Annotated in this window: 65 protein-coding genes, 1 other RNA gene and 1 pseudogene (1 of these 67 running past the window's edge); 20 read left to right on the forward strand and 47 right to left on the reverse strand. The window is 40.4% G+C overall.

The genetic code is table 11. The features are described 5' to 3' along the window. The 7 genes from AKG98_RS22675 to AKG98_RS06085 form a co-directional block, all read right to left on the reverse strand. Window positions 1-248 (reverse strand): DUF2586 family protein (locus tag AKG98_RS22675; RefSeq protein ID WP_228140221.1); only part of this gene is annotated, 248 nt, incomplete at its 3' end. 12 nt (window positions 249-260) lie between these two features. Beyond that, window positions 261-905, reverse strand: coding sequence for a phage virion morphogenesis protein (locus AKG98_RS06060; RefSeq protein ID WP_067042860.1), 645 nt, complete (start codon window positions 903-905; stop codon window positions 261-263). A gap of 3 nt (window positions 906-908) precedes the next feature. Then, window positions 909-1394 carry a phage tail protein gene (locus AKG98_RS06065; protein ID WP_067042863.1) on the reverse strand — a complete coding sequence of 162 codons (486 nt, stop codon included), beginning with the start codon at window positions 1392-1394 and terminating at the stop codon, window positions 909-911. After that, window positions 1391-1894 carry a head completion/stabilization protein gene (locus AKG98_RS06070; protein WP_067042866.1) on the reverse strand — a complete coding sequence of 168 codons (504 nt, stop codon included), beginning with the start codon at window positions 1892-1894 and terminating at the stop codon, window positions 1391-1393. Before AKG98_RS06070 ends, AKG98_RS06065 begins: the two co-directional genes overlap by 4 nt. A gap of 100 nt (window positions 1895-1994) precedes the next feature. Further along, window positions 1995-2750, reverse strand: coding sequence for a phage terminase small subunit (gene gpM, locus AKG98_RS06075; RefSeq protein WP_067042869.1), 756 nt, complete (start codon window positions 2748-2750; stop codon window positions 1995-1997). A gap of 80 nt (window positions 2751-2830) precedes the next feature. Beyond that, window positions 2831-3916, reverse strand: coding sequence for a phage major capsid protein, P2 family (locus AKG98_RS06080; protein ID WP_067042872.1), 1086 nt, complete (start codon window positions 3914-3916; stop codon window positions 2831-2833). Between the two features lie 17 nt (window positions 3917-3933). After that, window positions 3934-4860, reverse strand: coding sequence for a GPO family capsid scaffolding protein (locus AKG98_RS06085; protein ID WP_067042876.1), 927 nt, complete (start codon window positions 4858-4860; stop codon window positions 3934-3936). A 190-nt stretch (window positions 4861-5050) separates the two neighbouring features. Between AKG98_RS06085 and AKG98_RS06090 the strand changes: the two genes are divergently transcribed. Genes AKG98_RS06090 through AKG98_RS06105 form a run of 4 tightly spaced genes read left to right on the forward strand, consistent with a single transcriptional unit; the run spans window position 5051 to window position 8665 of the window. Beyond that, window positions 5051-6856: a terminase large subunit domain-containing protein gene (locus tag AKG98_RS06090; RefSeq protein WP_067042879.1), complete on the forward strand. Its 1806-nt coding sequence runs from the start codon at window positions 5051-5053 to the stop codon at window positions 6854-6856. Beyond that, a complete protein-coding gene (locus AKG98_RS06095; protein WP_067042882.1) occupies window positions 6856-7896 on the forward strand; it encodes a phage portal protein in 1041 nt (346 codons plus the stop codon). The genes AKG98_RS06090 and AKG98_RS06095 overlap by 1 nt, the downstream gene beginning before the upstream one ends. After that, a complete protein-coding gene (locus tag AKG98_RS06100) occupies window positions 7896-8219 on the forward strand; it encodes a hypothetical protein (RefSeq protein ID WP_067042885.1) in 324 nt (107 codons plus the stop codon). The genes AKG98_RS06095 and AKG98_RS06100 overlap by 1 nt, the downstream gene beginning before the upstream one ends. Then, entirely contained in the window at window positions 8216-8665 is a 450-nt protein-coding gene (locus tag AKG98_RS06105) for a hypothetical protein (protein WP_067042888.1), read from the forward strand. Before AKG98_RS06100 ends, AKG98_RS06105 begins: the two co-directional genes overlap by 4 nt. 205 nt (window positions 8666-8870) lie before the next feature. On the opposite strand, the gene AKG98_RS06110 is transcribed toward AKG98_RS06105, so the two are convergent. Both AKG98_RS06110 and AKG98_RS06115 read right to left on the reverse strand, forming a co-directional pair. Next, a complete protein-coding gene (locus tag AKG98_RS06110; protein WP_067042891.1) occupies window positions 8871-9656 on the reverse strand; it encodes an FRG domain-containing protein in 786 nt (261 codons plus the stop codon). Between the two features lie 237 nt (window positions 9657-9893). Then, window positions 9894-10148: a PapB/FocB family fimbrial expression transcriptional regulator gene (locus tag AKG98_RS06115; protein ID WP_067042894.1), complete on the reverse strand. Its 255-nt coding sequence runs from the start codon at window positions 10146-10148 to the stop codon at window positions 9894-9896. Between the two features lie 374 nt (window positions 10149-10522). Here AKG98_RS06115 and AKG98_RS21825 point away from each other — a divergent pair, with 374 nt between their 5' ends. From AKG98_RS21825 to AKG98_RS06130, 4 genes are all read left to right on the forward strand, one after another. Continuing rightward, on the forward strand, window positions 10523-10774 hold the full coding sequence (locus AKG98_RS21825) for an ogr/Delta-like zinc finger family protein (protein WP_083543894.1): 252 nt from the start codon (window positions 10523-10525) through the stop codon (window positions 10772-10774). 155 nt (window positions 10775-10929) lie between these two features. Further along, window positions 10930-12027, forward strand: a complete 1098-nt coding sequence (locus AKG98_RS06120) for a hypothetical protein (RefSeq protein WP_067042897.1) — start codon at window positions 10930-10932, stop codon at window positions 12025-12027. 2 nt (window positions 12028-12029) lie between these two features. After that, entirely contained in the window at window positions 12030-12458 is a 429-nt protein-coding gene (locus AKG98_RS06125; RefSeq protein ID WP_067042900.1) for a hypothetical protein, read from the forward strand. 1 nt (window position 12459) lies between these two features. After that, window positions 12460-13185, forward strand: coding sequence for a hypothetical protein (locus AKG98_RS06130; RefSeq protein WP_228140222.1), 726 nt, complete (start codon window positions 12460-12462; stop codon window positions 13183-13185). A 95-nt stretch (window positions 13186-13280) separates the two neighbouring features. Here the strand turns inward: AKG98_RS06130 and AKG98_RS22850 are convergent, their stop codons facing one another. The 12 genes from AKG98_RS22850 to AKG98_RS06180 all read right to left on the reverse strand — a co-directional run bounded on the left by AKG98_RS22850 (window position 13281) and on the right by AKG98_RS06180 (window position 19577). Then, on the reverse strand, window positions 13281-13415 hold the full coding sequence (locus AKG98_RS22850) for a hypothetical protein (protein ID WP_255358614.1): 135 nt from the start codon (window positions 13413-13415) through the stop codon (window positions 13281-13283). A gap of 97 nt (window positions 13416-13512) precedes the next feature. Next, the gene (locus tag AKG98_RS06135) at window positions 13513-15948 is read right to left on the reverse strand and encodes a replication endonuclease (protein ID WP_067042903.1); all 2436 of its coding nucleotides are present in this window, start codon (window positions 15946-15948) and stop codon (window positions 13513-13515) included. After that, complete coding sequence (locus AKG98_RS06140; protein WP_067042907.1) at window positions 15945-16925, reverse strand: hypothetical protein; 981 nt, start codon at window positions 16923-16925, stop codon at window positions 15945-15947. Before AKG98_RS06140 ends, AKG98_RS06135 begins: the two co-directional genes overlap by 4 nt. Beyond that, window positions 16903-17295 (reverse strand): hypothetical protein, encoded by a 393-nt coding sequence (locus tag AKG98_RS06145; protein WP_067042910.1) that lies wholly within the window; start codon window positions 17293-17295, stop codon window positions 16903-16905. The genes AKG98_RS06140 and AKG98_RS06145 overlap by 23 nt, the downstream gene beginning before the upstream one ends. Before the next feature lie 27 nt (window positions 17296-17322). Beyond that, window positions 17323-17550 carry a hypothetical protein gene (locus AKG98_RS06150; protein WP_067042913.1) on the reverse strand — a complete coding sequence of 76 codons (228 nt, stop codon included), beginning with the start codon at window positions 17548-17550 and terminating at the stop codon, window positions 17323-17325. Next, on the reverse strand, window positions 17547-17933 hold the full coding sequence (locus tag AKG98_RS06155) for a hypothetical protein (protein ID WP_067042917.1): 387 nt from the start codon (window positions 17931-17933) through the stop codon (window positions 17547-17549). The genes AKG98_RS06150 and AKG98_RS06155 overlap by 4 nt, the downstream gene beginning before the upstream one ends. After that, window positions 17930-18220 (reverse strand): hypothetical protein, encoded by a 291-nt coding sequence (locus AKG98_RS06160; protein WP_067042920.1) that lies wholly within the window; start codon window positions 18218-18220, stop codon window positions 17930-17932. Before AKG98_RS06160 ends, AKG98_RS06155 begins: the two co-directional genes overlap by 4 nt. A gap of 9 nt (window positions 18221-18229) precedes the next feature. After that, a complete protein-coding gene (locus tag AKG98_RS06165) occupies window positions 18230-18493 on the reverse strand; it encodes a hypothetical protein (protein WP_067042923.1) in 264 nt (87 codons plus the stop codon). 16 nt (window positions 18494-18509) lie between these two features. Beyond that, window positions 18510-18647, reverse strand: coding sequence for a hypothetical protein (locus tag AKG98_RS22170; protein WP_157534075.1), 138 nt, complete (start codon window positions 18645-18647; stop codon window positions 18510-18512). A gap of 10 nt (window positions 18648-18657) precedes the next feature. Beyond that, window positions 18658-19176, reverse strand: a complete 519-nt coding sequence (locus tag AKG98_RS06170) for a phage regulatory CII family protein (RefSeq protein ID WP_067042926.1) — start codon at window positions 19174-19176, stop codon at window positions 18658-18660. 13 nt (window positions 19177-19189) lie between these two features. After that, window positions 19190-19393, reverse strand: a complete 204-nt coding sequence (locus tag AKG98_RS06175; protein ID WP_067042929.1) for a hypothetical protein — start codon at window positions 19391-19393, stop codon at window positions 19190-19192. Continuing rightward, window positions 19374-19577, reverse strand: a complete 204-nt coding sequence (locus tag AKG98_RS06180; RefSeq protein ID WP_067042932.1) for a Rha family transcriptional regulator — start codon at window positions 19575-19577, stop codon at window positions 19374-19376. Before AKG98_RS06180 ends, AKG98_RS06175 begins: the two co-directional genes overlap by 20 nt. 166 nt (window positions 19578-19743) lie before the next feature. Here AKG98_RS06180 and AKG98_RS06185 point away from each other — a divergent pair, with 166 nt between their 5' ends. Beyond that, on the forward strand, window positions 19744-20538 hold the full coding sequence (locus AKG98_RS06185; protein WP_067042935.1) for a helix-turn-helix domain-containing protein: 795 nt from the start codon (window positions 19744-19746) through the stop codon (window positions 20536-20538). 53 nt (window positions 20539-20591) lie between these two features. On the opposite strand, the gene AKG98_RS06190 is transcribed toward AKG98_RS06185, so the two are convergent. Continuing rightward, window positions 20592-21335, reverse strand: coding sequence for an endonuclease (locus tag AKG98_RS06190; RefSeq protein ID WP_067042938.1), 744 nt, complete (start codon window positions 21333-21335; stop codon window positions 20592-20594). Here AKG98_RS06190 and AKG98_RS06195 point away from each other — a divergent pair. The 3 genes from AKG98_RS06195 to AKG98_RS06205 are packed head-to-tail and all read left to right on the forward strand — an operon-like array spanning window position 21334 to window position 22449. Continuing rightward, window positions 21334-21534 carry a hypothetical protein gene (locus tag AKG98_RS06195; protein WP_157534076.1) on the forward strand — a complete coding sequence of 67 codons (201 nt, stop codon included), beginning with the start codon at window positions 21334-21336 and terminating at the stop codon, window positions 21532-21534. The genes AKG98_RS06190 and AKG98_RS06195 overlap by 2 nt on opposite strands. A gap of 44 nt (window positions 21535-21578) precedes the next feature. After that, window positions 21579-22118, forward strand: a complete 540-nt coding sequence (locus AKG98_RS06200) for a WYL domain-containing protein (protein WP_067042942.1) — start codon at window positions 21579-21581, stop codon at window positions 22116-22118. 43 nt (window positions 22119-22161) lie between these two features. After that, window positions 22162-22449, forward strand: coding sequence for a hypothetical protein (locus AKG98_RS06205; protein ID WP_067042945.1), 288 nt, complete (start codon window positions 22162-22164; stop codon window positions 22447-22449). A 45-nt stretch (window positions 22450-22494) separates the two neighbouring features. On the opposite strand, the gene AKG98_RS06210 is transcribed toward AKG98_RS06205, so the two are convergent. The 8 genes from AKG98_RS06210 to AKG98_RS22985 all read right to left on the reverse strand — a co-directional run bounded on the left by AKG98_RS06210 (window position 22495) and on the right by AKG98_RS22985 (window position 27330). After that, window positions 22495-23367 (reverse strand): DUF4145 domain-containing protein, encoded by an 873-nt coding sequence (locus AKG98_RS06210; protein ID WP_067042948.1) that lies wholly within the window; start codon window positions 23365-23367, stop codon window positions 22495-22497. Window positions 23368-23485: 118 nt separating this feature from the next. Beyond that, window positions 23486-23989 carry a hypothetical protein gene (locus AKG98_RS06215; RefSeq protein ID WP_067042951.1) on the reverse strand — a complete coding sequence of 168 codons (504 nt, stop codon included), beginning with the start codon at window positions 23987-23989 and terminating at the stop codon, window positions 23486-23488. Window positions 23990-24021: 32 nt separating this feature from the next. Beyond that, window positions 24022-24600, reverse strand: coding sequence for an AbiV family abortive infection protein (locus AKG98_RS06220; RefSeq protein WP_067042954.1), 579 nt, complete (start codon window positions 24598-24600; stop codon window positions 24022-24024). A 33-nt stretch (window positions 24601-24633) separates the two neighbouring features. Next, a complete protein-coding gene (locus AKG98_RS06225) occupies window positions 24634-25587 on the reverse strand; it encodes a hypothetical protein (protein WP_067042957.1) in 954 nt (317 codons plus the stop codon). Window positions 25588-25617: 30 nt separating this feature from the next. Continuing rightward, the gene (locus AKG98_RS06230; RefSeq protein WP_157534077.1) at window positions 25618-26274 is read right to left on the reverse strand and encodes a hypothetical protein; all 657 of its coding nucleotides are present in this window, start codon (window positions 26272-26274) and stop codon (window positions 25618-25620) included. 87 nt (window positions 26275-26361) lie between these two features. Beyond that, the gene (locus AKG98_RS06235) at window positions 26362-26871 is read right to left on the reverse strand and encodes a hypothetical protein (protein WP_067042963.1); all 510 of its coding nucleotides are present in this window, start codon (window positions 26869-26871) and stop codon (window positions 26362-26364) included. Window positions 26872-26975: 104 nt separating this feature from the next. Continuing rightward, on the reverse strand, window positions 26976-27191 hold the full coding sequence (locus AKG98_RS22855; RefSeq protein WP_067042966.1) for a DUF2513 domain-containing protein: 216 nt from the start codon (window positions 27189-27191) through the stop codon (window positions 26976-26978). Further along, complete coding sequence (locus AKG98_RS22985; protein ID WP_369814918.1) at window positions 27172-27330, reverse strand: DUF2513 domain-containing protein; 159 nt, start codon at window positions 27328-27330, stop codon at window positions 27172-27174. Before AKG98_RS22985 ends, AKG98_RS22855 begins: the two co-directional genes overlap by 20 nt. A 439-nt stretch (window positions 27331-27769) precedes the next feature. Between AKG98_RS22985 and AKG98_RS06245 the strand changes: the two genes are divergently transcribed. Beyond that, the gene (locus AKG98_RS06245) at window positions 27770-28795 is read left to right on the forward strand and encodes a tyrosine-type recombinase/integrase (protein ID WP_067042969.1); all 1026 of its coding nucleotides are present in this window, start codon (window positions 27770-27772) and stop codon (window positions 28793-28795) included. A 126-nt stretch (window positions 28796-28921) separates the two neighbouring features. On the opposite strand, the gene AKG98_RS06250 is transcribed toward AKG98_RS06245, so the two are convergent. Beyond that, complete coding sequence (locus AKG98_RS06250; protein WP_067042972.1) at window positions 28922-29407, reverse strand: flavin reductase family protein; 486 nt, start codon at window positions 29405-29407, stop codon at window positions 28922-28924. A gap of 238 nt (window positions 29408-29645) precedes the next feature. Between AKG98_RS06250 and AKG98_RS06255 the strand changes: the two genes are divergently transcribed. Continuing rightward, window positions 29646-30413: an IclR family transcriptional regulator gene (locus AKG98_RS06255; RefSeq protein WP_067042975.1), complete on the forward strand. Its 768-nt coding sequence runs from the start codon at window positions 29646-29648 to the stop codon at window positions 30411-30413. A gap of 13 nt (window positions 30414-30426) precedes the next feature. Here AKG98_RS06255 and AKG98_RS06260 read toward each other — a convergent pair whose 3' ends face one another. From AKG98_RS06260 to AKG98_RS06330, 16 genes and pseudogenes are all read right to left on the reverse strand, one after another. After that, window positions 30427-31077, reverse strand: coding sequence for an MOSC domain-containing protein (locus AKG98_RS06260; RefSeq protein WP_228140224.1), 651 nt, complete (start codon window positions 31075-31077; stop codon window positions 30427-30429). 132 nt (window positions 31078-31209) lie between these two features. Continuing rightward, entirely contained in the window at window positions 31210-31449 is a 240-nt protein-coding gene (locus tag AKG98_RS06265) for a hypothetical protein (protein WP_067042978.1), read from the reverse strand. A gap of 406 nt (window positions 31450-31855) precedes the next feature. Beyond that, window positions 31856-32038 carry a hypothetical protein gene (locus tag AKG98_RS06270; protein WP_067042981.1) on the reverse strand — a complete coding sequence of 61 codons (183 nt, stop codon included), beginning with the start codon at window positions 32036-32038 and terminating at the stop codon, window positions 31856-31858. Window positions 32039-32342: 304 nt separating this feature from the next. Further along, window positions 32343-32506: pseudogene (locus AKG98_RS22685) on the reverse strand (zinc/iron-chelating domain-containing protein); the annotation flags it as partial. Between the two features lie 138 nt (window positions 32507-32644). Beyond that, complete coding sequence (locus AKG98_RS06275) at window positions 32645-33145, reverse strand: hypothetical protein (RefSeq protein ID WP_067042984.1); 501 nt, start codon at window positions 33143-33145, stop codon at window positions 32645-32647. 1 nt (window position 33146) lies between these two features. Continuing rightward, window positions 33147-36017 (reverse strand): S8 family serine peptidase, encoded by a 2871-nt coding sequence (locus tag AKG98_RS06280; protein WP_083543897.1) that lies wholly within the window; start codon window positions 36015-36017, stop codon window positions 33147-33149. A gap of 463 nt (window positions 36018-36480) precedes the next feature. Next, an RNA gene (gene ffs, locus AKG98_RS06285) (signal recognition particle sRNA small type) lies at window positions 36481-36577 on the reverse strand. A gap of 141 nt (window positions 36578-36718) precedes the next feature. Next, complete coding sequence (locus AKG98_RS06290) at window positions 36719-38605, reverse strand: GGDEF and EAL domain-containing protein (protein WP_067042988.1); 1887 nt, start codon at window positions 38603-38605, stop codon at window positions 36719-36721. 162 nt (window positions 38606-38767) lie between these two features. Then, window positions 38768-40318, reverse strand: a complete 1551-nt coding sequence (gene menE, locus AKG98_RS06295) for an o-succinylbenzoate--CoA ligase (protein WP_228140225.1) — start codon at window positions 40316-40318, stop codon at window positions 38768-38770. Further along, complete coding sequence (menC, locus tag AKG98_RS06300) at window positions 40315-41565, reverse strand: o-succinylbenzoate synthase (RefSeq protein WP_083543898.1); 1251 nt, start codon at window positions 41563-41565, stop codon at window positions 40315-40317. The genes menE and menC overlap by 4 nt, the downstream gene beginning before the upstream one ends. 21 nt (window positions 41566-41586) lie before the next feature. Continuing rightward, window positions 41587-42453, reverse strand: a complete 867-nt coding sequence (gene menB / locus AKG98_RS06305) for a 1,4-dihydroxy-2-naphthoyl-CoA synthase (RefSeq protein ID WP_067042992.1) — start codon at window positions 42451-42453, stop codon at window positions 41587-41589. 38 nt (window positions 42454-42491) lie between these two features. After that, window positions 42492-43388 (reverse strand): 2-succinyl-6-hydroxy-2,4-cyclohexadiene-1-carboxylate synthase, encoded by an 897-nt coding sequence (gene menH, locus AKG98_RS06310; protein ID WP_067042994.1) that lies wholly within the window; start codon window positions 43386-43388, stop codon window positions 42492-42494. Beyond that, window positions 43372-45297: a 2-succinyl-5-enolpyruvyl-6-hydroxy-3-cyclohexene-1-carboxylic-acid synthase gene (gene menD / locus AKG98_RS06315; RefSeq protein WP_067042997.1), complete on the reverse strand. Its 1926-nt coding sequence runs from the start codon at window positions 45295-45297 to the stop codon at window positions 43372-43374. Before menD ends, menH begins: the two co-directional genes overlap by 17 nt. Further along, window positions 45294-46679, reverse strand: a complete 1386-nt coding sequence (locus AKG98_RS06320) for an isochorismate synthase MenF (protein ID WP_067043000.1) — start codon at window positions 46677-46679, stop codon at window positions 45294-45296. Before AKG98_RS06320 ends, menD begins: the two co-directional genes overlap by 4 nt. A gap of 128 nt (window positions 46680-46807) precedes the next feature. After that, complete coding sequence (locus tag AKG98_RS06325; RefSeq protein ID WP_067043003.1) at window positions 46808-47593, reverse strand: sulfite exporter TauE/SafE family protein; 786 nt, start codon at window positions 47591-47593, stop codon at window positions 46808-46810. A gap of 102 nt (window positions 47594-47695) precedes the next feature. Next, window positions 47696-49126, reverse strand: coding sequence for a basic amino acid/polyamine antiporter (locus tag AKG98_RS06330; protein ID WP_067043005.1), 1431 nt, complete (start codon window positions 49124-49126; stop codon window positions 47696-47698). Between the two features lie 271 nt (window positions 49127-49397). Here AKG98_RS06330 and AKG98_RS06335 point away from each other — a divergent pair, with 271 nt between their 5' ends. From AKG98_RS06335 to pfkA, 6 genes are all read left to right on the forward strand, one after another. Beyond that, a complete protein-coding gene (locus tag AKG98_RS06335) occupies window positions 49398-53195 on the forward strand; it encodes an ATP-binding protein (protein ID WP_228140226.1) in 3798 nt (1265 codons plus the stop codon). Window positions 53196-53198: 3 nt separating this feature from the next. Then, window positions 53199-53831 (forward strand): hypothetical protein, encoded by a 633-nt coding sequence (locus AKG98_RS06340; RefSeq protein WP_067043011.1) that lies wholly within the window; start codon window positions 53199-53201, stop codon window positions 53829-53831. After that, window positions 53831-55105, forward strand: coding sequence for a hypothetical protein (locus tag AKG98_RS06345; RefSeq protein WP_067043014.1), 1275 nt, complete (start codon window positions 53831-53833; stop codon window positions 55103-55105). The genes AKG98_RS06340 and AKG98_RS06345 overlap by 1 nt, the downstream gene beginning before the upstream one ends. 30 nt (window positions 55106-55135) lie before the next feature. Further along, the gene (gene elyC, locus AKG98_RS06350; protein WP_067043017.1) at window positions 55136-55891 is read left to right on the forward strand and encodes an envelope biogenesis factor ElyC; all 756 of its coding nucleotides are present in this window, start codon (window positions 55136-55138) and stop codon (window positions 55889-55891) included. Between the two features lie 238 nt (window positions 55892-56129). Beyond that, the gene (gene tpiA / locus AKG98_RS06355; protein ID WP_067043020.1) at window positions 56130-56885 is read left to right on the forward strand and encodes a triose-phosphate isomerase; all 756 of its coding nucleotides are present in this window, start codon (window positions 56130-56132) and stop codon (window positions 56883-56885) included. Window positions 56886-57336: 451 nt separating this feature from the next. Then, window positions 57337-57671, forward strand: the start of a protein-coding gene (pfkA, locus tag AKG98_RS06360; protein WP_067043023.1) for a 6-phosphofructokinase. It continues 628 nt past the right edge of the window; 335 of the gene's 963 nt are visible here — the first part of the coding sequence; it begins with the start codon at window positions 57337-57339; the stop codon falls past the right edge of the window.

Below are 57671 nucleotides of genomic sequence, written 5' to 3' on the forward strand. Positions count from 1 at the left end.
CCTGGATTGATAGGAATAGCCCAACCAGACACCAAGGCATCGCCATTACGCATCCAGGCTGTTAATTGTGTTTTCAATACTGAATCAGCTGTTGATATCAATGCATCAAAGTCAGATTGCGCATTAACGGGGACTATTTTGTTTATGTTCAACGTACCAACACCGATAAACAATGCTGAACGTTCCACTTCTTTTGTTGCTCCGCTACCCGTATTTAATGCGGTAACTAAAACCTTGCCCTGTGCCATATATTTACCTTTTTAGCGGAGGCGAAATGCCTCGTCCAACATGTAGTTTTTTAACTCTGTTTGTTCATTTCTGTTTTGGCCCATGAACGAACGGGCTGGTAACTTAACGTCCCAACTGGATTTAGCCTTTTTGTTACCGCGTAAAATACGCAGTATCAAACCAGCTTGTCCCACGGATATATTCTCGGTTATCCATTTAAGCGACGGTGCTTTCCAGCCTTTACCGCGCTTCTTTCTGACCTTATAACCACTGTCACGCAGTGATTTAGCTTGCCTGCGTGACGCTTTACCACGGTAATCAGGGGTACCATTGTCTTTCGCTGCCTGCTTAGCCGTTTGCGTTAATGTGATCCCTTCTTGGTGAACTCGCGCTATTTGCCCTAACCGTTTATTACCAAAGGTAACTTTCGCGTTATTGGGTGTGGTGTGTACCTGGATACCTTTACCCAGTCGCTTTAACATGCGTTTTTTACGACCATCACTGCGGCCTTGCCAATTGGTACCGGATAACCCTTTCTGCCCTTTTAATCGGGCTTTGGTATCTCGCCTAACTTGTCGACCAGCACCGCGTAAAATACGGCGACGCTTATTGGCATCGAGCGTTAACAGGTCTAATTGCTTTAACGCGTTATCAGTGGAGATACCAAGACTAAGCATGTTCTACCTCGCCACACACTCGGCATCTAATTCAAATGCAGCTGCAATCCAAAGACTCTGTTCACCAAAATCAAAACGCTTGGTTTCGCCTTGAAATTCCAATTCAAACGGCCCGTTCATGTCTTCAACTAGCATCACATCTTCTGCGAACCGCTCGATTGTTAATTCGATTTCAGCACTGTTATCGTCATTAATATCCAGGCTAAATTCCACATCATGGCTGTCGTCTTTCTCTGCATTTGTCATTAACCAGAAACTCACATAGGTTGCGATCAATTCAACAGGCGCATTGCATGGGTTAATGCTGATCACACCACTGTAATAAAAACGCGCGGCGAGCAATCCTGTTCCGTTTATTCGTTTACTGGCGTGTTCAATACGTCCGCCTTCAATCCAACTATCAAACTCGCCAGCCCTGGCTAAATGTCGTCCCTTGTAAGTGGCCGATACCAGGTACTGCACTAAACGCTGTAATTTGCTTTGGCTCATATCAATTCAACACCTGAACGCGTTACCTTCATCATTTGACGTAAGGCGGTATCGCTTTCTGCTAACCAGTATTCTTGATTGTCACTGGCCATCACTTGCTGTGCTGCACGTTGGTCGCGATGCGTTTCACCTAGACGGCTGATTAACAACTTGGCCTTAGCGCGACAATACACTGCGCGTTGGTACATAAGGATTAATGTATTCACGCCATTAATTTCATCAACGCTCACATCTTGTAACTGTTCGATCTGTTGCCAATGACGTAATCGATACCTTGCCAGTGCTTGGTTAACATCGAGCATGGCGAGTACTAATGTTCGCTTAACCTGTTCGATGTTGTTGGCGTACTCCGTCGCTATCGCGTAATCAGTGATAAATTCAGCAGTGCCAAGGTCTGGATAAAAGCCGTTGTTGGCTACATTTTCATTGCTTACTTGTGCGTGTGGCATGCCCGCTAAATTCATCACATTACTCACTTCTAATAGGTCGGCTCTGGCCACTGCGATAAGGAGCCCATTTCACTACTGTGAATAAGTCCAACGCAGCCGAGCCGGTGGCGCGAGAGTTGTTACAATTCTTTTTACAAAGACTGCCAATAAACTAAAGTTCGGTTTCTTTACCAATGGTGTTGGCGATTTCTCTGACCATCTTTTTAACGCCCGCTTTGTCGTTTAACGCGGTTGCTTTGGTGCCGTAGGTATAGGCATTGCCCAGGTTAAATACGCTTTGTTCTAGCTTTGCAGCCATGGCGTATAACTTGCCGCCTATCAATTCACTTAACCGCCATTGGTGCGTGTCGAGCAAATGGATAAACTGGGTAAATAAGTGAATCACTTGACTGCGCTCTACTGCGTCACGGCCTTGGCTTAAGTGTTTAGCGCCTTCGTCATAGAGTTGGTCTATCAAAAAGGTCGGCCAATCTTGGGTACTAAAGCGCCCTGGTAAACGTTGGTTTTGCGTCACTAACAAGGGTACAAAGTCAAAGGCGGTTTTCCAGTGGCCAAGGTCAACAAGCCAAATCACCACCCAAGCCAACACCATGTTCTGGTGGTCTGTACCTTGTGTTTGATAGCGGCGTAAATAATCCAGGTATTGATGGTTCTCAATGGCCTTGGCTTTGTATTCAAGCTTGTCTTCCATGTGCGAAAACTTTTTAAGTTGAACAAGGTCTGAATCCATTGCCACTTTGAAAAAATCAAACTCGTCCATGATGCTTTCGGTGCGGCTTGATTCTATTGGGACTAACTTGCCAACTCGGTTTGCTGGATCGGCAAATTGGTCAATAAGGTCGCTTGCCAAATCCACATCGATAATAGCGGCATGGGTTTTACGCTGATTACGTTTTACTATGCTCATTTCAAAAAACTCTCTGCTTGGTAAATAACTGGCTTACCGTGATAAGCCAGTACTTGATTCATCTACTGATTAAAAATCGGTTAAGACCAAACCCAGTGCGCAGGGTTATCCGCGTCAAAATCACCGGCTGCCACGGCAGGGTCTTTGACCTTATCCAGCTTTATGCTGCTAGCTTCAAAGAATGCGATCTTTTCCATGTCGTTGATGTAGTAACAATCGTTACGTGATTGATAATCTTCGACACGTTTCTTCTTGGCGTTGTTTTCAATCGAGGTGCGCGTTGAACCTGATTGCACGTAATGACAAAGGTTATCGAACGAGGTGATTAAGATGCCGCGCTCTGGGAAGAACGGCACCTTATACGCTTTCAAACCACCGAATGTTTCAATGATCTGCTCTAACTCGATCTTGTCTTTTTCGCTCGGGGTATGGGCTTGCTTGGCATAGAGCTTGTTCTTTTCTTTGGATAACAGTTCATCACCAATAATGGCGACTAAACCAATGCGCTTATGGGCTGGAATGGCTTGTAGTAAATCATGCACGGTTTGATCAAGGTTTTCATAATCACCGCCTGCGCCGATACGGATCTCACCGTCTTTTTGTTCACCATCGGCAAACACATTGGCGGGATTGTCACGACGAACCAGCTGGAACCAACCGATGTTCACATCATCCATCATGGGGAATGCTGCGATATCCGTTACTTTCTCAGCGCTAGTACCGTTCCAGCCAATCTTGATGATATCCAGTGCAATGGCTTGACGAACGTGAGCACGAAAACGACTGTGGAAGTCTGGGAACTTGGCCCACATGTCCATGCGTTGCCACGTAATGTGGGTATCGCATTCAACCGCATAACAACGGTATTCACGGTCAGTTAAACCCAGTGGGTCTTTGGTACTACGACTTTTAGTTTCATCCGTTTCAACGCCTGCACGACCAGTGACACCGCCACTGATACCTGCCGTAATTGAACTGCCGACTAAATCATCGACCATTTGTGTATCAATGCGCTGTAAGAATTCTGCACTTTGATATACCTGGTCATATAGCGTCTGCTCAATCGACGGCTCGACACTGAACTGTTCAGATACGGAGGCAACCCCGTAATTGACAGCCAATGCAGACACAACCGCGGCAAAAACTTGTGTTGTTTTAAGCTTCATTAATTTGGTTCCTATTGCTAAAGAAGGTTGTGGTATTTGGCATTTTCACCAAGGTGTTCTTCTTCACCATCAGTGGTTGTTGATGCTGGGTCTTTGATTGCATCGTTCACGGTTTTAGTCAGCGCTGCAATTTGTTCAACCAAGCCATTAACCTTGCCATCAATAGCCGAGAATTCAGCCGTTGGTTCACCTGTACTTGTGTCTGCTTCGGTACCCGTATTCACATCATCTGTCGGTGCTGTGGTCGTATTTTGCTTAGCAAGTAAGTCTTGCGTTGCTTGGGTATTTGCTTCGAGCGTTTGGCTAAATTTAAGCAATGGTTCACCGAGCGCGTCGGTCATTGCTGCGGCAAGTTCTTCGCGGGTCATATCGTCATTGTCCTTTTTAAAATTAAAGAGTTGTTTAAACAGGCTCTTGGTGGGTTTGGCCGCTTCATCTAACGCTAATGACACCTTGAATAGGTCAGTATCTGAAGATGTATGATTAGTGTTGTCTTTGTCTTGCTGACCAAAGTGAATGCGGTCGGTGTAGGTACTGGCGGGATAATCCGTCACGGCCAACCCAGTTAAATAGGTTTGCCCTGACTTCATAAAATCACGGTCAATTTCGATACTGAAATATACGGCTTGGTCAGCTTGGTTTAGTTGCACAAATGATGCGTTCGGCGATAACACGGCATATAAGACTTTAATACCGTCTTCATTTTTAGCTGTGCTTAAGGCAATCACATCACCGAGCATGCCGCCATTAAGTTCTACGCCATGTAAATTCTTTGCCGCCCAACCCGACCAATTACATTCGTGGTCTAAATTGATGCGTGCGCCGTACTTTTTATACTTGTAAGTGGTAACAATATCGTCGATATCTTTTTCTGATATTTCGCGACCATCTACCGTTAACCCCATGGCGGCAATGGCAAGTGGAATTGTGCGTAACTGAGCCATGTTGTTTCCTGTTTAATGTCAAAGTGAATCTAAGTGAGACCAATTTTGCCCGCAGAATAGGCCTTAATCCATCACATTAAATCCGCTAAGTTCCGATCTTGACGATGGCGGAATAACACGGAAATCTTCTTAAAGAATTACGTGTTTTAGGGTTATAAACTTGTCGCTTGTTCTTACCAACAGGCCAGTTATGAAACCGAGGACTCCCCGATATACACCCGAAATGATTAAAACGGCGCGTGACCATTATGTTTTTGGTGGGCTGACGTTTGATGAGATTTCAGAAATTGACGGTATGCCAAGTGCAAGGTCATTACGACGTTGGGCGGATGATGGCAGCTGGAATGAACTGTGCCCGTCGCTTAATGCCGAGACTGCGATTGCACGACGTATTGTGTTATTGGCTGATCGCGACGTTAAAAGTGAAGCGGACTATAAAGAACTGGATTTCCTGACCAAACAGCAATGTGCGTTAAATCAGTCACGCTTGCCCAGTGCCGGTATAACGAAGAAATACGGTAATGCGCCTGCAGCGGCTGATCCCCAACATGAACAGGCAAGTGAGCGAACTAGTAAAAGTAAGAAACGTCAGAAGAAGATTAAGAATGATGTGTCTAGTATCACCAAGGAAATGCTGGATACACTCAAAGACAACCTGCTCTACCCGCACCAATTACACTGGTTTGAACATCAAGATTACCGTAGCCGTTTTATATTAAAGCCGCGTCAGATTGGCGCGACTTTCTATTTTGCGTTTGAGGCGTTTTATGATGCTGTGGTGAATGGCCGTAATAAGATCTTCATTTCTGCATCACGTGACCAGGCAGAGATATTCAAGGCCAATATTATTGCCTTATGTCGTGAACAGTTTGGTATTGAGCTAAGCGGCTCACCACTGACCATGCGCAACAAAGGCAAGACGACAACTCTGTATTTCAAATCAACCAATGCCCGTACTGCACAATCGGCGTCTGGCGACTTGTATATTGATGAAGTGTTTTGGATCCCGAAGTTTAAAGAGTTACGTAGTCTTGCCCAGGCAATGGCGACCCATAAAGATTTTCGTATTACCTATTTTAGTACGCCGTCGGTGACTAGCCATGAAGCTTATGATTTGTGGAATGGTCGCTGGTACCGAAAAACTAAGGCCTGTAATGATCCCGAGTTTGCCATTGATGTTAGCCACAAAACTTTAAAGCATGGCTTGCTTTGTGACGATGGTATTTGGCGTCAAAAGCTCAATGTTTATGATGTGGTGAAACAAGGCTTTGACCGCATTGATATTAGCATTCTGGAAAATGAGTATTCTACCGAAGAGTTTAACAACCTCTTCATGTGCAAGTTTATTGATGATGCCCACAGTGCGTTTAGCCTTAAACAACTGATGGCCTGTGTCGGTAATAGCAAGAAATGGACTGACTTTGACCCAACTTGGTCACGCCCTTATGCCATGAAGCCGGTGGTGATTGGTTTTGACCCTGCGCGAACGCGAGACATTGCCTCGGTCGTGGTCTTGAGTTTACCGCTTGGCCCTGACGATAAGTTCCGGTTATTGGAATCACTTAATTTAAGTGGTAACGATTTTGAAACCATGGCCAGTGAAATTAAAGAACTCACCCTTAAATATCATGTTGTGCATATCGGTGTTGATACAACTGGTATGGGCTTGGGTGTGTTTGAACTAATACAAAAGTTCTTCCCTCTGGCGATGCCGATTCATTACAACCCGCACAACAAAAACAAGATGGTGATTAAGGCGCTTAATGTCATTGGCAAGAAGCGTTTTGAGTTCGATGAGAATTCGGTGATGGTTGCCAGCAGCTTTATTAATATTCGCAAAAAGGTAGTTGGTGACCAGATTAGTTATGCAACCAACCGCACTGCAGCAACAGGCCATGCTGATATTGCCTGGGCAATCATGCACGCCATGATTTACGAACCATTATCTGGTGACAGCTCGAGCACCAGAACGTCAATAGGATTAGATGCCGCATAATGAATTCAACTAAGAGTACGACAGCAGAACCGGTGAAAGACAAATCCATCGATACGTTTAGCTTTGGCGACCCTGAGCCGTGTTTAGATAATCGCATGACTGAATACATCGGGCTTTACGCTGACATGGACGGTCTATATTCACCGCCCGTGAGTTTGGCGGGCTTGATTAAACTGCTGCGTGTTAATGCCCAACATGGTCCTATTTTATATTTTAAACGCAATATGATTTTGAAATGGTTTAAGCCTAATTCGCTATTAACGCGGCGCACCTTTAAGAAGTTTGCGTTTGATTATTGTTGGGCGGCGAATGCGTACCTGCAGGTAATTAAAAATACCTTCGGTAATGTGATTAAGTTAAGGCATTTACCTGCGTTATCGATGCGCTATACCTCAACACCTGGTGTTTATGCACAGCGGTTAAGTAATGGCAAGGTGCTGCGGTTTAAAAAAGGGGAAGTTATTCACCTAAAAGAATACGACCCTAACCAGGGTATCTATGGTATTCCCCAATATTATGGCGGTATTCAGTCTGCGCTTTTAAACGAAGATGCCACCCTGTTCCGCCGTAAGTATTACAAGAACGGCGCACATATGGGGTTTATCTTCTCGATGGCAGATCCCAATTTATCGACCGATGATGAAAATGATTTGAAAGCAGCAATCAAAGATTCTCGCGGTGTGGGTAACTTCCGCAGTTTATTTATTAATAACCGCAGTGGTAAGGCTGACGCTGAGAAGGCTATTAAGATTATTCCGGTGGGTGATATATCGACCAAGGATGAATTTGAGCGCATTAAGAAGATGACGTTAAACGATATGTTGAGTATGCACCGCGCCCAGGAAGCGTTAAGCGGTCAAACATCGGGTGATAGTCCGGGCTTTGGTGATTTGGATAAAATCACCCGGGCTTATTACAACAATGAAGTGGTTCCTATGCAGCAGGACATGCTGGAAATTAACGAGTATTTACCTGCTGCGCTGCATATTAAATTTGCAGAGCCAGCGTATTCCGACTTAAACCCGAGGAGTGAAGACTGATGGAAGAACTGATTGTTTTTATAAGGCAATGGGGGCAGCTGTGTTTGTTGTCGTTATTGGCCGCCGCAACACAAATGTATATGTCTGGTACCCGAATTACGTTTTTTCATTATTTTATGTCGGTGTTGATGGCGATTTTGTCGGCGTACATTGCGGACAGTTTTTGTCGTTGGCTTGGATTAGATGAAGGGTTGAAGACTGGCATTATTGGTATTGCAGCGTATGTAGCGCCGCATATTTTAACGGGGTTAAATGCCCTAGCGAAAGCGGTATCAAAAGACCCTAAGCACTTTTTAGATATTATTATGAGGAATAAATCATGAGTTGGCTTACTTCGTTATTTAGTTTTATTTCAGCACCGATTGCGGATTTATCGGGTAGCTATCGAGAGCGTAAACGTATTGCAGCAGAAATGGCGGCATCGATTGCGACTGCAGAAGGTAACCTTAAGTTGGCCAAGTTGGATGCTGAAGCCAAACGGTTAGCGAACCAGGAAGGTAACGATGCTGATTATGATCTGCAGGTGTTGAAGAACCGGCGCGAATCGATAATGGATGAAATCATTATTACTGTGTTTTTAGGATTATTCATTGCCCACTTTATACCACAGCTGCAGCCGTATATGGCGGCAGGTTGGCAGGCGATGGGTTATAAAGGCGCGCCCTGGTACTTTGAATTTGTGATTGTGGGTATTGCGGTATCAACGTTGGGGTTAATGCGGTTGTTCCGGGCATTCTGGGGGAGTAAGAATACTAAAGGGGCTGGTTAACCCTTTAGTAAATAAAGGCAAGCTACTATTAATTTGTAGTAGCTTCACTGTTCGATTTACATAAAATATGGCTAAATTGAGATTAACGCCTAAATCATACGTTTTACTATGCAGACCATACCTGAATTTACCACTTAAAACACTGAGACTAAAAGAAGCTAGTATCCTGAATATAATAAATCGTATTGACGAATTTGTTATCTCTCTATTTTTTTAACCATCGCCTTTTAATTCTGGTGCAAAGCGAGTCTAAATCCTGATAAATAAATTCTTCATCAATTCCCATGGAATCTAATGTTGATATCATTTGAAGACGAGCTTCACTTAATGGCAAAACAATCTCGATAAAATAACATTCATCCTCCCTCAGAAACTGATCGATACTTCGCGGATCAGAGCCATGTACAGTAAAACAACCTCTTTGGCTAGCTATCCTTTTGATATGTTTCGAGGCATTTATCGCTAAAGGAAATTGAGGATATTGTAAGCCGCCATCATTTAGCGTCAGGTTTGGTGGTAAATATTTGTTAAAGCTTATAACTTTTCCCTCTGTAACTTCGAACTCAGAAGCTTTTATAACCGCAGGGCAATACAATTCACCTTTACCAGTGCTCAACTTATTTAGCGCTGAAGGCTTCAAGACCCAAATTCCCCGGTTATTATTTTGTTGTGGCTCGGATGTTAGTGCAAAATAGAGAGCGACTAGCGCTGAGTCTGACCAATCCAGTAGTCTTGTTGGTAACCCATGATGTTGCATCATTGCATAGATTTCCCAACTATTTAAATCATGTCGATCAGTATAAGACTTAAAAGCAACTAAGAAATCATGTTCCATTGCGCCTTCAGAATTCATCGCATTTTGCCAGACCACACCAGGTAGTGGCTTATAGGAAACATTCGAAACACCCCGAAACCACAGGGTCTGATTAAGATTTATTTTTTCTATTAACCCAATATATTCCGCAACTGAAGAAACTGAATATTTACTCATCTAATAAACTCCAAGAATGTAGTGTGAGTTATAACAGTGTATTTTACGGAATTAAGTAAAATACCTTTTAAATTGTTGAGTTCGCCAGAAAAAACAAAATAAAGCCAACTTTAGTCCGTTAGAATTTTATATTTTCACTCTATTCTAACTAACAGTCTACTTATATAGGCGTCTGTATAAACTCAAAGAAAACACTTTAAACTATTTTCAATATAAAAACTAAATACTTCTTAATAATCAGATGTAACCTGATTTATTCCAATCTAATTCCTTTACCTTTTCAACAACGCCTGCCACAGTATTCAACCGCTTTAATGCTCGGTTGAAATTTTGCTGTGATACACCATTCAGCATAGCGGCATCATTTTCGGTGAGGCCCTTCGTTAAATGGTCAACCAACGCGATTTTAATATTCTCACTACCAATTTTGGTTAACTTTAAAAGCAGATTGATTCGTTCTTCTGTCTCTAAACCTTTCGTTAAAAACTTCATAAAATTAACATCACTTAACTGATTGGGACGGATTGATGTTTATCGCTTAGATAAACCTGAGTGGTCTGTCATTATGTGACAACACCTGTCACGACTTTGACATTAGCGATCTTTAAATGATCGTTGAGATCCTTTCTAGATAAGGCTTGAGCAATATCAGCGTGTCCATCGTTGTGTCAAAAACGTAAAAAAATTGCGAAAACGCGGTAGGCGAAGAGGAGTGAATTTACCGAGGGCTCACGCGCACTATTAAATGTTTTCCCTAGCTATCTACGATGTCTATGTATTATAACGAACATGTCATACAACTGTATAAAACAACAGTTAAATATCGTATAATTTACAGGTCAGTATGTGAATTGAGTGGATATGTTATGAGAGTAGTTTGCCCAGACTGTGGCGTTAAAAGCCGTATACAAAAAACGAATAGAATTTCGAATAGCTACACAGATTTATATTGCAGTTGTAATAATGCGGAGTGTGGTCATTCGTTTGTGATGAATCTTAGTTTTAGTCATACGTTGAGTCCATCAGCTAAAATAACGTCACAGATGGCGGTCAGTCTGGTTAGAGCGTTGACGCCCGAACAACTCAAAGAGTTACAGCTACAACTGCTCCCAGCCTAAAGCAATATTTAACACATGTTAAATATTGTACATTTTTCTTTTAAATTATGTGTTTAGGTATACATTTATATTTATTAATATATATTACGATCTCATCATGCCAATTTACCTATAACACGTCAGCTCTACATTCAACTGATGGTTTGCGAGATAATATGAGTAATAAACAATTATTAATTGATACGATTTGTGAAAGAATGCCATGGAAAGTACTCCAGGCTATTTTAAAATCTTTAGATCTTCCGATATCCAAAGGAGTTAAATTCACAAGGCTAAAACTATTAAGTCTCGTTGAGCAAGATTTGTTTACTGACGCAACAGAGCAAAGTTTATTTAACCTTTATTGCGAATATCTCCGTTTTGGTGACAAAACGGTGATGTTTAACAAAATCAGCCCCGTATCATTGGATAAACTGACCAAAAACTTAGACTGTATTCCTCTCGATATAAACCCTGATTTGATAAATTACCCATACAGGGACCCAAGCAAGGAATCACACCTTAGTTCTAAGCACCAACTAGTAGATTTAGCTATTATTGGCGACTCTATTTATTTTTACTTTGTGGCTCTTAAAAGCTTAACGGAGCACGTAAGAGTCGATTCAGACTACTTATCATCAATTAATGCTAACTTCACATTCCCAAGCTACCTCCACGATATATCAGCAAAAAAAATCGTTGAAAAACGCTATTATGATATAGTGTGTATCAATACATTAGAGGATACTATCGAGTATAGACTCGACACCGCAAGCGGTTTAAGTTCTGATGAATTAGAAGATTCATTTATTAAATTAAAAACAGCATTTATTAATAAAGTAAGAAATTTACCAGGTTTGGATAAAATAAAATTACATAATTTTAATTTATTTAATTTTGTAACAGCTATCTATGAACACTCCATGGATAGAGTTTGCCAACTAGGTTTTCAGGTGGGTTCCGTAACTCATCATGAACGAACTAGAGCATCAAACAAAGATCTTAGGAAAGAGGTTTTCCACGAAGCGGGTAAAGAAAAAGTAAAAGCAATCGATGTATTTAGGATTGCAATCAGAAAAAACAAAAAATTAAAGAAAGTATCATATGAATCAGAGCTATACCTCCCCGGAACAGTCAAAATGTTAATTGGCGCATCAACTGCTACACTCAATCATGCTATTATTTCAAATTGTATTAACGAGCAGGATTACCGAGAATTAGTCGCATCGATGAATGCCTGCATGACTAAAATCGAAGAAACTGAGTGTGCGTAGCTATGAAGCCAGCTAACCTACGACAACGAATCATGAATGATTGGGCAGGTACAACAACACTGCCTGTGTTGTTGTGCATTTTTGATGAATTTGTTATTTCTCCAGAACTATATATCGATTCAAAATCATCATTAACCACTTTTAATAATATTGTAAGAAGAGGTGTGAATAATTTCAGCTACGAAGGGTTCTCTAAAAATATACTCAAATCAATTAATTATCTATTAGATCCTCACATTAATGTGTTATCAACTAATTATGAATATATAGATGAAAGTGAGACATTCGAATTAACTGCCGAAGAGATTCTAGAAGCTAGTAGTGACGGTTTTCTAGTGCATCCTATATCTGGTGAACAAATCTTTAGATATGAAACAGATGTAGTTATTACCTTTAGCTTAAAACCTGATGCCATTACAGAGGGCGTTTGACTTGAAACTACCAAATGAAATGTTAGCGACAGTAACTCTGGATAAAATATTATCAGGTGAGTATGAAATGTTTCTACCAAATGCCACTGCGGCATTTCAGAGTGAGATGTCTAAAGGTTCTTTTACATCTTTTATTAATAATATTCATAGCCTCCTAGATAAGATTGTCCAACGAATTGAACTACACCCAATTCATCGAGAACATGATACTGAAGATAGAACAACCATTGAAATTGTTAATGCATTAAACTTTCTTGGTGAAACTTGTGAGCACGAAGCAAGCTATGGTGGAAACTGTGATATTACAAGTAACTATCAAAATAGATATCTCTGGTTAGCTGAAGCCAAGATTGATTATAGCAATACTCACATAATGGAAGGTTTTCGCCAATTGGTTGATCGCTATTCAACAGCCTCTAGAATACAAAAGCAAGGATCATTACTAATATATTGTAAAGACAAAGCTCCGCATGAAGTATTAAAGGCGTGGAAAAAATATTTTTTTGATAAAGATTCGAGTAGCAAAGAGTACAGTATCAATCTTGACTCCGAAAATGATCGCTCATTTGTAACCTCACATCGCCACCACCAAAGCGATAAAGTGTTCGTTGTAAAACATGAGGTCATATCATTATTTGACAATGCTACAGATAAGAGCGCTAGAAAAAAGAAAAAATGTGCTCACACTTGCTTAAAGTGTTGCCCGGCATCATCCCCTTCTCAGTAATATTAAATATCTAGACTTGCGCCAACAATCATTTGATGGCGCTTATCCAGCCTGTTCATAAAGCACATTCCCTATAGTTGATGTTCCTGGTATCGCTAGCTTTCGTCTTCGTTTTGTATTTCAGATATCAACATCAATAAAAACAGCACAACATCGGTATTATCATTCAATGTATCCTGTGCAGCCGCGATAACAACAAAATCTTTAGCACGTTCCTGTAACACTTTCATAACGGACCTCAACAAAAAACCACTGGATAAGAATACAGTAGTTTTAAGGGGTAGTAAATAGAGGTATTTCACACCATGTGGTCATATATACAATAGGTTAGCCCCAGTCCCAACTTTCCCAGTCTTCCCAACCAGGTATGTAATTGGATGTATCTTTAATTTCAGTTTCAGGACTATCCCAACCATCCCAAACCTCAGGTTCTTCTGGCTTAACATCGATAAGTTCGGGCGGGTGATATAGATTCTCAGCGTAATAGCCCTGCCTCAATTTCACAATGTGGTCCTTATCAACTCTGATTTGGGCCCCCTCTTCCATAACATTGACCAGGTGGTCATCTAAATGAATACCGCGCCTTTTCAAAAGCGCTTTAATTCCAGTATTTAACCTGCCGCTTGGGGAGCGCGTACAGTTAGTGACAGAACTCCAAGGAGCCCCTGCGGGGCCATCTAAAACCTCAGCACCTGCGGTGCTACTGGTGATCACTTCACTATCGAGCAACCCTTGAGACTTGCGCTGGATTACCCAGTTACGTAGACGAGTCTTAACCGGTGTTTCATCAGTAACTTGGAAGCCTTGAATCTTACCAACGTATTCACCGTATTCATTACCCATTTCGGTAACGTCGTAATCATTACGAATAAGTAAATCTTTACGTTTCACGAATGGACCACCTTGCGCCATTACATAACCTGCAAAGTCACCTTTGTCGGCACACTTCATTGCGGCCGACGCACTATCCGTTTCTGTTTTTAATTCAGCTTTATATTTGCAGGTGATCACTTCCCAGCGTTGTAACTGATTCATTGCTGAATAGTTTAAACGTGGCCCCTGAAAGTCTAATTGAGGACCAACAAAGTAAGCATTTTGGTCTGGGAATAGCTCAGTAAATAGATTGTATTGCTGTTTTGAATTGAGCAACGCAACGTAGCTTTTAAATGCGTTAACGTCATTATTCGCATAACGGCGTAATTCCCGATACGTTGTAACAGGTGCCCCACCAATCGCTTGAAACTGACGAATACGCCAACGACTTGCCCAGGCAGTTACATTTGCCGACATTTCTTTTTGGTCGCGTCCTGTCTCGTCATCTTTTTCATCATCCATAGCATAACCATCGATGTTCTTGCTTATGTATTTGGCAATGTAGCCGGTTGCAGAACCAAGTTCAGGATCGATAGCAACGATCTCACATCGAGTGCGTAAGTTCGGTGGCCCTACTGCTATTTCTTTCTTATTTATTGACGGGAACAGCTCTTTAAAATCTTCTTGTACTGCGTAATGAGTGAATACCTCACTAGCCTGTTTTACATCTTGTGGTTGCATGAATAACAGTAAATGCCAATGTGGCGTACCGTCGTGATGCGGTTCGACAACTCTGATACCAAATACTGAAATGTCATCGCGTTTGAATTGAGCGCGGATTTTAGCCCATACATTACATAAATAACGCTGTGCATCACGAGGACTATTGCCCATCCACTGATCAATAAACCCTCCCTTTTTTCGGGTGTGGTGATATTTGGATGGTGCCGTTAACGTAAGAAACAAACCTTCACAACCCATTGCTTCTGCAATATTCTCGTAGCCACGCATGCGTACCATGAGTTCGCAACGGCGAATAGCTGGATTACCAGTGGATTTATAGAACATTTCTGAAAGTGCAATTTCTTCTTCCGTATCTTCATCAAAGACCGACATGCCTTTGATGAAATCACGGTTACGTTGCTTTTGGGTCTGCCATTCATGCAAGCAGTCACGCGAACAATACGGGCTTGCCGATTTTTGCACTTGGCCTACTGCAATAGCAAGGTGTTCGCGCATTATCGAACGCTTGGTCTTTAACTTATTTTCCCAGGCACGATTGCAGGTTAAACGTAAAATGCCACACTCTGCGTCTGCAGTTGTTAAGTCTGATTTGGGTTTATCATAAGGCGGTGTATAACCAAATTTACGGCCTATCTCACGTAGGTCACAAAAGACTTGGATAATGGACTCTTCATAGCTTTGCGACTCATCTTGCGATGCAGCTAGTTCATCCAGCTGTACAGAAAAGAAATCAGCGAACTGTTGCGCCAATACTTTAAGTTCACTTTTATCCATTTCTGCGAGCAGTTTTTCACGGAACAAATCGTTACAGTGAGTATAAGAATCACGATATTGAACCTGCTGGTTATATTGCCCTAATACTTTTTTTAAACGTGGGTTAATCTTTTCTCCCACGGTTTTTCTTAAGTACTTGTTGGCGTATTGGCGGCCTTTGCGGTTAAAGGATTTGATATAGCGTTCGGCGAAATAGCGACTAAGGTAGTGCGGCATGTCACCAAAGAACTGCTTGCGCCATTGATGGTCTTCTAGATCGGGGTTAACCTGGAACATCGCATTTTCAATTAGCGACATTTCAGGTTGTGGGAATGCTTTGCCTAGCGCGGGCATTCTGACTGGCTTACTGCTGCAGTCCTCCGCGCTTTCAATCATTTCAATAATGGTGCTACGGCCAGGTGATGACTTTGCTTTATTGGCAGCAGCAATCAAAACGGGATCTCATCTGCATAGTCATACACGTCATTTTTTTCAAAACTAGGTAAATAACCAGGACCTGCATTCCAGAATTTCTCAATAGCATCATTACTAAGCCTAGAATGGCTCCGATGAATATCAGATGCGCTACGAATTACCCGTGGAAAAAATATACCGCAGACACAACTCAACATATCACTAAAATAGTTATCACTAGTTAAATTATCAATGCTATAACACAACGATGTAGCTTCTTCACATCCAGCTCGTACCAGACGATGAGCGCGATAAAACGTCTTCCATATTTGCTGCGGTGTTACTGTTATATTGATATTGCCTAAGGTCTTTTTATATTCAGTAATCCACTCAGCTTTATTATCAGCTGCTTGTTTTAATTCCAAGCGGCGTAGCTCTGAACGTGTTAGTGGTTTTGCGTCAGACTCTGATTTAGTTAAACCAATGGCTTCTTCAACCATTTCCATTGCATCACCTAAATCAACCACATGCTCATTAATACAGGTATGTGATGCTTTAATCATGTGTTTAACCATGTGGTCATTCGCATCTAATCGTGGGTTCTGGTCAGACCGAGCAGCGTGATAAGCCATATTCCAGAAATCTCGATATGCTTTTGAGCGTGCAACTCTAAGCGCTTCACAATTTTTCTCTATTGCAAATCCTACAGTTATCGTTCTAACGCCATCTTCTTCACAAATACCATTACAAATAAAATTAAATTCATCATCCAATGTATGTGTTATATAAATACTACTTGCACCAAGACGTTTAAATTCGTTTCTCAACCCTAAGAAATCATTAAACTCTGACTGCCAAATATGGATAAGGGCCATTCCTTTGCCGTTCTCTTCTTCAAATACGCAAAGCTCACCAATACAACCTTTAGACAAATGAACATTAGGAATACCGTTGTTTAGATACTGCTTAACATTTAGGTAAAACTCATCAACGTTAAATTCTTGTTTTACTTGCATCGTAGCCCTCCTTGTCCGTATCAATTTTTATAACAGTGGTATGCGCGAGAAATGCCTCTTTCGTTACAACCGCAGTTTTCCAGTCTTTAGCAACAAATGACTCTTCATCAATTTCAAAATAAACATTTCGGACTAAGCTTTTAAAACCAACCAAAGGCATTAGCCCGGTGTCCAAATTTGCTTCATGTCTTGCTAGAATGACCTCTTCAACTGGGGCATCCCAATACCAAATATCTCCGTCTGACTCTTGGGTAATACAGGTCGCTTTTTCACACCAACAACTGTCTAAGCGCTTAACGATATCGAGTAGCGTTAAATCGACCGTTGGTGAGTAAACTGCGTTGTCTAAATCAATAAATATGTCTGCCATTTTAAAAATCCTTTTATTCTCAATAATTCATACTTCCGCATATTCCTGCGCATTTAATACGACATAACCGCCCTTGCCTTTTGGTCGGCCGATAACACCACGAAACAACTGGCGACAATCTAGCTGTTGGCAAGCGTTGTCGATGGCATCTTGCTTGGTTTCGCATTCGCCTATTTCGACAGTACGAAGTTCGTGGGTTTTAGGGTGTTCACGCATGCCGCCATTTGGACACAGCTCTATTGCTAAATACATCATGCAACCATCCAGATAGTTGTATTGTGGATATCGAATGTTTTTTCCCACCACAGTTCTATGCAGGCGACTAACTTGGTTAAGCCTAAGCCTTGCGCCATAAAGTACACAGAACGAATAGCGCCTAGGGCAAGTTGCTCTTCAGTTGAATTAGTATCAGAACAAGTCACCACGCTTTGCCAAAAGGCAAATACAGTAATCAATACCTCTTCTTGCTTTAGCGTTGCGTAAAGGTTGAAATGAAAGCAAGGCATTGCAAGTGCGTCGCTACGACCAGCATCAACGCATTCAAACAAATCGATAATCCAATCGGCTTTGTCTTCATCGATACCAAGTGAGTGCAGTGCCGAACGCACATTTTCAACAGGGGCTAAAATACGTTTCATGCCACCACCTCATTTCTTATCAAGTTGCTTAGTTCGTGATATGCAGAAGTGACTTGCCTAAATGCAGTTAAGCCATCGAGATAAATGGTTTTATCAATTAGCTTATGCGCTGACCAGGTATTCGGGTTTTGCATGCCGTTAAAGTAGGTTTTATCAATTGCGATAACTTCTAACGCATCGGCATGGCCAATATAGCGAACAGACACGCTTACTTTTTCAGGTTTGGCGATGGCAATAAACATTAGTTCGTTGATCACATCGTTCATTGTTGGATTTGGTTTAATCATGGTATTCCCTTACTTAAAGTCGTTTATTGGGTGGCCAGCTAATTTGCCAATCACAGGTTCTAGCGAGTTGATCGCTCGGTGTAGCTTCACTTTTTCTAACTGGTCAAGTTCATCAAGTTTCAAATCAACATGGTGCTGCTTTAATCCAGCGGCGAAACAGAGTGTTTTACGCATATTAAAATCTAAGTTGTCATAAAAAGACCCGATACGGCTGTTACCAAATAACCCACGAATTTGAGCTATTGACTCAGCAGCGACTTTTACTTGTTCCATAAATAATCTCCTATGCTTAACGGTTCATGAATTCTTCAAACTTTTCTGGGTCATCAGCTTCGTGGCAGCTGTTGCACAAATCATGAAAGGATCTTGGTTCGTCCGATTCAATAAAATCACCACATTCACAACATTTAATTACTTCTTCATCCATTGTTATCTCCTTACATGCCAGGTATTGGCATTCCACTTAATACTGTATCTACGCACATGGACACGAACGGCCCTGCACCACCGCAGCGGTTTTCAACATCTGACATAAGAAAGACCAACTCACGAACAGCGTCTTGTGCCTTTGTGATTATTTGGTCTTTTTTGACTCGGGTTAGCCGACGATCGGATTCGGCTTCTAAGATGTGACGGTTTATTTCACCGGTATGACTTGTCACGCTCATGGCGCTAAGTGTTAGCGGTTTTGAATCACCTTTTTTGGGTAGGCGAACGGCTATTAGTCCGACTTCGAGTATTGCGCTGTTGATAATGTCGTGATTATCAGTTGCGGTTGTGATTTTAATTAACTCGCTAACGGTTAATTGATGTGGCTGATTGGGGTTTAACTTGTTACGCAGTACTTGCCCACGCATGCCGCACTCGTTTGCAATTTGTTCTATGTTTTCTATGTCTGCAAACCGAATACATGCTGACTCTATTGGGCTCTGTTTACTCTCATTTGACTCATACATTGCGAAAATCTCCTTATATGCAATGATTAAGTAACAATCCAAGTACGCAAATGAATATGATCGCTTCTGCTTTAACGATTAAAGAGAAACGATGCTTACGTTTATTCACGCTTGGTTCAATGAATACACCTGTCGAAACCTCTATAAACCCTTGTTGATGGGCGTTTACAGTGATCTCTGGTTGGTTATTGGCTTGATTACACAAATTGTTGTGCATCGGCTTTCTTGAACAAAGCGACAAGGTTTATGAGTACGCCACTGTTTTTGCTTTCTTTTGGCCAAATAGGTAGCTTTCCATTCGCAACAGCTTGATCAATAGCGCTTATTGATTGCCCTGTTGCGGCGGCATATTTCTTTTTTGTGCAATAAGGTACGTTGAGCTGTATTGTAATTGACGACATAATGGTATCCTTGTTGGTTAATTTATGAATATTTACCCATATTTGACCTTATATGCACTCAGATATGGGCTAAAATGAGACGGCCCTCTATAACCGTCCCATACATAATAGTCATATGAACAATCGATTGCAACCATTTAGGGACGGTATTTGTGTGGGAATTTTAATGTCTGATTTTGAAGAGCAGTTAAACGAATTAAAAATATTAACTAAAACGTCTAAAATCAAAGATTTAGCTGACTCACTCGGAGTTTCAACATCGACTATACGGACCTGGCGTTCTCGTAATAAAATCCCAGGTGATATTTATTTAAAAGCACAAAAAGATTCTAAACCGCATGACGAGACGGAATACAACACTCAAATGACGAAAATAAAAATCCCGCCTTTCGACTATCATGGTGGGAAGGCGATAACAGAAAAGTTGGTTAAAATAATAGGATCTACGAATCTTATTGATTTAGCAGAATCTTTGGGGATTCCAAGAACAACGATATCTACTTGGCATACCCGTAATATGACTCCTTTTGAAATCGCCGTTAGGATTAACCTAGCTAAAGGCGTATCTTTAAGATGGCTGTTACTAGATGAAGGCGATACTTTTGAAAGTGATGGAGTGATATTAAAAGAAAAACTCATTATTGAAAAAATAGCGAACAGTATATTGGACGAGTCTGGAGAGATGAGTCTAGATATTGTGACAATGGAACGATATGGATTAACTCCGGCCACTACTCGCGTGATCGATCTTGATGGCTCTTTGTTATTTGTCAATACAGAAGAAATAACCCCTAGTTCTGGCCGTTATTTATTGGATATCGATGGTTCGATTTCTATTAATGGTTTACAGCGTTTACCAGGTAAAAAGTTAGCCATGAGTTATGGCAATACATCAGTTGAAGTTGCAGAAGCGGATATTGTGGTGTTGGGTCGTGTAACTTTGGTGATGGAGAAAGAGTAATAAATAATACCTCCTGCTTGAGGAGGTGTTTAATCCCTATTGACTCCAGGTCATTACAACCTCGCAATCTTGCAACGCTGCATAACCACCCTATTATCATTACCTTGTATCTTCTTAATGCGCCGACTACGTTCGCACTCCCATTTATTCACTGGATACATCTTATCCCATGCTGTCATTAACTGCCGTTGCTGCCGACTTAACTTAAATTTGGAATATGCAATATCCATATAAAGATAAGAACGAGCGATGCGGCCCCTTGCATTGATGGGTGGTTCTACCTTTCTATCTTCTATTTTCATTTGGCAACTGCCAAAATTAGATTTAGCTGATGGTAGCACTGAGAAATTATAATTACTCCTTAATGCATTCACAGCACCAATAGCGGGAAATAAATTGTACATATCAGATTGCATTAGACGATATTGTTTACTGATTTTTTCTGCACATTTACGACCTTTAAAATGTTTTCCTTTACTGCTTACGCATTGTGAGTGTCCTTTCCTCCACTCTTTAAATGCACGACCAAAGTTTTCGGCAGGGACTACATGTTCCCACTCTATTCGTTTAGCTCGTTTTTGATATTTACTTGTGATAAATCCATATGCTGGTAATACATTTTTCTTACCATCAAACTTTGCGACACAATAAAGTGTTTCTCTGTGATCTTGGTAAACACTTCGTTCCAAGTTCTTTTTAGCTTTGTTGAATGAATAAATTATTTTATTACCAGTCGCGTTCGTGATAGTAGTGGTTAGAGCTAATAATGTTATGGGTAATAGTATTTTTTCTATCATGAACTTCAAATTAAAAGTATTAATAGATTTATATACTGAGCTAGATAAAGTAGCGAGTCTTGCACGAAACTCTATTTTTGTGAGTCACTTACAACATTTAGTTTGTAAAACGATTACCATGAATGATGGTAATACATCAGTTGCAGAAGCGGATATTATTGTATTGGGGCGTGTCGTGCTGGCGATGGAAAAAGAATAATTATAACTTAAAACTATTACTGCCTAATCAAAAGGGAATTTAAAATGACAACTAGCAAACCTAACTTTTTACGTCGATTTTGTTCGAAGGTTTGGAATTTAGCTAACGCAAGAAAAGAAAAAATGTTAGCCATCATTAATGATGATGAACAATGGTCTGCATATTGTATTGATAAAAAATTAACGCCATCAATGCAAAAGTTCGTACTATTAACCTATGGTATTAAAAAAGAACCAGTCGAGATTGTTAAAACAGATATAACTAAAAGTAATCATTCTACTAAAGAATCTGAAAGTAACGACTTTGATAGCCATCTGGTGACACTATGGACTGGTAACACAAAAAGCATTGAGTTCACATATGAGTCTTTTCATGGTGAAAAGTTACGACGGACAATAAATCCAACTGAAGTTTGTTTTAATGATAATGATGAATTCTATATTAAAGGAATTTGCCTCACCCGAAACGCACCAAGAACTTTTAAAGCGTGCAATATAACAACCAAAATTAAAATTGGCAGTAAACTATATGAGTTTGCAGAATGGTGTGAAGATGTTCTTAATGTTGATCTGTATTCGGCATAGGAAAGAACCCATGTTAAATAAATACACTTAAACGGATCAAGTTATGCCTAATGGATACGACGAGTGGTATTTGAATCACATTCATCCCGTCGGACAAGATGGGTTTAAAAGTGATGAAGAAATTACAGCAGAAGCACAGCTAGAAAGAAGTGATGATATTTATTTACAAAGCCACCCGTTTTGTGAGGCGGTTTTTTATTGTAGTTTCTGTGATACCGCATTCGTAGCTAAAGCATCTGAAAAACACTACTGCAAATGCGGTAGTGCTTCCCTAGCTACGCGTATTAAGTTACGAAAGATAAAAAGTAATTATGCAAATATTCGAGGGTGAACAACGCCATATTCTGCGGCTTGTTCGCAGCAATGCTTTGTTATGCTAAGCCACTACATAGTGACGTAGCTCATCAGAAGAATCGAGATATTTTGCCTTTTTACCGAATGATAATAATTTAAACTCACCCTTACCAATTTTTTCGTCTAGCTTTGACTCAACCGATTTGATTGATCCGCTTAGCAAGCGTATATCTTTTCCAAGGTACTTCTGAAGTGGAAACTCATCGCCAGAATTATAACCATCTAGTTTATTAGTTAAGAGGTCTTCAAATTTTTCGAATTTTTGAATAATTTCATCCAGCTTTCCTTTGGATTCTTTATCCAAAATGTAGACGGTGGTGATGAGATGCTCAACTATGATTAAGGCAGCGTCTAAGGATTTCCTTGATGGTGTCTTAATATCATGAGCTGCATCGTTTCCGAGAAAACGAATGGAGTGCAGACGTATCGAATCTTTCTTTGAAATAAGACCTTTACTTGCCAAGTTGTTAATTCTTGTGCTTAGCTCTTTTCCCTTTATTTCTTGATCGTTACAAATGGCTTCTATTGTTGCTCTGAATCCAATCCCTGAAAGGGTTCGAGCACCATCACGGTATGCGTTACAGGTTTCTTCATAGATACGATCCACTATGTCGGGTAAATATCTAGTATCTAGATTTCCTTTATCCTGCTTAGGAAATATATCGACAGTTAATGGGACTTTCCATTCGCCATCATCAGTAGGATATGCAGCATCATATTCATGAACGACCTTTCTGAAAGAAACTAGATCGCATCCCCTACATTTCACGACAGCGTGCTCTACCATACAATGATATTCATCGGGATTGTGAGTGTAAGAGTGCATACCTTCAACATCGTGCCAGGTATTATGACCACATGAATTACAATGATTTCTGACTTTTTCTTTTGTCATATAAATTACTCTAAAGTTACCTTCTGTAGCCTAATTCCTCATAAAGAGGAAAAAATTGTTTGCTAAAATGTTGAGGAACGAAAACAGCAAACTATTTTTGTCTTTGTTTATTAGCTTGTCATGCAAAAGGGTCAATATGAACAAATGTCCCATTTCTTTTCATAACGTTTTTGGCTTGAGAAAAATCAGGTAGATAGCCATTATTTTTGGCTAAATTAGCTAGCTGGTAAGTTTCATCTAATAAGCCGTATGGATCACTTGCTACAACTTTTCCTAGCCAAATATCTTGTAGATTTGTGTCTATCCAAGTTTTATACTGGGAAGCTTCCAACTCTGTCAATTCATCTAATAACTCTAACTCTGTATAAGTGAACTCATCAGAGATTCCCGGTAAACCTGCTTTTCCTATAAAACTCACATGCCGATATATCTTAGGGTAATGTTTTGAGCTTTGAAGTTGCGATATGACAAATTTTGCAAAAGTATCATATCTATCATCGACCCCTATTCTTACCACTTTATTTTTTTTGAATAATACTTCTGTTCCAAGTCCTGATTTGTTCAAAGGTATTTTCTTATACCCCAGAGATTCCAGAATTTGAACTAAATAATAACTGTGCACTTATCATCTCTCTTTTTTTACATAACGCTCTGTTATGTGTTTTTTACTTGTTCAAACAATTCGTCAGTAACTTCAGCCGCTTCATTGGAGTAATTAGTTACCCCACCTAAAGCATCGTCAAATACCTCAATAGCGAAAAGCAATATTGAGCGAGCGAATTTTCGATTTACCTTATCTGCAGGTACTTTAAGTTTCCCATTCTCACGTTGAAAATACAGAGAGAATTCTCTTGCTTGAACTAACCCCGAGTTCTTTGCCATATTAATTAGACGATCTATCTCTTTTTCGCCAATAGCGTCTTGTAACCTTTTGCCCATTGCTACTGTAGGAAAAGCAGCCAATATATGCTTAGTTTTATGGTCTTTGAATACGTTACGATTTTTCACTGGGTGGTTACCCCCAGTGAATGCACCAACATGGGCTTTGGCTACTTCCTCTAAAACGGTAATACTCAAAAAAACAGAGCTAGAATAGCTTCCGTTTAAGTACAAGCACGATGAATCTTGAATCAAGGTGACAGCGTGCCCTATCGCCTTATCCATTTCCTCTACACTTCGAATGAGACGTTCTTCTGAACGGACCAAACTATATATTAATTCAATAACTTCCATCGGTATTCCCTAAAACACATAGCCTGCGCTTTATTAGCCTTCCAGAACATCAGACCGCCATGCCCATTGAGAGCTTTCATTCAGCCCAAAGCTTTGCTCTAGATGCAAGTTTTTTAAATACTGAAGAGTACAAACGTTCTGAAACTCTTCCCCAACATCAAGGTCCTCAGAAAGGTAAAAGTAATCCTGAGACTTAAATTCATTGTGCACAATACTAAGCAAAATTTGAATGTTCATTGTGGCGACTCTGCAGGCTCTCAACAACAAAGTTATGACCATATTTTTTATCCTAGGATCATCAAACTCCCAAGTAAACTCTGGGTTTTCGACAATTGGAAATACAGCATGAGCAATGTGATTCCTTATATTTCTAACTACCGACAGTCCCCTAGATTTTTCCCGGTTTTTTTCTAGATCAACATCAAAGCCTACGTTAAAAATAGTCTTGTAGTGGGATGAGATTTCGAGGAGAGCATCTACCTTATGAAAATAAAAGTCAGGGAACTCAATCGCACTAAAAACTTCGTCTATCAACCATGCCGCTTGAGTAGAATAGCTACGCTGTCGCTTTATCTTAGGACCACTTTTCAACGCCAAAACATAGCGTTCCTCATATAGACCGCTTGTCAACCTGTAAGCTTCTTCTAAAGCATTCGAAATGAAAATAAAACGAGTAATATGAGTTGCAAATGATGAGTAATGCGCTGAGTTTGAGTTAAGCTCATCAGCGACGGGGTCACAATAAACATGTGCTTCTTCATACCTGAATGTATTCATCTCAACTGTTTCTAACTGGCTAGCCAACATTAACCATTTAGCCACACTCGCAGATTTTGCCTCACTACATATCTCGACTTTCTTCTTGAGAAGCTTATATACATCCCGCGTATCATTAATCAAATCGCAAAACTTACTCAGCTCATGGAGGTGGAGAGTTATCTCTCTAAATGAACTACATTTTGGACATACCGGTTTATTTATATTCAACTTGCGACCTTGTTTAACAATTTATTATGTTTATTCATGTACAAGTTCAACTTGTAATGATGAATTATTAGAAATAACAATTTCCATTTCACTATCATTGGCATAGTGATGAAGTATGAGAGACTTTGGAATTTGAGACTTTACCACTATGCCTCTCTCGTCGTAAAAATCAAAAGCGAACCTCTTAGCATTTTGTTCGCAAAGCGACCAAGACATTCCAAACTTTCCATTACTGTACTCATTTAGACTCATTCCTCTATACGCTGTAATCACCTCAGGTAGCTGATGGAAGTCATCATCACTTACAATCCTCTCCCGCAGTTCAATTTGTGGACCAAGATCTTCAGCTTGACGACACTTAAATATTTCAGGTAGCCCTCCATTGTAATATGCTGAGAAATAACCAAGCATGACATAAGAGAACTCAAAAAAATCCTCACCTAAGTTCAGCTCTTTTACATATTTTAAAAAGCGACTTTTAAGTTTCTCGTATTCAGACGCATAATCGATACCAGACAAACCATCAAGACTCTGAGATGAAGGATCATTGATCAGAAAGTTAATTACTTCATCAAAAGCGTAAGCATTTTCTGCAAACCTAGAAATTAGGTTCGATTGAAACTTGTCTATATCTATACACATCCTATTTTCTAGGAATGTTGAAACGTTTGGACTGAAAATTTTCACAAAACCTCGAATATAAACATAACGCCCTTGTTAACAGGCTGAAAATAATGGGCTAAAAGCGAGTGGGCTCGCTATTTTTAGTTCTTGTTAAATGTCGGTAGTGCGACTCATAATTTTACCTAATTTTTTGTTTGTTATTGCTAGTTCACAAATATTCTTTTCGAGATACTGTAGAAAACGATTTGAAACTTCTAATAAACCAACATGTAGGTGGCCAATGTTTACATACACTTTCATGTCAGGATCTTTAGCCGCCATCTCAATCGAACCACCGTAATAATAAACATATCGAGCATTGCCATTTTTTACATCTCTAGCTTCAGATGTCCCTGTATGTAATAAACTACACCGCGAAGCCCACAAATCATTTGCATTACATGGCAATGTTGATGCTTCTATAAAGAGGTACTTATTCAACCATAATTTAAAATCTGCACCTGTGGAATACTCATTTTCAACAGATAACCATGCTAAGCGATCTATCCATGAAAATAGCAAGATTAAAGCTGATTCATGATGGTTATTTTGAAACAATACTTCCATTGCTTTATTTGATTTAATTATATGTTCAGCTAATTGTTTTGCAGTATGTGACAATCTATTCCCTTTATATTTAACGCCCTAATAATGGGCAAAAAATTGTTGGCTAAAATGTTAATGAACGAAAAAAACTGTTTTGTCCTTATTAATTAGTTTGTTAGCTAACCATTTACTGTACCTTTAATGGCGTCTTTACATAACCCGATAAGGACTGCTTTTAAAACATCAAAAGGTAAACCGCTTAATTTAGATGAAACACTATCTTTTGCTTTATTCCAGATTTCATCATTTTTAATTGTATCTGCGAAATCGTAACCAGCCCAAGTTAAGCCAAATGGAATAACTTTTATAATTCGCTTATGCGTAGGTCTCAGCACGAATTAAACCTGCTTCATAAAGAAGATGGTAATGTTCAAGTAAGATTATTTCTTCGTGCCCCTCAAATGGAGGTTCTATTATTGGGCGATCATCTTCCTTGGACTCAATAAAGAGTAATATTTTACGAACTAGACCCATGTCGCGTTTCACGAAACTTTCCTTGGGTAGCTAACATTTGTATTGTAGGACATCTCAATACCCCAAATCTGTTCACCCTAATTAATAGCAACTAATTAAATGAAAAATAAGATAAAACGCCAATTTTACATTTCAATCTGTTTTGAGAAAGTGTGCATTCCTGTTATTTATTTTTAAATATTCTCAATTATTAGCAATATTTAATATGTAGCTGATTCTATTACTATTCTTACTTATTTAAAAGAAAAGCACTACTCTTTAGTGGTAAACCGTGATGCAACTGAAGTTATAGACAAATGAAACAGTATAAACCTATGTTTAAGCCTGCATGATAAAACATAGATTATTACTACAATTGCTTTATAACTGTATATAAAAACAGTGCTTGTTATTTTATAATGCCAAATACACCGATTTACGAGTTATAAAGGAATTCATCATGTCTGTTCGCAATCTCAAAGACGGCCACAAGAAACCTTGGCTTTGTGAGTGCTATCCGCAAGGTAGTAAAGGTAAGCGTATTCGCAAACGCTTTGCCACCAAAGGCGAAGCGACAGCATTCGAACGCTACACAATGAACGAGATTGACGATAAGCCCTGGTTGGCAGACAAATCAGATAATCGACGCTTATCTGAATTGCTCGATTTGTGGTGGAAGTTACATGCTAAGAATCTTAAAAGTGGTGCTCATGCATATCGTCGACTGCAAATCATGTGTGAACAATTAAACGACCCCATTGCGACCACGTTTACCGCTAAAGACTTTGCTCACTACCGCGCAAACAGACTCACAGTCGGGCATGGTAAAGGCCGCAGCGGTGCAGAGCTATCCATCTCATCACAAAACTATGATCTGTTATGGATGAAAGTATTATTTAATGAACTTCGTCGGTTAAAGGAATGGAATCTGCCAAACCCGCTTAAAGACATGAAAACGATAAAGACAGCAGAACGCGAGCTTAGCTATCTAACACATGACCAGATAACGCAATTATTAACATTCGTTCAAAGAAGTCCTATTTCTGGACAAATGACACAAATTATTAAAATTTGCCTAGCAACCGGTGCTCGAATAATGGAAGCAATAGAACTTAAGGGATCACAAGTAACAAAGCACAAGATCACCTTTACCAATACCAAAGGTAAAAAGAATAGGACCGTACCGATTTCAGAAGATTTATATAATGAGATATACCAAAATACATCAGGCCGATTATTCACCTGTGGTTATGGGGTACTGCATAAGTGGTTAAACTTATGTTTTTCTGATTTACCCAAAGGACAAGCGACTCATATTTTAAGGCATACTTTTGCAAGTTACTTTATGATGAACGGTGGTAATATTTTAGTATTACAAAAGATACTTGGTCATGCAGATATAAAGCAAACAATGGCTTACTCGCACTTTGCACCATCGCATCTACAAGATGCAGTGTTATTTAATCCACTGGCAAGTATGAGCTAAAAAGTGGCGGTAAAATGGCGATGAATTATGTAACCATGTATGAATATACAGTGGTATTAGACAGTAGACCCTTTTTGTAAGCACCTGATTTTAAAGAAAACAACTAAATAACAAAGGGTTAAAAAATCAATGCAAATAAAGCTGCTTAATTTCAACAAAGATAAGCGTTTGCGGTGCATCTCCAATCTCTTTAATTTCATAAAGTTCGCAACCATAAGCAATGTCACATTGCGTTAGTCTCGGTAGTAGGAAATCATCAAAGGCAGTGGTCGTTAATCCCGCATTAGCAAGTTCAGATTCACCATGCGCTAATGTGGCGGCCGTTTGCGTGACAATATCAGCTTGATCATCTGATGCAATGTGAATCACCATTTTCTTATTTTTAAGGATATTAGTTAACGTATCTTTATTATCACCATTTGGCTTTTTACCAACCGAGATCATTAATAGCGCAGGTTTACTCGATACAGCTGTAAAATAAGAAAAAGGCGCTAAGTTATAGCTCTCATCACCCGAGTCTGTAAGTACCCAAGCAATAGGTCGTGGGATAATCGTTTGTGTCATCAAGTGATAACGTTGATTGGCTGAAAAGTCTGAAAAATTTAGCTGCATGTAACTAAGTCCCTGTTATAGCAAAGATAGTATCGTGACATATCAGAGGTTGTTAGCCTAGGTTTAATTTATGGCTGTACATAACTAGCGCTAACAAGCGCGTAAATGTCTATTTCGCATAAACAACGAGATAAAACGTTCTTACTATGAATTTATCACTCACGCCTGTATCATAACCAAGCTACTGAAATTCTAGCTTTGAAGCTACGTAGAAAGTATAAACCAGTAATAGGACACTATGGAAAAGAAAAACCAAGGCATACAATCTGTAGAGCAAGCCTTTGAGATTATAGATTTTTTCTCTAACAAAAGTCACCCAATTTCGTTAGGTGACGCTGCTGTAGAAATGGATATATCTAAAAGTAAACTCCATAAATATCTCGCTAGCTTTCTGCGTATTGGGGTCATCATTCAAGATGCAAATGGTAACTACTGCCACGGGTCAAAACTGATCGAACTTGGTGCCAAAATCCTTGGTCATACTGATATTTTCCACGTCTGTGAACCTGAATTACAACGATTGAGGATAGAAACGCAAGAAGCCACAGCACTCGCTGTTTGGACAACACAGGGGCCGATGATTGTTCGTTTCCTCGAAAGCCCATACCCTGTCGCGATAAGTTTTAGAGTTGGCTTCCACGCACCACTAACTGGCAGTTCTGTCGGCATGTGTTTTGCGGCATTTTCACCGGAAGAAGCTTACCAACACCTTTTAAAAACAGAAACGAAAGGTCAAGCACAGCTGGGCGAAGAATTTAAACAAGACCTAATATCGATAAAAGATGAAGGTTATGCGATTCGAAATAAAGTAAACCCAAGCATACCGGGTGCCAAAGCGATATCAGCACCAGTCTTTGACGCGACAGGCAATATAGTTGCGTGCATTCTCATTATCGGTTTCAAGCAACAAGACGCCATTCAAGAAAAAGATATAAAAGCCATACGTGAGACGAGCAAACGACTGTCTCAACACTTAGGTTACACAATGACGAAAACTGTAAGATAAGGGCAATAAGCAGTTAATTTTGAACCATTGGCCCGAATAACCGGAGGTCCCAGTTCTCTACAGCGTCGTTTTCAAGGCGACGTTCAAAAAGCCTTCTCCACGAATCGACCAATGGTAACTCCAGAACTTGTATGAGCGCTTGCTTGTCTAAACATCCCGTAAAAATTAAACTCATTATTCTTGCGACAGACCAGTCTGGGTAAGGTCGTTCACAAAGTAAAATCTCATCACCAACGCCGATTTCACCTTCTTCCAACACCCGAAAATACCAGCCTGTCCGTAGGGTATCTTGTAATTTTAGCGACATATCGTGTTGATCAAATCTTTCGTTTAATTTCCAACAAGGCATACGTCCTTGTGACACTTCCAATAGTGTCGTTCCGATGCGGATCTTATCTTCAATACAAATGGTATGTTCATTCAGCCCCAAGGAACTAATGTTTTCACCAAAAGCCCCGATCTCTTGAAACATTACATTATCACCGAGATCTTTTTGCCACTCAGCATAGTGTTCACTCGGATAGATATGTAGCGCTTTTTCAATGCCGCCGTGTACACTCAAGTCCCCGACTTCATCGTTGACAAATCCGAGCCTTTCAACAACCAGACGTTCATTCATCACTTTTTTATCTATCGCACTTGTTGAACCTCTCGCATAAGGCACAGCTTTACCTACAAGCACTGCACCAACCGTTCCTATTTTTTTCATATTGAAGCCACCTCTTTGTTCTGCTGTCATGTTACTTCGTCTCTATTCTATATTACTTCACCATTTGCGTTTTGGCAGACGAGTATCCTAATTATTCGTCGGTCGATAAATGGGTTGTGAAGCGAGTACTTCGATACCTGTCGGCGTACTTTTTAGATAACGCACTTCATCATCTGCAAATAGTACCTCTCTCTCAAACCCTTCAGCTGTTGAGAATCGGTCCAACACTAAGGCCAAGATTTCTTCCCTTGCTCTCTGATCGTTATTTTCGATCACGACTTCAAAAAGTGGTTTTTCTTCCTTCGTTATTTTTATCTTATATCTCATTATTATTCCTCACCCTTGTTGCTTCGACTCTGTCTAAGTGACTTCTGACAGCTCAATAATATAAATAGGAAATGCTATTTAATAATATTACATCGAAACTATACCAACCTCGCACCCGTTTATCTATAGGTAATGAGATTTAATATAAGGAAACGAGTGTATAAGTAAAATCAGGGTGACAATATCGGGTTGATACGCAGAGGCAAGTAAATCACCATCCAATGTCTAACCAACAGATATAATTAATAAGGCAGGTTTACTGGATACGGTAGTGAAATAGAAAATGGGTTAAGTTAGAAGTGAAGCAGAAGTTACGACGCAATCGCCATAAAAAAGACCTACATTGTGAGGCCTTTTTTATATCTATATTAAAACAGCATAATGATAAGAAATTTAACTATGTATTTTAATTTTTAAATACGACTGAACCATTTTCATTAGTATAAAGTATTGCTTTAAATTGATTAATTAACTGCACTGCATAAGAAGGAGAAACTGAACGTAAATTGCCTTTTACAGTATAGAATGAAGGTTCCCAAGCTCTATCTTTGTACCGACCTGTTTCTATAAATTCCACTACAACTTTCATAAAGTACCTCTATTGATCTAACCAACCTCTGTCACGAATAAAATATCGATATCCAGAAGAAAACATGACTATTCAGAATAATAAACTAGCATTAGGCTTTATTTTTTACAAACGAGTTGAGATGAAAAGAAACAGAATTATGTTTTCGATCAAGCTTTTCCATTATTCTGCAACATCAACCAGACAAATTTGGTTATAAAACCACTAATTTAAGTTGGTAAATTACAATTTCTTATTGAATAACTAGATGCGCCGGTAATTTAGGAGTGCCAAGAGTAATTAAATTACAATTGGGTTATTTAAGTTACACCAACACTTGTCGTGTGTTAGCGATGTAGTGATGGATCTTATGCTCAGTCTTCGAGTCAATCATCTCTTCTGGTCGACAACCATTTGGCAAGGCATATTCGGTGTTGTGCCAAACACGCTGTATATCAAAAGGCGTTCTTCATACACTTCGCAGCCCTTAAGACATGGCTTGATGGGAAACTAATTTGGGCAAAAAATAATTTAGCTCAAATTCAAACTGACAGCTACCATACAAAAATAAAGTAACTGTCAGATCAAGTTTAAGCTAATACAATTAAACTCAGGTTAATAATATATTTACAATGGTAAATATTTCTGTGTATTAACTTCAATCTCCGCAGCTTCAACCGTACTAAGTGCTTTGATTTCCTTTATTTTTTTCAATAGGTCTATATTGTCATTAAAAGTGATGATGAAAAATCCGTTACCAATAACCAGTATTTCAGCATCATCAAAAGAGAGGGTTAGATCATCACTTTTCATTATCACCAAAATTGAACCTGTTAAGGTTCCTGTATATTCATCCTCTAATGATTGCATTTCTTGACCTGCATAGAGTGCTGGTGAAGAACCTGTACCTTCCTCTGACCCCATATAGGCTGCGCCTATTATCGGTGAAAACTTAAATCCATCACTTTCAATAACGATATCACTATTCGTATGTGTACTGGAGCTCTCATTAGGCATCGCTACATTATCTTCATTATCACTGTTCATAATATTTGCATTAGCAGATGCATTACACAAAAATAATGTTGATATAAATAATGTTGATATAAATAAACTTTTTATTTTCATCTTAAATTCCTTCATGTCCATATATTCTTATTGAGACACCTTTTAACAATCCATCGTTTATATTATTCTTTAGTTCTTTTAACGAGCGACCAGAATAGTAAATAAAACGACCATTATTTGTATCCGTTACTTTTATCGTCCATATTCCCGCTGATTTTTCACCATAAAATGCATTACTGAGTAAGACTGTATTCTTGAAATCCGCGTCTTTGGTTAATAAGCTTCTCGGTGTCAACAGCATTGAACTTGTCCCTTGCGGTGAAATAAGTTCAATTGAAAGATCACTATTACGCCCATGTTTAATATTTAATTTTACCTGTACAGCTTCAATAGTGAGGTCATTATCTTTGGTTATATTTACACTCTTTTTTGTAGGAGTCCCTTCACCTATATCTAGATCAGTAACATCATCAGATGGAATAAATACCGTTTCTTTTAACGGAGGTAATAGTAGACCGTCCTTAATGTAATTTTGTGCCATTTCCACAGCAGCAGAAGCATCGATGAGACCAAAACCATACCAATTATGGAAATTAAAGCCCGCGTTATTCGTTATCCAGCCGGGTTCGGCAATATAAGAGTCGACAAGTATGGGTTTAAACTTATCATCAATTTTCTTTGCTGTTTTAGCGATAATATAACGAACATCACGCCATGTTATAGCATCATCAACACTAAAAATAAGGGCCGCGACACCGGACACAACAGGGGCCGCAGAAGATGTACCATTAAAGGAAGATGTATAATTACAGTCTTCATTTAGTGCTTCTTCGCCACGGTTAAAACCTTTGTACCTGCTGCCAGTTCTCGCGTAGCCAATGGTACAGCCCATACTATCTGTTGTAATAATGGCTGGTGCATTACGACCGTCTTCACCACCAGGAGCAGAAACAAACACAGCAGCCCCCGTAGATGAATAGGATGATAGTGGATCACTCGCATTTGCATTTAGCGCTGATACGACCGTGTTATAAAAACTAGCGTTACTAAGATTAATTGATGCATTATGTGCAGTTAATCTTGGCAACGATGAATTTTTACTGTAAGCACTGTATTGATAAGTTCGCCACCATCTGTTGTGGGACTCCATCACTCGTTGGAATGAATTACCTGCTGCTTTAACGAATAAAACGCCCCGACCATCGTTATTCTTACTCGTTACTTTTCTTAGATTCGCCTCGTGTATTTTATTTCTGGTTGTCATAAAGTTATATGGTTGCATCATGTAAGCATTGCCATAACTTTGATTTATAACGAGCACGTCTTGAGTTCGTTTTCCACCATGGCTATCAACCCAATCTTTATCATCTTGAGTTTTAATATAATTTAATCCAATTAAACTCGCTTCCGGAGCAACACCTCGTCCACCAATATTGTTAAAACCGCGCGCGGCAATAATGCCAGCAACCGAAGTACCATGGTCACCATCTCTACTTGTAGAGGTCGGATCATTGGTTAACTTCACATAATTATAAGATCGACCTGATAATATATTCTCAACTAAATCCTCGTGCTTAATTTCGAGCCCTGAGTCAACAACGGCAACCTTAACGCCTGAGCCTTTTATTCCTTTTTTATGCAGACTTCCTATATTTATATCGTGCCCAGCCGTACCTCCTGACTTTGAAAATGCACTCTGTCCTGTATTTTTAAGATGCCATTGTTGAGTATACAGAGGGTCACTCGCATTGAAATGGAAAGTGAAGTCAACTTCTATCGATGCGATCCCGTCGGAGATAATGATAGGAAGTGTAACCCGACTCTCTCCCTTGGTTTCCGTTGTTATGTTAAAAGAACCATCACTATCAAGGTTAAACTTGATATCTTTATTAGTGACGTCACCTTTTAATTTAAAGCTAAGTGTGCCACCTTTATCAACATCTGCAGCTTTAATTTGACCCTCAATCTTATTCGTTGAAGATGTAAACGTACGTTTACCCGGTACTTCTGGTGCATCATTCACCGGATGAATCAAGAATGTTATTCTTGCTTTATCAAAGCCATCATCTTCTGTCACTGTTATTTCCAGTGAGTCCAAACCAGAAAAATCACGCTTAGGTGTGTATATTAGTATACCATTTGCATCTAATTCTGCTTTACCCGAAGTACGCGCTGTTGATAACGTGAAACGAGGCGCTGTTGTATTTGTTGTCTTAATCTTAAATGTAGACTTCACATCTTCATTTAAGGCAAAGCTTTGCTCTGAGATATACTCTTTCTTCTTTATCGGTTCAATGTTAAACGTGAGAATAGTTTCAACAGCCTCTTCACCATCGCTTATAATAATAGGGATCTCTATAGAGTGAGGGCTCTTCTTTTCACTCTTGAACGTGAATAAACCAAAATAACCATTTAATTCAAATTCAATATATCTAGGCCTATTAAATTTGGGGCTAATCTTGTAGGTTAACGGATAATCATCTGCATCGGTCGCACTTATTGTACCGCTAATGTATTTACCTGGAATAGCAAAGAAGGTTTTATTATTTACAACAGGTAAATCGTTGATACTCTTTACATCGAAATTAATCAGTGCGGTATCATACGTATTCCCATTTGTTGCTTTTACTATGATAATATCTTTACCATAGAAGTTTTCATCAGGCGTATAACGTAAATCCCCCCCCTTTGTAAGTGTTGCTGTACCAAACGCTGCCTTACCGGTTATTTTCCAGTTCCAACCCAATGTATCACTTGTGCTAAGGCTTCCCTCATATATCGTATCCTCATTAAGTCTTACGTCTCTATCTGCTATAGAACCGGATATATATGTTGGTTCTACCGTTGGTGACGTCTCTGAATCACCGCCTCCACCACAAGCTGTTAGGTACCCAGTAAGAATCACGGGAATTAGATGTATTAATTTGTTCAAGATTTACCTATAAAATAATTCACTACAATAAACATTTTTGTTCACTATTTCGTCGGCGGAGTATACATTATCTTATAAAACGCATTGTAAGGGATTGTAAACCCGACCTATGATAAAATATAAGCATTTGATATAGCTAATATTTAAACGCTTACTGGAAATACAGGTGTGCGTAAAATTATTTAATATCGATGCCCGCAGAATCAATTTCAATATCACCAACGGGTTCCAACATTTTTCTGTCACAAAATAGATAAAAGTAAATCAGATATCGATAATGAATATAAGTTTAATAATTAATAGTTGCGGGATTCAAAAATAGAAGGTGTCAATTTGCTTATTGGTAATAAGCGGAACGATAACTACAAAGGGAATGAAATAATAACGAAGATAAAGCGATAAGAAATTGATTTGAAAAAGCAGAACGTCAGAAACGCGAAAAGCACAACACTTTTGAAGGATACCCTACAAGCCTCACTCCGGCACTTGAGTTCTCTGCTGCGGTTGCTCCCTTCCAGGCCTGGCCGAATTCACAAAGTATCAATGCGGAGGGACCCATAAGGCACCCATCAAACGTGTTGTGCTTGACAACGAGTGGATTATTAACTATTCACTGATTCTTTGCAACCGTTTATAGCAGTTTTGTGCTCTATAAATTCCAATCGCACACTATCCAACCAAGTAGATCAAAACCACGCCAACTAAACGGCTTGTTTGCTAAGGTACTGACCCGTAAACATAGTTGCTGGTACAGGCTTACCATACAGATAACCCTGACCATAATCACAACCTTCATCAGCAATAAACTGATCTTGCTCTACCGTCTCAACACCTTCAGCAACAACTTGTAATTTAAGCTTCTTCGCCATGGCAATAATCGCGCGCGCTAATTCTTTATCTTGATCTCGCTCCATTAGATTCATAATGAAACTACGATCAATTTTCAGCGTATCAAACGAATACTTCTGTAAATAACTTAATGACGAATAACCCGTACCGAAATCGTCTAACGAAATGCGTACACCTAGCTTTTGTAATCCAGCAATGGCTTTAGCGGCTTTATTCTCGTCTTGTAATAAAACGCCCTCGGTTATCTCAAGCTCTAACGAGCTACCAGGTAACCGATAATAAGCCAACAACTGTGCAATACGAGAAACCAAGTTATCATCCCTAAATTGCACTGGCGACATATTAACAGCGATACAAAAATCGCCACCGAAACTGTTACGCCACTGTGCGGCTTGCTCCATTGCAGTACGTAATACAAAGTTACCTAATGCTAAGATCTGGCCATTCTGCTCAGCTAGATGGATAAAACGATCCGGCGCAACCGCACCGAGTATCGGATTCTGCCAGCGAATTAACGCCTCAGCCCCCAATACGCGACGAGTTTTAACACAAATCATCGGTTGATAATGTACCGACATTTCATTTTTATCCAGCGCTTCGGCTAAATGTGATTCTAAATAGTGACGCTCACCAATCGCGGCACTTAACTCTTCAGTAAAGAAGTTATAACAGGTACCCTTGTCTTTACTCGCACTCATCGCGGCTTCAGCTCTTTCCACTAAAGCGATACCTTTGTCTGCGGGTGAATCTGCTAACGCAATACCACAACAAATCTGAGTGGTGATCGTATAATCATCAACAATAAATGTAGATTCAAAGGATTGTGAAAAACGTGCAATCAAATCAATGACTTGTTCAACAACATTCTCATCGCGAACAACAATAGCAAACGCATCACCCCAGCAACGTGCAACCAAGTATTCTGTCGTTAGCTGCTGGTGAATACGCTGGCTGACTTCGAGTAATACTTTGTCACCAATCGCATAACCATAACTGTTATTAATCGATTTGAAGTTACGAATACCCAAATAAATAACAGCAAGTTCGTTGTCATCATCAACATATTCCAACATGTCATCAATCTGTTTAACTAATGAAAACTGATTAGCGACACCTGTAAGCGTGTCGTATTCTTGCTGATAAATAAGGGTCGATTCTAATGCCGAACGGCTATCTTGTTCATGCAGTAACGCTTGATTAGACAAGGTTAGCGCCATTGATTTCTTGGCAAGTAAACTCTGTAATTTACGGTTAGCGTTCAGTAATTCGGCTTTCTCGTAGAGTATAGAGAGATCAGCATTCATCGATTGCTGAAAACGTGCGATAAGTAATTTGCAATGAGGTGTAAATTTATGGATTTTCGTATCTAAGACACAAAGTGTACCAAAAGCTTGATCATTCGGCCAAGTAAGCGGTAAACCGTAATACGCCATGATGTCGGCACTAATATTACTGTCAAATTTCCACGTCGAATCGAGGCTAGCGTCTTCAATAAGTAGCTCTGCACGATTATAAATAACCTGCGCACTGTAACAGCTTAATTGCTTCGATTCTGATAATAACGGCGAGGTTGAACTAACCGTGTCGTTTGACGAAAATATTCGAATATCATTGTGGTGAACGCGCATAATTAATGCTGCAGGCAGATTCATAACGCCAGCGATCAACTCTACAGTTTGTTGCCAACCACGAAACATCGGTTCCGGGATCTCAATAACCTGAGTATTAATATTTAGCATACTACATCTCTGTTAATTACACCGCTCTAAATGACATCGTAAACCTTCATTACTATGTCGCTATTCATCTGATGAATAAGGAGGAATCTGTATACTACAAGAAAACAAAGCGAACACCAAGTCAGATTTATAACAAGCAAGAATTATTCTCATCTAGCTCAACTATTCGTATAAACTTGTGACCCACAGTTGAACGAAAGCCCTATTTAACTTGATGCATCTCACATTTATTGCGTCTGGTAGCGAATAATAATTTATCGGCCACATGAATTTAACCAGCTTATTTTGTAAAAATTTATTCATATCATCGACTGATAAGTATCCAATAGCATCAATAACAGCAATTGGACGATGGCCAAATTCCACATCTTCGCATGGGAACACTAGCGCTTGATTAATGAACGGATGCGAAAGTAAAATTCGCTCAATTTGTTCTGGATGAATATTTTCACCACCGGAAATAAACATATTATCTTGTCGACCAAGAATAAATAATTCATCCGCTAACGCATCACCTTGCGCTATCATGCCTAAGTCCCCCGTGACAAGCCAACCGCTTTCGTCAGTAATGGGACGTAACGCACCTTGATAATAATAACCCATCCCTAAACTTCTACCTCGCACCTTAATTTGTTTATTAATCAAGCACAAACAACGATGTGCGAGTAAAGTACCAACGCCAGCACTATCATCCGCAGGTTTAGCGGTAACAGTAGAGGCCATTTCGGTCATGCCATAACCAGACCAGCAATCAATACCGAGAGATTTCGCTTTATCCGTTAATACGACGGGGATCACTGCGCCGCCTAACAAGATTCGTTTAAGACTAATGACGTCTTTACCTACATCCAGTTCATTAAGATAACGTCTCAATTGGGTTGGTACTAAAGACGCATGTGTTACTTGTGATAACTGTTCAACAAGACTATCTGCTGACGGTAACACCAGTTGCCCACCAGCCAATAACCAACGCCAGACAATCGCTAGCCCCGACACATGAAACAAAGGTAACGACATTAACCAACTGTCTTGCGCCGTATAACTGAACACCGATAACAAGCCCGCGGCAGAATACAAATGATTTTCACCGCTATGTGCAACCGCTTTGGCTTTCCCTGTTGAACCTGATGTAAAGACAATACTGGCTAGCCGTTCTGCTTGCCACTCCAGCTTAATACTATCCTCAGTACTCACGTATTTGGTTGCCGCTGTAGATGCTGTTATTGCAATAGCCGACCTTGTTGATAAAGCCTTACTCGAAGGACTGGGGAAGAGAGTAAACACTAACTCTCTAACATTATTAGTACTTTGCAGACCTTGTGAGCGATTAAATGCCGGTGCTGATACCCAAACAAACTGCGCGGCGAGAGCTTCAAATTTATCACTTAACTGTTCAGCACTCTGTTTCGGGTCTAATACCACACAGCAAGCACCGAGTCGTAAACAAGCTAAGTATAACCACAATACATCAGGGTTATTAACGCTCACAGCAGCAACAATATGATCTTGTCGTAAACCTTGTGTATTTAACTGTTTGGCATATTCATCCACCAGCGAATTCACATGCTGCCAAGTAAATGAGTACTCACCATATACCAAGGCAATACCATCCGGATTAAGTGATGACCAATGCTGCCAAGGCCAACAATTAAAACCGACTTCATGACACGCCATTGTATCCATTACGTTGTCATTCATTACCATTTCTATCATCTATGGGCTTCCACAATATTCTGTTGCTTTGTATTCATATTTTGTAGCTGGTTATCTATATTTTGTAGATAGGTACGACAAGATAATGCGGTTAATGCTATCAAAGGTAAATTACAGCCCGGATAAGGCATAGCCACTTGCTGCTTAAAAACATGTAAGGTATCTAATCCTGGGGTCGTATCAGGTGTTAACCATTGCGATAAACGAGCCAGTTGCAGTAAACCAAAACTTGATTCAAGACTTGAACTAATCACCACAGTTAAACCCAATTGATACGCCTGTTCAATCAAGTGACGGCAGTGAGTAATGGTGCCAACCAGCATAGGTTTAATCACAATAGCGGCAATTGATGCTGTTTCAGAAGCATGACATTCAGCGATTGTAGACATCAGAAACTCAATATATCCCCGCCCTCGCTGGTTTTTGCAAGCATCCCGCAAGCTTTCATCCCATGCGATGGCAATCCCGGTTTTACGCGTAAACAGGTAACTATCGCTTGAGTTATGACACGGCTCTTCAATGAAATCGATACGTGGGCGTAACGCCACGGGGATCTGCTTGGCAAACGCCAACGCATTCACAAGGTTCCAACGTCGGTTGGCATCTAAACGTAAACGTAATTGGGGGTATCGCTGTAGTAACTGTCGAGCAATCTCGCCGTCATGACAGGCACCTTCCGCTGTCGGTTGCGTGGCAATTTTCAACTTGCATAAGGAACTCGCAGCAAGTTGTGCATGTTTACGGTTTATGACTCTAAGATCAGCAGCCAATAATAGCGCGCTGTTAATGTGATGATGACTATTACCGTTATGAAGCTTGCCGTTATGAATATCGTCGCAATAAATCATTTGCGGTAGCTCGTCGTCTAACTCCAAAAGTGCCATGCTAAAACCAAACGCCACAGAGGGACAGCACACACTCAGCTCCACGATGCCCTGCTCTAACCAAATGTGGATCATGCTTTCGAGTTGCTGCTTTGCTTGCGCTGATGTCTCATCACTAAAGCCGGGTAAAGGCGCAATTTCGCCACGCCCCACTTTATTAACTTGAGTGCGTTTGCACTGCACATGCAGCTCAGCGCTTTCTTGTAATTCAGCACTCTCCTGCAATTCAACACTTTCTTGCAATTCAACCCTTTCTTGCAACTCAATAATCCAGCCTTCACGAACACTGACAGACTGACCACGTAATATCATGGCACAGTCCAAAGGCAACTGATAATGGTACAACTTAACCTGACGTTGCATTAACAATGCTCCGCTGACTGATTAAGGATTACGGGGGAATTTAGAGAAATCAGGACGTCGTTTTTCATTAAATGCATTACGTCCTTCTTGTCCTTCGTCGGTCATGTAGAACATCATAGTGGCATTACCCGCGAGTTCTTGTAACCCAGCTTGACCATCACAATCCGCATTCAACGCTGCTTTCAAACAACGTAATGACATTGGGCTGTGTTGTAATACTTCACGACACCAACGTACAGTTTCACGTTCTAAATCTGCCAGTGGCACAACCGTATTCACCAATCCCATATCCAATGCTTCTTGTGCATTATAAAAACGACACAAGAACCAAATTTCACGGGCTTTCTTCTGGCCAACAATACGCGCCATATACGATGCGCCCCAACCGCCGTCAAACGAACCGACTTTAGGACCTGTTTGGCCAAATTGCGCATTGTCTGCTGCAACAGTTAAATCACACATCATATGTAATACATGACCACCACCAACAGCATAACCCGCCACTGCCGCTATCACTGGTTTTGGACAAGTACGGATCTGACGTTGAAAGTCCAACACATTTAAGTGATGCATACCTTCATCGTCTTTATAACCGCCATAGTCACCGCGAACTTTCTGATCTCCACCAGAACAAAACGCATGCTCGCCAAGCCCGGTTAGAATAATAACGCCCACGTTTGAGTCATAACGAGCATCTGCTAAGGCTTGCATCATCTCTTGTACTGTTTGTGGACGGAACGCATTGCGTACTTGAGGACGTGCAATGGTGATTTTAGCAATGCCATCTAATGATTTATGAAAATGAATATCTTGGTATTCACCGGTGCAATCTTGCCATTCTACGTGTGCGTATAGTTCTGCTTCTGTAATACCGACGGTTGTCGTCATAATAATTCCTAATCTGTTAAATTTTATTTAGAACGCGTTTAAGCCGCCTTTTTGTGCGCAACGTTGTTAACCGCTATCCCACTCACGAAATCTCTGACTAACAGAATGAATTCATGTGGCTGGTCTGCATGTACGTTATGCCCAGCTCTTGATACTAGGCGATAATCCAATTGACTTGCTTTGGTTAACAGCACAAATTTAGGGTCTAATTCACCACAAACCATGCGTACAGGAAGTTCAGTGTTTTGTAATTGTGGTAATAAATAACTTTGCTTAGATAATGAGGTCGCAGCCAACATTTTACTTATTTGCATACCGCCGTTGAACCCATTTTTATCTGCTTGAATTTGACAACGCGTTTGAATCAAAGCGTTTTTTTGAGCCTGAGTGAGCGATGCAAATACCCCTTGCTGATACCAATCAATAAGCACAGTGGGTAATGTGTCTTCGCTAAAACGTGTTACCCAACCCAAGTCATGTAATCCACGCTCTAATTGTTCCGCGCTACTGTTCAAACCTGGATTTCCACTTTCTAACAACAGTCCATCGAGGGTATACGGCCAATTAGGCGCTTGATCACTCGCGATCGTCATGGCAATCCGTGCCCCTAGCGAGTAACCGATCAAAATAATATTATCGAGTTGATATTGGGCAAGCGTCGCTATGATGAGTTGTTGAACGTGTTGAAAGTCATTCGCAGTCACAGCTTGGCTACCCGCATGCCCCGGTAGGTCAATACAGATACACTGATAATCCGCTGATAAGTCAGCAACAATCGGTTGCCAATCTGTCGTTGAACCCAGTAAACCATGCAAGAACACCAAACTTGGTTTTGCTTCAGAGCGTTGAACGAGGTGATTAACAGGTTCAAATGAGACTGAATATAAAGGTAGTTGTGTCTGTGTAGAGATGATCATCTTAGATAAACGTTGCATTTTTCACCTCGCTAAACAACTGTTTAAGTTGTTTGGCAGCTTCCCCAGCTGGCGTTACTATTTCCACCAACAGCGTTCGTATCTCCTCAGCCACTTCACGCATTGGATTTAATCCATGATCAATAGCAGACAGAGCATCCGCTAGCGTTTTAGGTTGAACGTAATCCAGCCCAAACATCGCAGCCGCATGTTCAAATTTAAGTCCGTGTGGCATACGGTACAGCTGTTCTTTTTGTTGTTCATTCACAGGTAACATATCGAAAATTGCACCTCCGTCATTATTCAGTACCACGATCACACTCGGATATGTCGGATTCGAAAATAACGCCAGTGAATTTAAGTCATATAGCAAAGACGTATCACCCAATAAACAAAGCATGCCTTGCTCTTGCCCTGCTTGTACTCCAGCAGCGGTCGCCAGCAAGCCATCGATCCCCGAAGCTCCACGATTACTGAATACAGGCACGTTCGGTAATGTCACAAACATATCAAGTAAACGAACAATCAAGCTATTACCAATAAACAAACTCGTCGGATTGGTTAAAGGAGGCATAGTCAAGCAAGCATCTAACGTGGTAGCAAAACTAATTTCCGTTAAATTATCAATGTAACGCGTCTCGACCAACTGGCGTACTTTACAGCTAGAAAACGTTAATTCCTTAGCCCACTCATAACCGTTAGCATCATGATGACAAACACCAACATCTTCAAATATGCAGCCATTTGTTTCTAACGAGTCGCTTATTGTTACCAATGACTCACTTAACTGGCGATTTAAGTGGCCTTCAACAAAACATGTTAACCAAGCAGAAATAGGACTAATGAATTGTTTACAACTTTGATGATAAGGGTCGAGCTGCCCAGCCTGATCTGCAATTAACCAACAGTCTTGCCAGTCATGCTGTGCGATAAACTGGCCTAAACGCTTTGAAACCAATCGCGCGCCAAATTGCACCAAGATCTCAGCTTCCGCTAACTTATCGTGACACGCTTGGTTTTGTAACCAGACATCATAATGCGCCCATTCACTGCTGCCACCGGCCTGCGGATCAACCAATACTGGCCAACCCAAAACAGCCGCCCACTGTTTGATCGCTTGCACCTCTGCAATTGCTAGTGCGCCAATAACAACGAGCCCTTTTTTGCTTATAACTGGCATAGAGGCATATAAGTCGGCTGATGCCTTCAAGTCTAAAGAATGACAATGTACGGAATAGCTATCGGATAAATAAGTGTTTAGTCCATGGATAGCAATTGAATTGGCTCCTAATGAACTAATCGACAAATACGTTTTCTGTGAGGCTTGCCATCCTGCGATCCCAGTAAGGTAATCACTAAAATCAGCGTCGCCGCCATACAAGGGTTCAGGGTAAGGACAATTGATATGAACCGTACCACCCACTTGCTGCTGCACCGCTAAGCTTTGGTCTATGGTACTCAACAACCATTGCGGTGTGATGGCCAGATTCGGGCTAGGTAATAATAATTCATGACAAACATGGCTTGAGAATAAACCTGATTGTTGAATGGCCTGATTCGCACCACAATTAATTTGTTCGATAGGTCGGTCTGCAGTTAATAGCACCAGTTTTTCTTTGGTTAAACCACTTTCGACCACTGCTGGTAATAGATTCGCCACCGCAGTGCCTGATGTAACAATCACAGCAACAGGCGCTTGTAATGATTTAGCTAACCCCAGTGCATAAAAACCCAGTCCGCGTTCATCAAAGTGGCAGTGCAAGGTCAGATTGTCATTCCCTTCAGCCGCTAAAACAAGGGGGGTTGAGCGAGATCCAGGTGCGACGCATACATGACGAACGCCTAAACGACTCAATTCATCTAACATTAAGCTCGCCCATAAACGGTTTAATGGGGCCTGTATGTTTAAAAGAGATTGGTTTGTTATCATGCGCGTTGTAACTCAGGTACAAATGCATTTAAGCGAATATCATCGCAGTCTATATTACAGTTCACAGTCGAATCAGGTTCAAGTAAGGTTAACAAGGTCGCGGTTTTACGCTCTAGCTCTTGCCATTCACTTACCGGATTAGAGCCAGGTACAATACCCGCACCCGCAAAAAGCTGTACTTCATGCCCTAAAATTCGCGCGCTGCGGATCGCAACACAAAACTCACTTTGCTGCAGACCAACATAACCAAGCGCACCGCTATACCAACCCCGTGAAAATGGTTCATTGTTCGCAATAAAATTTAATGCTGGTTGGCGTGGTAATCCTGCTATCGCAGCGGTTGGTTGTAAGTTCGCTAATAACTCTGCATCATCAACGTCTGTAGCAAGTATCCCTGAAATGTGATGTTTTAAGTGCTGCACTTTACGCAGTTTCACTAATTCTGGTTGCACAGATACCTGTAATGAATCACAACGAGAGTCTAAACGCGCCATTAAATCATCCACTACTAAACGGTTTTCATAGCGATTTTTGCTGTCATGTAATAACCAATTGGCTAAACCTCGGTCTTCCGCCGCATCATCACTGCGTGCCGCTGTACCCGCAAGCGCCTCGGTATGTAATTGACGTTTTTTTCGCGAAAATAATAGCTCTGGCGTAGAACCTACAAAATAATCGTTAGCCTGAAGCGAAAATATAAAGTGGTAACACTGCTGATTAACCAGACGACTTTGCTGTAAAAACTGAGCTGCAGAAAGTGGACGATTTAGTGTTAATTTTGTTTTCCTCGCTAACACCACTTTCTCAAAATCTTGTTGTTCGATAGCACTCAACGCTTGGGTGACAAGATGAGACCACTGATCAAATTCAGGATAATGACTGCGCGCTTCTATCTTATAAGATAATGGGAGAGGTGTCGGTGCCGGTGTAATTAAACAGGCGAGACTTTCAAGCAATACAGCTTTGTCATACGCTTGTTCTGTACGCTTTATTCCAACATTTTCATGGATTGGCGCTGAATGAGCAGGCAAATTCACCGATAATTGCCAGTTATTGTTTTTACGTGTTAATTCAATTTGTGGTAAGAAGTAATAATCTTGATGTGAGAATGCGCATCCGCCCCAGATCCGTTGCTGTTCGTTAAGCTTGTTTTTAGCCGTATCGAGATCATAAAAATGGCAACACTGACCTAAGGCGACGACTTCTTCATCGCCGTCTCGCGATTGCCAATAAAATTGAGGGAATAAAATCTGAGCATCAAACCACTCAATCAGCCCGCTGGCATGCAAGGGCTGTAATTCGACCGAAAGACGAGTTTGCTCTGGCTGAGCATGAATAATCAGTTGCTGTAATGCTTTAATCGCAGTTGTTAATATTAACAAAACGGCCCCTTAGTAAACTACTACTTAGGGGCTGAATTTAACATGGTTTATATAGTACCGTTTACAAACCTATACTAAATGAGTAGTTATTCGAACTATTTATAGTCTAGATCAATAAAATGTTCGTTTTAGAAGAAAATAAACTTCGAACCGACACCCAGTAACAACAAAGCAAAATACCGTTTTAGGATATGACTCGGTAATGAATGCGCGAGTTTTGCACCTTGTTTAGCAAACACAGTGCTAGTAATAATGATGCCCAAAAAAGCGGGTAAATAAATATAACCCAAGCTGTACTCAGGTAAATCAGGATTATTCCAACCCGTAATAATATAGGTACACACGCCAGCCACCGCAATCGGCAAGCCACAAGCAGAAGACGTCGCAACCGCATTACGCATTTCCACACTACACCAAGATAAGTAAGGTACGGTGAGTGAACCGCCGCCAATGCCAAATAAAGCAGAAATAGCACCAATGACCCCCCCTGCAACACTCAAGCCGGCGCCTTTTGGTAGCTCATGTTCTGCTTTTGGTTTTAAATTAAAGCCCATTTGAACCGCAACAGTTAATGCATAAATACCGATAATCATTTGTAATGTATCACCCGGTAAATAGTCAGCAAAAATACTACCGGCAACCGCGCCAATAATAATACCGATAGTCAGGCGTTTAACCAAAGACCAATCAATTGCCCCTTTACTGTTGTGGGTTTTAATCGAACTAAGGGAGGTAAAGATAATCGTCGCGAGGGAAGTGCCAATCGCTAACTGGGTTAAGATTATTGGCGAGAGTTCTTGCAAAGAAAAAGAGAAAACCAGTGCTGGCACGATAATTAAACCGCCACCAACACCAAACAAGCCAGCGATCAAGCCTGCCGCAGCCCCTAAGATTAAATATAAAACCACAATCATTTCAATAAGTCCTTTTACAACATACACCTATCTTTTAAGGTGAGGATTTTAAGGTAAACACTTTAAGTGTCTAATGAGAGTATCAAAATTGTGGTTAAAATACTAAGAAAGTGACAACACACCTGTTACTAACAGATAAACCGCACCCGCTGCCCCTGCGAGTAACACGACTGAATAAGCATAATCTTGCTTGCTAAATCCCTGTTGTTTTTCGGCAAGTGCTTTCTTATAAACTAGTACACCCGGTAAATACAATAATGCACATAACAACATATACTCCGCACCAGCAGCATATACGAGCCAAGCACCATAAAATGATGATATTAATGCAATCACAAGGTCTTTCTTACGACCTTCAGTCGCGCTATAACCTTCACCGCTTAACGCGACTTTCACGCCATAAGCGCCCACTAAAAAGTAGGGTAACAATACAGCCGAAGTCGCAATGTTTACCAAGGCTAAATACGAGCTTTCTTGTAATAAAGTTAAGATTAAAAAGAGTTGAACCAAACAAGAGGAGAACCACAGTGACGTTGTTGCTGCGCCTTTACTGTTTTCTTTGGTAAATGCTTTCGGGAATAACCCTTCTTTAGCCGCAATGAAAGGCACTTCAGCACTAACCACTGTCCAACTCAATAACGCACCGGATACCGAGATAATCAAACCAGCATTAATAAGCATTGCCCCCCAAGGACCAACGATCATTTCTAAAATATTTGCCATTGATGGGTTTTGTAGTTGCGCAACTTCAGGTTGAGTCATTACACCTAAGGTAAATAAGCTAACAGCGATATAGAGTATTAATGCCGAGATCAGCGCAATACCCGTTGCTTTCGCCACATCGCGTTTGTCTTTAGCACGGTTAGATAAAATAACCGCACCTTCGATACCAATGAACACCCATAATGTCACCATCATAGTTGCTTTAACCTGATCTAATACCGAGCCGAGTTCAGGTGTTTGCTCACCCCAGAAATCAAGGGTGAATTTATCGAAACTAAACGCCATCACAGCCAAACAAACGAAGGTTAAAATAGGGATTATTTTCGCAACCGTCGCAAATACATTAATCAACGCGGCACGTGTCACACCACGTAATACTAACGCATGCATAAACCAAATTAATAACGAACCGCCCAATACTGCAATCGGCGTATTACCCTGCCCCATCATTGGGTTTTCAGGGGTATCAACAAAGTAGCCAATCGCACTGAAAAAGACCACTGCATATGATACGTTCGCTAATAAGTTACAGATCCAATAACCCCAAGCCGACATAAAACCGATGTAGTTACCAAAGCCCGCTTGCGCGTACGAGAAAATACCACCATTTAAATTAGGGAAGCGAACAACCAAATTACGTAATACCGTCACCAGCGCGAGCATCCCGCAACCCGTGATCAACCAGCCGAGCGTGATTGCACCAGGTGCCGCTGATACGGCAACGTTTTGTGGGAGACTAAATATTCCAGCGCCGACCATGGTACTGAATACCAATGCAACCAACATACCTAGTCCGAGTTTGTTTTCCATCAATAATTCCTTAATCAAGCCAGATTGCGACATAAAACGCCGCCCCAACCCTCATTTAAGCTTGCTTATATAAATAATTTAGCGGATTGTATTGCATTATTATGGATATGCAAGAATATTCACTAAATTTGCATAAATCCAACGGAAAACACAAAGTTGCTGATAATCTGAGCAGAACCACTCATCACCCGACTAAACTTATCTTTTTTTCTTACATCTTGTGCGTCATTCAGTTAAAATATGGGGTTCGATTTCTTGCAAAATAATGATAATGACTGATTCTTCACAACAATATCTTTGTCGCACAACTTACCTTATTGATAGCTTTTGGCCGGGTAAATTACTTGAGTTAAATAACACGGGTAATATTAAAGTTGCGGGGACCAATGGTGCCGGTAAAACGACACTACTTAAACTGCCTATGCTGTTTTGGGGTGCGCGACCTGGACGTATTGTTGAACGTAATGCCAACAAGAAATCATTTGCCGCGTATTATTTGCCGCGTAAAACCAGCTACATCATTTTTGACTATCAACGTCCGAACGGCACTGACACACCGCAGTTATGTCATGTATTAATTAAAAGCGATGGCGATAAACTGCAATATCGCTTTATTGATCACCCGTTCGATATCAAGATGTACCTAGATGAAAGTGGCAATATCTTTGGCGATGACGAAATTAAACGTAATTATCGAACCCAACATCGTTGCGAAATCAGCAGCCTGTTAAGTGTCGATGAATATGCAAAAGTCATTCAGAATCATCGAGATCTCGGCGGCAAGAAATCACTACGTACACTACAACAACGTTTTTCAATGAGCCAATCACCGATTAAGCACATTGAAAAAGTCGTTACCTCGGTATTTAATAAGATCTCTAACTTCGACGTGATCAAACAAATGATCATCGAGATCTCGCAAGACGCGATCAGTTCAGAAATGCTCAGCCACAATGTGACTGACATGGTTAACATTGATAAAACCGATATTGATAGCTGGCTAGCCGACCTGCATTCATCACAAGCCATTCTCAATCTAGAAGACAAGATCCTGTCGTCATTAACTGACATTGATTCACTTGTTGAAATCAAAAAAGATCTACAGCACCTACATCACCTTGCTGATATCTACCAACAGAAGTGTAATCAAGATCAAGACACTGCAGGCACACGTTTAAAAGATGTATTGCTTGAGCTGACCGACTTAAAAGAAGCACACAGACAGCAAGTATTGACGATTGAAGATGCCTGTCACGATGAAGAAAAAGCCCATCGTGAAATTAAACACGATCTAGATAAATTAGAACAAGAAAAAATTGATTTTGAAGATGATGAAGCCGCGACCTATGAGCAGCGTGGTTCTGAGTTATCTGATTTTACCTTACGCTTAATCAATCTGAACAACGAAAAAACCCAGTTAAGTGAAAAGTCTGCCGATCTTAGTCGCACGTTTACCGAACAACAGCAAAAACAAGAGCTTGATTTTAACAAGCGCGAGCAACAACTAACGAACGAAATCAGTTCTCAGCGTCAACAATTAACAACCGCGTTAAGTGAAAACAAACTACACTATGCAACGTTAGAAAGCGAATTAAGAACGCAAACACAAACGCTGATTGATCAGTTAACCGAAAAGAAAACACCGTTTGAGCATACTAAGATCTCGCTTAATCTGCAGCTAGAACAGCCGCAGATTAATCCAGAACTGACTGTTCAATCTCAACAGCTACAACAAAACTTAAGCCAATGCCGTCGTAATATTAACGAACGTCAGGAAGCGTATAACCGTATTAGCAATGAGTCACAAAGCTTACGCCAAAAACAGCATCAAGCGCTGCAAGCCAATGACCGTTTAAAAATTGAATTAAACCATTTAGCGCAGCAGCACCGTGATGTACAAGCATTACAGAGTCCAGAAAAAGGCTCTTTACATGCCTTCCTTGCTGAACATGTGCCAAACTGGCAAAGCAATATCGGCCGTGTGATAAATCCTGAGCTATTAAAACACCTGCATCTTGAACCTGAATTATTAGCCGCATTTGCTGACGCAGCGAAACAATCCGATTCCGAAACCGCGCTAACCCAAGTTCAAGATTTTTATGGCATCAAAATCAACCTTAATGCCCTAGAACACGCCTCGTTCACAGACAGCGCACTAGCAGAAAAAGAACAACATATCTCAGCGCAAATAGGGGCTAAAAAAGCAGAACGTGAACAACTGCAAAAAGCACTCGAACAATTAAATAAAGAAGTTGAAGAGCTTGATAAACAATTAATGTCGAGCAAACAATTACTGTTTAAACAAAATCAATTACTGACTAGTTTAGTCAATGAAGAAGATGAGCTAAACGGTAAACTAGAACAATACAAAACCTTAGCGATTGCGCGAGTGCAAACTGAATTAGCGGATACAGAACTACTCTTAGTTCAAGCGCTACAAGCATTAAGCCAAGCGAAAGTTGATTATCAAAGTCGTCATAACGAACTAAACAACGAACGTTTAGGCGTACATTGCCAGCTAGAAACTGACTATAATCAGCGTATTGATAGCTACCAGTCATCACTCGACAATCTGCGCAATGAAGCACAAGTTGAAACGCAACGTATTGCCGATGCATTGCAAGCCGCATTAAGCGACGCCGGAATTAATGCCAGCATCTTTAACGCCCTTGAAGCGAAAATAAAACAAACGATGAGAGCCGTTGAGAATGCCAAAGTATTCCAACAAAAAGCGGATAAGTATAATAGCTGGTTAGAAACATCATGGTCGCAAGTGGAACCGGGCCGTGAACGTTTACGCCGCTTAGATGCTGCAATCCAACGTTTCCAACAGCAATTAAAAGATAAAAAGCAAGACTATCAGCAGTCGACCGACAAGCTAGAGCAAGAGAAAACCCAGCTCGATAAGCTCGTTACTGACTTAGTATTACAATTAAAAGGCTTAGATAACAGCCTCGTAAAACTAGCAGACTACCCAGCTGTTACACATGATGATTTACCAGAATACAGCGTCAACAACATCTCGAAGCTAACGAACAGTCAAATAAGTCTGTTAGGTAAACAACAAAGTAATGTATTAAGCTCGGTGAATAAAATCAGCAGTGAATTAAAACGTTACTCAAGAAGTACACTGCAAATTGGCTGGCTAGAAAACCGCATTGAAAGCGATCCAGAGATGGTGAACTATCGTCTTGAAGAAGCGATTAACAGCGGCGAACAGCTGAGCTATGTATTGAAAAATGCAAAACTATTGCAAACATCGACCACGCACGAAGTTGAATTACGTGCTAACGATATTTTATCTATCTATACCCATTTAAGTAACTTTGATCGCAACATTACCCGTACTGGCCGTAAACTGTCTAGCCACATGAATGGTAAACAGTTCTTCACAGCCCTCGGTGATATTAAAATTGCCATCCGAACTAAGATGGACAAGTTAGGTTACTGGCAACAACTTGAGAATGTAAACGAGGCGTTTGAAGCATATCAAGCTAATACCGAACTCACGCATGATCGCAGTATTCCACAAGACTTAATTGATAGCTTGGATGAACTGTCAGCGGTATTGCCGAAAAACAATAACATGCAGCACAATGAGCTATTTGATATTGAATTTACCATTGTTGAAAACGGTCGAACGACCCGTGCAACAACGCCAAAAGAACTGGAAGATGTCTCATCAACGGGTCTATCTTACTTAGCCTTAATCACTTTCTTTACCGGTTTAACAACCATGTTGCGCCCCGATGCAAGTACCGTGATCACTTGGCCAGTCGATGAATTAGGTGAACTGCATTCTGAAAACATTCAAGCAATGCTCGAAATGCTAAATCAACACGGTATTCAGATCATGACAGCATCACCGTCAACCGATAAGTCGGTATTGCAGTTATTCGATCACCTATATGAAATTGATAGCCGTAATAAACGTCTGATCCAGATGAATGTTGATGACGATCCCCTCATGGCTCTGTTAAATCGGGATGCCAAAAAAATCTTAGTATCAGAACCAGAATTAACGTCGTCAGTAAATACAGCGCCAGCAACTATGCAAGAAGAGGGTTAACCCATGTTTCAAACTACCGTTGAATTATTGTTACAGGGTCATACCATTTGTCAGGTCAGTCAACCTGATGCATACCGCTACCTGTCTGAGCAGAGCTTATTTGAAAAGGTAAATGATTACCTGCGTTTGATTAACCGTAAAGTAAAAGTGATTGAAGATGGTTTAGCCTTTGTCGCTTGTTACTGCACGATTGAAGAAGAGAACCGCGCGGATATTCGTCAGCAGCTACGCCAAGTACGTGATATCTTCCGCCCATTGGTTAACTTTTTAGATCTCGCCATGACAGCTCTTGTACATGATTGCGCCATGCGCGCAGGCGATACTATCCGCTTGTCTGAATTATTACGTGGTATTGAGCACGAACCGACGTTAAAGCAACAGTTAGCGCTATTAACCAATAAAGGTATTTTCAAAACCAGCCGTAATGATATCTCGGAACAGCTTAACTTTATTTTAAAAAAATTAGATGAAGCTGGCTACGTACAACGTTTAGAGACGGGCAGTACCATTTATCAGATCACCGCTAAAATGAACTACATTCACGAGTTAATTGATTTTATTAATGACAGTGAATCGTTGAAATTAGAAACACAAGATAACCATATCTTCGATGACTCACAGTCGGAGATGTTTTAATGTCACAGCTGAAAAGCGCTTCTGAAGTCGAAAAAATTGCCCAGATAATACGCACTTCATTTGCTAAAACAAACAGCAGCATGTTGGCGCAAGCGTATTTCGATGGCAGCATTATTGATAATGGCGAGAATAGCGCCTTATTAGAAATGCTCACCAAGAATGGGCTGATCCGTCCAAGTGAAGAAGATGGCACCTATATGCTGGCCATCAACTTAAAACGTATTTTAGACAAACTATTATTACGTCATGCATCTTACCGTAAACGTACTGATATCGCTAAAGTAATGCAACACATTGACGGTGATATTAAGTCATATAAACGAGCGTTATTAACCGGTCAGCACAATGAAGTTTCTTTCTATTTAAGTCAGGTAGACGAAGAGCTTTACGGCATTGTTTATGAATTAGAAGACAGTGTCAGTGGTTTGTTCGCAGCGATCACCAGTAAATTCGGTTTTGTGGATAGCTTAGAAAGTAAGATCCATGAGAATGAAAAAGCCATCGCTTATACCGAGGGCCTACTTAATGCGTTAGCCGATATTAATCTTAATGACGTATATAGCTGGTTAGATTGGGATGATGTGCCTGCAGAACTCAGCCGCAAAGTTACTTTCTTTATTGATGGTTATCGTCGTATTAACCGTCAGTTAGAAGGCGCAGTTCATCGTATGCGTCAATTGCTAATGACCCTGCGTAAGCAAAATGAACAAGTCGCCCGTCTTAAAGCCATGTCTAAATTCTTAAAAGACAATCCTATTTGGGAATTAGACGACTACGCTGAACGTGAACAAGTACCGGCTATCTTCAATCGCGTTGCGCCACTGCAATTATCAGCCAGTGTTGATATTAGCAATCAGGTACAGCAAGAAGAACTCACCGACATTTACAACTCATTACGTAAAGAAAGTAAGTCAGATACTGAAACCGTTGATTTACGCAGCAGTGGTCGTATTGATGACTTACAGCAAAAAGCGCGTCAACTCGAAGCCGACTATGTATTGTCACAGTGCGAAGCGTTATTTACCCAAGTATTGAGTAATAAAGGCGACCCCTTCTCTGCCCTGCACTATTGGCAGCAAGACAACCAGCTCACCGATATTTTACCGAAACATTTATGGTTAAGTATTCTATATAATGAATACTACAAGTGTGCGCCCGCCGTACGAAAAGTGATGGCGATTGATTTCCCTGACGCCAGCACGACTGAATTACCGGGTTCGATATTAATTTCGGGGAATTTACGCGTGAGCGATATTAAACTACAGCGCCCTTAATCTTTTTTACAAACAGGTACCAATTTTCCTATGTTCGAACTTAAAAAAATCATTGGTACCTGGTTAATGCCGCTGCCATTACTGCTCACTTTTTTTATCCTTGCGGCACTATTATATAAACTAACCCGCCATAAACGCAGTGCTCAAGTGCTGTTTTGTAGTAGTTTTATTACATTATTTCTATTAAGCCTTGATCCTGTCGCTAGCCGTTTAGCCGCTACATTAGAGTCTCAGTACCCGAGTTACCAGCAGCAAAGCGTTGATTATATCCACGTATTGGGCAACGGTCACACCACGGTAGACAGCTTACCGATAACCAGTCAGTTAACCCCTGCCGCCCTTGCTCGAACCACAGAAGGCGTACGTATTTATAAACTAAACCCAACAGCAACGTTAATTTTTAGTGGTTATAGCGGTGGTGACATTAACAGTAATGCGAAAATGAATGCGCGTTTAGCTATCGCATTAGGCGTACCCAAATCAGCCATTATATTATTAGAAGACCCTCGAGACACAATAGAAGAAGCTATTGATAATAAAGAGATTACTCAAGGTAAACGTTTCGTACTAGTCACCTCAGCAACGCACATGCCACGGGCGATGAAAATATTCCAACAACAAGGTTTATCCCCTATCCCCGCACCAACTGCGCATGTCAGTAAACCGGTGAATGGCATGCAACCATTACACTATTACTTCCCTCGTGCTCGATATCTCGCGGTAAGTGAAATAGTGGTCCATGAATGGTTAGGACTGGCTTGGTTGTCGCTAAAAAATGACCAATAAGTTTTCTATTCTGTAATTAACACTGCATTTAAGTCTAAATTGAGCAAGTAAACGTGGGTCAAGTCACAGTTACCGCATTTTATGTAGTTTTATTACCAATAATTGTCTTGTGACAACTTGCCCTGACGCTAGATGACTCTATAATCATCCCATGTTCTCAACTTAAGCGACTTTAGTCATTGTTACTCAAGTCAATTAGGTTGAAGAAAAATAGCGTTAAACCATATCGGAGATAGACATGAGACAAGCACTAGTAATGGGTAACTGGAAACTAAACGCAACTAAAGCATCTGTAGAAGCTTTAATTAACGGTTTAGTTGATGCGGCAAAAGACAATGCAACTGTTGAAGTTGCGGTATGCCCTCCTGCTGTTTTTATCCCACAAGTTGAAGCATTAACAGCTGACACTGCAATTAGCTACGGCGCACAAGATTGTGACGTGAATACAGCTGGTGCATTCACTGGTGAAAACTCAGCGGTTATGTTAAAAGAATTCGGTTGTAAATATACACTTGTTGGTCACAGCGAACGTCGTGTTATACACGGTGAATCAAGCGAAGTTGTTGCTGACAAATTTGCTGCTGCACAAGAACATGGCCTAGTACCTGTACTTTGTATCGGTGAAACGCTAGCGCAATTCGAAGCTGGCGAAACTAAAGCAGTTGTTGAAGCGCAACTTCAAGCGGTTGTTACTAAATCTGGTATCACGTCTCTAAAAAAAGCAGTTATCGCATACGAACCAGTTTGGGCAATCGGTACTGGTAAAACAGCAACACCTGAAATTGCACAAGACATCCACGCTCACATCCGTTCATGGTTAGCAGAGCAAGATGCTGCAGTAGCAAACAAAGTTCAAATCCTTTACGGTGGTTCAGTTAAAGGCGCTAACGCTGCTGAATTATTCGGTCAAGCAGACATTGATGGTGGCCTAGTAGGCGGCGCTTCACTGGACGCTGTAGAATTCTCTAAAGTTATTGCTGGTGCTTCTGCATAGTACCTATCAAAACCTAATATAGAGCGATGTTCTACTCTGAATTAGGAATAAAAGTGTAGTAATACAGATTACTTAATAATGATGTATTACTACGCTCCTTTCTTATTAAATTTATATTGTAAAAAATAAAATTGCACCAAGGCATTATTTTATTTTTCGATCGAAAGTTTCATATGAAAGCGCCAGAAGTATCACTTTAGTGATAATTATAGTCACAAGACACAGAAAATAATAGAATACATAGTTATAATAAATTAATAAAAAGTAATTATGATAACGAGAAAGTAACAGCAACAGATAAACTAAAATTGGTGTGCTAAATAAATTAACAAGCGTGCTATCACTTGCTGAAACAGTACTCTACCTAGATAAGTACAACACTCTACCTAGATAAGTACAACACTCTAACCCAATAAATAAAGTATCATCGACTGATATATTTGAGGCTTCAATGATTAAAAGAATAGGTGTTTTAACAAGTGGTGGTGATGCACCAGGTATGAACGCAGCAATCCGAGCAGTGGTGCGTGAAGGCTTACATCTTGGTTTAGAAGTTTATGGTATTTACGACGGTTATGCTGGTTTACACCAAAATCGTATTGAGAAACTAGATCGTAAATCAGTTTCTGATGTCATTAACCGTGGTGGTACTTTCCTAGGCTCTGCACGTTTCCCTGAATTTAAAGAAGAAAGCGTACGTAGAGAAGCAATTGAGAACCTTAAAAAACACGATATCGACGCACTTGTTGTGATCGGTGGTGACGGTTCTTACATGGGTGCAAAGAA

The sequence above is a fragment of the Moritella sp. JT01 genome, assembly GCF_001574435.1.
Taxonomy (GTDB): Bacteria; Pseudomonadota; Gammaproteobacteria; order Enterobacterales; family Moritellaceae; genus Moritella.

Coding starts and splice junctions, on each gene's coding strand:
- AKG98_RS06095 (WP_067042882.1), top strand. CDS start 6,856: ATGAATTCAACTAAGAGTACGACAGCAGAACCGGTGAAAGACAAATCC.
- AKG98_RS06330 (WP_067043005.1), bottom strand. CDS start 49,126: ATGGAAAACAAACTCGGACTAGGTATGTTGGTTGCATTGGTATTCAGT.
- AKG98_RS06345 (WP_067043014.1), top strand. CDS start 53,831: ATGTCACAGCTGAAAAGCGCTTCTGAAGTCGAAAAAATTGCCCAGATA.
- AKG98_RS06170 (WP_067042926.1), bottom strand. CDS start 19,176: ATGTATGAGTCAAATGAGAGTAAACAGAGCCCAATAGAGTCAGCATGT.
- AKG98_RS06145 (WP_067042910.1), bottom strand. CDS start 17,295: ATGGCAGACATATTTATTGATTTAGACAACGCAGTTTACTCACCAACG.
- AKG98_RS06140 (WP_067042907.1), bottom strand. CDS start 16,925: ATGCAAGTAAAACAAGAATTTAACGTTGATGAGTTTTACCTAAATGTT.
- gpM (WP_067042869.1), bottom strand. CDS start 2,750: ATGAGCATAGTAAAACGTAATCAGCGTAAAACCCATGCCGCTATTATC.
- AKG98_RS21825 (WP_083543894.1), top strand. CDS start 10,523: ATGAGAGTAGTTTGCCCAGACTGTGGCGTTAAAAGCCGTATACAAAAA.
- AKG98_RS06200 (WP_067042942.1), top strand. CDS start 21,579: ATGACAACTAGCAAACCTAACTTTTTACGTCGATTTTGTTCGAAGGTT.
- menD (WP_067042997.1), bottom strand. CDS start 45,297: ATGATAACAAACCAATCTCTTTTAAACATACAGGCCCCATTAAACCGT.
- AKG98_RS06060 (WP_067042860.1), bottom strand. CDS start 905: ATGCTTAGTCTTGGTATCTCCACTGATAACGCGTTAAAGCAATTAGAC.
- elyC (WP_067043017.1), top strand. CDS start 55,136: ATGTTCGAACTTAAAAAAATCATTGGTACCTGGTTAATGCCGCTGCCA.
- AKG98_RS06125 (WP_067042900.1), top strand. CDS start 12,030: ATGAAGCCAGCTAACCTACGACAACGAATCATGAATGATTGGGCAGGT.
- AKG98_RS06195 (WP_157534076.1), top strand. CDS start 21,334: ATGAACTTCAAATTAAAAGTATTAATAGATTTATATACTGAGCTAGAT.
- menB (WP_067042992.1), bottom strand. CDS start 42,453: ATGACGACAACCGTCGGTATTACAGAAGCAGAACTATACGCACACGTA.
- AKG98_RS06270 (WP_067042981.1), bottom strand. CDS start 32,038: ATGAAAGTTGTAGTGGAATTTATAGAAACAGGTCGGTACAAAGATAGA.
- AKG98_RS06080 (WP_067042872.1), bottom strand. CDS start 3,916: ATGAAGCTTAAAACAACACAAGTTTTTGCCGCGGTTGTGTCTGCATTG.
- AKG98_RS06255 (WP_067042975.1), top strand. CDS start 29,646: ATGGAAAAGAAAAACCAAGGCATACAATCTGTAGAGCAAGCCTTTGAG.
- AKG98_RS06175 (WP_067042929.1), bottom strand. CDS start 19,393: ATGCACAACAATTTGTGTAATCAAGCCAATAACCAACCAGAGATCACT.
- AKG98_RS06220 (WP_067042954.1), bottom strand. CDS start 24,600: ATGGAAGTTATTGAATTAATATATAGTTTGGTCCGTTCAGAAGAACGT.
- AKG98_RS06115 (WP_067042894.1), bottom strand. CDS start 10,148: ATGAAGTTTTTAACGAAAGGTTTAGAGACAGAAGAACGAATCAATCTG.
- AKG98_RS06245 (WP_067042969.1), top strand. CDS start 27,770: ATGTCTGTTCGCAATCTCAAAGACGGCCACAAGAAACCTTGGCTTTGT.
- AKG98_RS22170 (WP_157534075.1), bottom strand. CDS start 18,647: ATGGATGAAGAAGTAATTAAATGTTGTGAATGTGGTGATTTTATTGAA.
- menC (WP_083543898.1), bottom strand. CDS start 41,565: ATGCAACGTCAGGTTAAGTTGTACCATTATCAGTTGCCTTTGGACTGT.
- AKG98_RS06290 (WP_067042988.1), bottom strand. CDS start 38,605: ATGCTAAATATTAATACTCAGGTTATTGAGATCCCGGAACCGATGTTT.
- AKG98_RS06205 (WP_067042945.1), top strand. CDS start 22,162: ATGCCTAATGGATACGACGAGTGGTATTTGAATCACATTCATCCCGTC.
- AKG98_RS06325 (WP_067043003.1), bottom strand. CDS start 47,593: ATGATTGTGGTTTTATATTTAATCTTAGGGGCTGCGGCAGGCTTGATC.
- AKG98_RS06160 (WP_067042920.1), bottom strand. CDS start 18,220: ATGATTAAACCAAATCCAACAATGAACGATGTGATCAACGAACTAATG.
- AKG98_RS06110 (WP_067042891.1), bottom strand. CDS start 9,656: ATGAGTAAATATTCAGTTTCTTCAGTTGCGGAATATATTGGGTTAATA.
- AKG98_RS06085 (WP_067042876.1), bottom strand. CDS start 4,860: ATGGCTCAGTTACGCACAATTCCACTTGCCATTGCCGCCATGGGGTTA.
- AKG98_RS06250 (WP_067042972.1), bottom strand. CDS start 29,407: ATGCAGCTAAATTTTTCAGACTTTTCAGCCAATCAACGTTATCACTTG.
- AKG98_RS06185 (WP_067042935.1), top strand. CDS start 19,744: ATGTCTGATTTTGAAGAGCAGTTAAACGAATTAAAAATATTAACTAAA.
- AKG98_RS06100 (WP_067042885.1), top strand. CDS start 7,896: ATGGAAGAACTGATTGTTTTTATAAGGCAATGGGGGCAGCTGTGTTTG.
- AKG98_RS06065 (WP_067042863.1), bottom strand. CDS start 1,394: ATGAGCCAAAGCAAATTACAGCGTTTAGTGCAGTACCTGGTATCGGCC.
- menH (WP_067042994.1), bottom strand. CDS start 43,388: ATGCAACGTTTATCTAAGATGATCATCTCTACACAGACACAACTACCT.
- AKG98_RS06265 (WP_067042978.1), bottom strand. CDS start 31,449: ATGAGATATAAGATAAAAATAACGAAGGAAGAAAAACCACTTTTTGAA.
- AKG98_RS06335 (WP_228140226.1), top strand. CDS start 49,398: ATGACTGATTCTTCACAACAATATCTTTGTCGCACAACTTACCTTATT.
- AKG98_RS06090 (WP_067042879.1), top strand. CDS start 5,051: ATGAAACCGAGGACTCCCCGATATACACCCGAAATGATTAAAACGGCG.
- AKG98_RS06190 (WP_067042938.1), bottom strand. CDS start 21,335: ATGATAGAAAAAATACTATTACCCATAACATTATTAGCTCTAACCACT.
- AKG98_RS06340 (WP_067043011.1), top strand. CDS start 53,199: ATGTTTCAAACTACCGTTGAATTATTGTTACAGGGTCATACCATTTGT.
- tpiA (WP_067043020.1), top strand. CDS start 56,130: ATGAGACAAGCACTAGTAATGGGTAACTGGAAACTAAACGCAACTAAA.
- AKG98_RS06105 (WP_067042888.1), top strand. CDS start 8,216: ATGAGTTGGCTTACTTCGTTATTTAGTTTTATTTCAGCACCGATTGCG.
- AKG98_RS06150 (WP_067042913.1), bottom strand. CDS start 17,550: ATGATGTATTTAGCAATAGAGCTGTGTCCAAATGGCGGCATGCGTGAA.
- AKG98_RS06275 (WP_067042984.1), bottom strand. CDS start 33,145: ATGAAAATAAAAAGTTTATTTATATCAACATTATTTATATCAACATTA.
- AKG98_RS22850 (WP_255358614.1), bottom strand. CDS start 13,415: ATGAAAGTGTTACAGGAACGTGCTAAAGATTTTGTTGTTATCGCGGCT.
- AKG98_RS06120 (WP_067042897.1), top strand. CDS start 10,930: ATGAGTAATAAACAATTATTAATTGATACGATTTGTGAAAGAATGCCA.
- AKG98_RS06155 (WP_067042917.1), bottom strand. CDS start 17,933: ATGAAACGTATTTTAGCCCCTGTTGAAAATGTGCGTTCGGCACTGCAC.
- AKG98_RS06210 (WP_067042948.1), bottom strand. CDS start 23,367: ATGACAAAAGAAAAAGTCAGAAATCATTGTAATTCATGTGGTCATAAT.
- menE (WP_228140225.1), bottom strand. CDS start 40,318: ATGATAGAAATGGTAATGAATGACAACGTAATGGATACAATGGCGTGT.
- AKG98_RS06165 (WP_067042923.1), bottom strand. CDS start 18,493: ATGGAACAAGTAAAAGTCGCTGCTGAGTCAATAGCTCAAATTCGTGGG.
- AKG98_RS06180 (WP_067042932.1), bottom strand. CDS start 19,577: ATGTCGTCAATTACAATACAGCTCAACGTACCTTATTGCACAAAAAAG.
- AKG98_RS22985 (WP_369814918.1), bottom strand. CDS start 27,330: ATGGGTCTAGTTCGTAAAATATTACTCTTTATTGAGTCCAAGGAAGAT.